Below are 56,313 nucleotides of genomic sequence, written 5' to 3'. Positions count from 1 at the left end.
GTGACGTACCGGCAGTTCCCTTGCCCTGCTTTGAGCATAGTGCAGGCCAGTTGCCAGTCAAAGTGCTTTTTGGTTATTTAATCCCGGCGCGGAGTAGGGTTGTGCTGAGCGTTTCAGTGCGGGGCCTTTAATGCGGGCGTAAACGGCCGTTCTGCTTTGTAGATAACTCATTCGTTCTCGGTATGTTAGCGCTGCGCAGCGGCCTCGCTGGCTTCAATGCCCGCAGCACACCTCGGGCACAGGCAAGCCTTGTCGACTTGATCAGTGGGTACTCGGGCCAGCGCTTCTTTGCTGATAGGGGTGCTGAAACACCAGCAAGGCGCGCTGGAATCTGCAGTGGCGGCTAGGTCACATTGATTGGCGTTGCCGCACAGTGGGCAAAGGTCGGTCCGGGTCGATTGCATCTTTATTTCCTTTGCGTGGCAGTGCGGGTGAGTAGGGTGTTACACGCTGGTTCTGGCGGGCTTGCCGGGCGACGCTGAAAACTCTGTTACCTGATATGTGTTAGGGTGCGTGCCCTGGCATACGAGTTATCAAGTATTTTTCCCCTGCTTGTCCAGTTCGAGCGTCTTCTTCTGGCGTTTCTCGAGATCTCGCGTTCTATCGGCGGCCTGCCCGCCCTTGGCCTTCTGTTTCAACCACAGATACAGCCTTCATCTTATTGCGCCTTCGGACAATCCGACATTAGTGCGCATCACTGCAGAGCTTGATGGCTTGTCCTTTTAAGGTACGAGCCGCGCTCTTCTCCGCGTTTGATCACCGCCGGGCTATGGCTAGCCTGGCGCACGATACATCGCTTGAAAAAAGGAGTCATTATGACTTTCAGAGTTGCCATTCTCGGCGCTGGCCCCAGTGGCCTGGCCCAACTACGTGCATTTGAAGCAGCCCGTCGCGACGGTGCTGAAATCCCCGAGATCGTTTGCTATGAAAAGCAGGGCGACTGGGGTGGCTTGTGGAACTACACCTGGCGCACCGGTCTGGATGCCTACGGTGAGCCGGTGCACGGCAGTATGTATCGCTATCTCTGGTCGAATGGCCCCAAGGAATGCCTGGAATTTGCTGATTACAGCTTTGAAGAGCATTTCGGTCGCCCCATTCCGTCTTACCCGCCCCGCGCGGTGCTGCGTGATTACATCATGGGCCGGGTTGCCAAGAGCAACATGCGCCAGCACATCCGTTTTAACACGGCAGTGCATTGGGTCGCCTTTGACGAGGACACTGGCAAGTTCGCGGTGACCGTGCGTGATCTGAAGCAGGATGAGCTGAGCACGGAAGAATTCGATCACGTGATCGTGGCGACCGGGCATTTCTCTACGCCTAACGCGCCTTACTTTGAAGGCCTTGAGCAGTTCCCGGGCCGTGTATTGCACGCGCATGATTTCCGCGATGCCTGCGAATTTCAGGGCAAGGATTTGCTGCTGGTCGGCAGCAGCTACTCCGCAGAAGACATCGGCACCCAGTGCCACAAGTACGGCGCCAAGTCGGTCACCTTCAGCTATCGCACCAAGCCAATGGGCTTTGATTGGCCGGAGTCTTTCGCTGAAGTGCCCTTGCTCACCGGGGTGACCGGCAAGACCGTTCACTTTAAGGATGGCACCAGCAAAGACGTTGACGCGATCATCCTGTGTACCGGGTATCAGCATCACTTCCCGTTCCTGCCTAACGAGCTGACGTTGACCACGCACAACCGTCTTTATCCAGAGGGTTTGTACAAAGGCATAGTGTCGCTGGCCAATCCCAAGCTGTTCTTCCTGGGTATGCAGGATCAGTACTACACCTTCAACATGTTTGACGCACAGGCGTGGTATGCCCGCGACATCATGCTGGGTCGTATCACGCTGCCTGCAGCTGATGCGATGGCCGCAGATACCAGCGCCTGGGTTGCCCGTGAAGAGCAGGTGGCCGATCCCTTTGAAGCCATCGACTTTCAGGCGGCTTACATTCTCGATCTGCTTGAACCGACTGATTACCCGGCCTTTGATGTGACTAAAGTCGCTGAGATTTTCAAAGAGTGGGAGCACCACAAGGAAGCGGACATCCTCGGTTACCGCAACAAGAGCTACCGCTCTACGTTGACCGGCACCCTGGCGCCTGTGCATCACACGCCCTGGATGGATGCCATGGACGACTCGCTGGAAGCCTTTCTCGCCGAAGAGAAAACCAAGCCAACAAAGGAATCTGCATGAATCAACCTAGCCTGAGTCAGGCGCGCACGCGGTTTACCTCCAGCAGCATACGCTGGGGTTTTATGTGGGCCATGTGGTGCGCTGTACTCTGGGGCGCCTGGTATGTACCAGGTTCTGCAGTCTGGTTTGAAGCACCCTATATTGACCTGACCTACGACACCAATGCCGAGTTTTTGCTGGCCGCCGCGGTGCTGACCACCTTCAACGCCATTGCGGTGTTGTTCTTCCTGTTCGTGTGGAATGGGGTGTTGGGTAAGTTGGGCGAGTACGTTCGCACCCTCAGGCAGATGCGTTACATTTCCAAGTGGTTCTTTATCGGTGCCATTTTTGGCGGGCCGATGGCGATCTTTGGTTCGTATCTAGCAATCGGTTATATCGGCGGGGCCTTCGCGGCTATCTCGGCGCTGATGTATCCCATCATCGGTGCCACGCTGGCGCGGCTCTGGTATCAGGAGAAGATCACGCGGCGTGCCGCTGTGGGTATCTTCATCATCCTGGCGGGCGGCGTGACCGTTTACGCACCCGGCATCATCGCTGAAATCACCGGTACCGGCGAAGCCGGCTGGTTGGGTTATCTGGGTGGCGCTATGGCTGCTATTGGCTGGGGTGTTGAAGGCGCTATCGCGGGTCGTGGGCTGGATGTGGCTGACCCGGATGTGGGCATTACGGTGCGCTTTACGGCTGAAGTGCTGTATTGGGTCTTGCTGATTTTGCCAGCGATCTTCCTCTTTACCGATCAACCGGTGGTGGAATTGGTCGTTGCTACCTTCAACTGGGCTGCCATTGGCTGGCTGACACTGGCGGGCGTTACTTTCGCCTTCTGCTATGTCTCTTGGTACAAGTCGTTCCCTTTGATTGGTGTTGGGCGCGGGCAAGCGATTGCGGCGCTCTACGGTCTGTTTGCCGTGATCTTCCTGGCTGCGTTCACGCTCAAGTTTCCTGAGTGGAACTTCATTGCTGGCCTGGTGCTCTTTGTGACCGGTGGCTTTGTGATGTTTACGGAAGGTAACGACGTGCTTGAAGTGGTCCGTGCCGTATCGTCCGACCGCGAAAAAGCCAACGCCGCCGCTGATGCGAGCAACCTGTGATCATTGGAGCAACCCATGAATAAATTGCATATGAAGGGCCGCATTCTTCAGCTGATTAATGCGCAGCAGGATGTGGGTATCTGGGATTGGCAGGTCGCCGATGCGCTGATGGCAGAGTACGGCCTGAGCGGTGCTTACTGGCGCGGTAATACCCGCGTCACCCTGACTGATCTGTTCTCCAGCGGCATCATCGAAAGCGTTGAAGAGACGCTTGACGATCAAGCCTATTTTGGCAAAGGCCGCGTGTTGTTCAAGTTCCGGCTTAACGACTTTGGCCGCCAACGCATGCGCGATACCGCACTGGTTTAATAACCGGTGCGACTTACCACTCTCATCAAGGAGCTACCATGTCTGATTTTTGGGGTTTTCCGGGGGCTGATATGCTCGCCGTAGCCGTTATCATCGTGCTCAGTGGCCTGGCGCTGTACCAGGCCCGCACCTTTGTAACCAAGATCTAAACGCCACATGCTGGCCGCCCGCCTGGGTAGGCCAGCACTGGTTTTATGTTGTGGTAATGCTGACCAGCCACGGGTCAGTTTTTCGGTTCTATCTCCCTCTCTGCTCTCATCCAAAAACGCCAAGCCCCGATGACCGATGCGGTAGTGCTCTTCTAAACCCGATCAGGCTAGCTGATCCAGGTAAAGCGCCAGGATAAGGCCTATTGATGTGGCTATGCCGGCCCAGTACGCATCTTCTTTGAAGGCTTTTGGGAAGACTTCGGTCGCCAGTGAGGCCACTACAGCACCCCCCGCAAAACACTGAATTAACGAGAGCACTTCTTTCGGCACGTCTGTCATAAAGATGTTGCCTGCCAGCGCTGCTATGGAAAGAAGCGCGGCGGTGGCAGCCCAGAGTGCAAATATTTTGCCTTTGGAGGCACCAGACTTCGCCATCTCTTTCGCGCCGCCTGCCGCCTCCGGCAAGTTGGACAACAGGATGGAGCCCGCCAGGGCTGCGACCTGTAACGGCCCTGCGCCGATCAGCGCGACGCCCAGCGCGAGGTTTTCCGGGATGCCATCAAGGGTGATTGCGGCTAGCAGCCCGCCGCCTTTGCCAGATCCCCATTTTTTCTTCACCAGATAATCCAGCCCGGTAAAGACCACCGCACCCAAGAGCACAAAAGTGAATGCCTCCCAAAGCGGAGCTTCTTTCATCGCGGGTTCAATCAGTTCCAGCACCGCCGACACCATCAGAGCGCCACCGGCCAGCGCCACAATAAAACCCTCCAGTGGTTTTGGCAGCCGCCCGTAAATGCCCCAAGCGGCACCGGCCAGTAAGGCACCAGATACAACAACGACGACAATGATGGTAAGTAACATTGATTAGCACTCTGGTAACGGGGCAGTGCGAAGTTAGACGATAAATTCGGGAGGGAGTTCTGGTCAGCAATACCGCTTGCGTGGGGCCTTAGACGGGAATCAAAAAGTAGTGTTAACGCGAGGATAATGGCGTGGGCTTACATCTATGCAATTCCAACTAAACTTGTTTGCCTGTTGCCCGCAACGGCCGAGTATCGACCGTTGCGGGCTACTGCTCAGTGGGTCAGCAGGCCATCGGTCTTCATTCGCGAGACCAGGGTGTTGTAGGCGTTTTGGGTCATATCCTTCTCTGTTGTAACTGGGTGGCCGGTGAACGGCATAGCCAGCAGCATGGGTAACCAGGTCACCATGGTGGCAGAGTCGGCCAGGTCGTAGGTGTGCTGTTCCCCGCTAGAGGTCGCGGTCACTCTGAGGTGAATGGGTATGTTCGCCCACGATGGAATAACGCCGAAGCTGAAACCGGAGATCATCGCTGGTATGAGTGCCGCTTTGTTGAATTCATCAACAGAGGTGCCGTCGACCACTAAATCGGCTTGATCTCGATCCCCCACGATATCGCAGCAGCCTGATGTGCGAATAGCCGCGTCAAAGTAGTTTTTGTGCATGGCTTCGCCCTCTCTGGCTTTCCAAGTACTGAATACCTTGACCCTTTCCTGGTTCTGAACTGTGTAGCTCGCTTTATCAACGGTGGGCAGGTTGTTGGCTTTGAAAGCGGCGCATCCGGATGTCATCAAGATTGAGGCGATGACAAGCATTCCTAATATTTTCATTGTGTTTTCTTCGTTATTTTTTATGTGATTTAGCTATGCATTGCGTGTGGCTGACTAATGCCCGCCACATGAGGCGGTATTTGTTCTAGCGGCAGTGTTCTCCTCCGTGGCGTCCGGCCACGACTGTAGTTGGATTGTCGGTATTTTTTTGGTGCATGCAGGCGAGCATCTACCTAACCACGGGTGAACGCGGATCGGCGCGATGTTGAGGGGAAATGTTAGCGCGGTACTAGAGTGGTATTGCAGCTGGCAGATCCCTTGCCTGAGCAAAGAGTAATGCAGGTGAAAGATTGGGAAAAGATTTATTTCAATGGGTTATCACCGAGTTGCGGGTTGCCTTATAACCCCCGTTCAGGCCTGTGAGCCGCGCTCGTAAAGTCAGTGCCCAAGCCTGTTTATCTGAGGTCGCCGCGTTGTTGAAATTCAGGTGGCGTATAGTGAGGCCACCTAATTCTTTGTGGTGGTTGTAACCTATGGATGCGCCGTTAAGTGCCAATAGCGGAATAAGAACTCTGCTGCCTTTTTTCCGCCCGTATCGACGCCACATGGTGCTGGCGCTTATCGCTTTGACCGTGACCGCTGGCACCATGCTGAGCTTGGGCAAGGGCGTGCAATTTCTGATTGATCAAGGCTTGGCGTCGGGCTCCGAGGCAGGGCTGACTCAGGCGCTGATGATCTTTGTGGGTTTAGTCTTTTTACTGGGCATCGGCAGTTTTTGTCGCTTCTATCTGGTCTCATGGATTGGCGAGCGCGTGGTGGCGGATATCCGCAAGGCGGTGTTCGCGCATCTGCTGACCCTGTCGCCGTCGTTTTTTGAAGACAACTCGCCGAGTGAAATACAGTCGCGTATTACCGCAGATACAACCCTCTTGCAGAGTGTGATTGGCTCGTCTTTTTCGATTGCCCTGCGTAGCAGCTTGATGCTGATTGGCGGGATTCTGTTTCTGTTGGTGATGCACTTTAAGCTGACGCTGATTTTGCTGGCCTGTGTGCCCTTTGTGATTGTGCCTGTGGTGTATTTCGGCCGTCGAGTGCGGCGCTTATCCCGTGACAGTCAGGACGAGATCGCCAGTGTGGGGCGCTATTTGTCCCAGGCGTTACGGCACATCAAAGTCGTCCAGGCTTTTACCCACGAGCAGCATGACATTGAGCGTTTCTTCAGTACGGTCGATCGTGCCTTTGATGCCAGCGTAAAGCGGATTCAGCAGCGTTCCTGGTTAACGCTGGTGGTCATTTTTCTGTCAATGATTGGCATTGGCGTGATGTTGTGGTTTGGTGGCAAAGATGTGATCTCCGGCGTCATGAGTGCCGGCGATCTGGCCAGCTTCCTGTTCTATTCGATTATTGTGGCGGGAGCCGTTGCTGCGATTTCCGAAGTCATGGGTGAGTTGCAGCGCGCTGCTGGCGCCGCGGAACGTATTATGGAACTGCTCAGTGCGCGCAGCGATATAGTCAGCGGCGCGACGGCCTTCCCATCTGAGCGGATGGACGCTATTGCCCCAGGCGAAGAGCTGATTCGTTTTGATCATGTTGAGTTCCGTTATCCGACGCGCCCCGATCATGCTGCTTTGAAGCACCTGTCCTTTTCGATCAAACAGGGCGAAATGCTGGCGCTCGTTGGGCCTTCGGGTGCTGGTAAGTCGACGTTGTTTGAACTGCTGCTGCGTTTTTACGATCCGCAGCAAGGTGGGATCTATTTGGCAGGAGAAGACATCAGGCAGTACTCGTTAGCCGATTTACGCCACCGCTTTGCGCTGGTGCCTCAGGAAACGGTGCTGTTCGATCAGACGGTTGACGATAACCTAGGCTACGCCAATCGCGCTGCGAGCCACCAATCTATTCAACAGGCGGCAGAGCAAGCCAATGCGCATGAGTTCATTGAGCGTTTAGACCAAGGCTATGAAACCCGTCTGGGGGAAGATGGTGTGCGTTTGTCGGGAGGGCAACGGCAGCGAGTGGCCATTGCGCGAGCCATCTTGAAAGAGGCGTCCATCTTGTTATTGGACGAAGCGACCAGCGCCCTGGATGCAGAGAGTGAGAACAAGGTTCAGGCGGCGCTCGAGCCTTTGATGAAAGGCAGAACCACGCTGGTTATCGCTCACCGGTTAGCAACCGTACTAAATGCGGATCGGATTATGGTATTGGATCAGGGAGAGATCATCGCCCAGGGTACTCATACAGAGCTTCTTGAAAGCTGTGCTTTATATAAGCGATTGTCGGATTTGCAGTTTCAGCAGCAAGACATGAAGTTGGCTGCTAGCGAAGCGAGCCCGGCGTTCTAAGCAGGATTAGTACAGCCGCGCGAGTAGCGCGGTCACTGCCGTTTCTACCCGTAAAATCCGTTCGCCGAGCTGTACTGGCTGCATGCCGGCTTCCAACAGTTTCTCTACTTCGTAAGGAATCCAGCCGCCCTCCGGGCCGATTGCTAGAGTCAGCGGCTGATCGATGCCGCGTGGGCAAGCAGGGTAGTCGCCGGGATGTGCGACCAGGGCGAGCTGATTATTGATGATGCCGGGCAGGCTGTCTTCTACGAAGGGTTTGAAGCGCTTCTCGATGCGTACAGTGGGCAGCACGGTATCGCGGGCTTGTTCCAGACCGAGCAGCAGGTTCTCACGGACTACCTCGGGCTGCAGAAAAGGCGTTTGCCAGAAGCTTTTTTCCACCCGGTAACTGTTTAGCAAAATGATTTCAGGCACGCCAAGGGTGGCGCAGTGCTGCAGGATACGGCGAAACATCTTCGGGCGTGGCATGGCCAGCAGCAGGGTAAGCGGTAGTTTGGCTGGCGGTTGCTGGTCCAGCTGGATGCGTAGTTCTGCCTGTTGTGGTTCAAGTGAGATGACTTCACCTTGCCCCATCAGGCCGTTGATTCGCCCAACCCGCAAGGTATCGCCAACAGCAACCTGGTGAATCTCCAGCATGTGCGTGAGGCGGCGGCCGCTCAGGCGCACATGCTGTTCATCTGTAAAGTCGCTATCTTCCAGCAGCAGCAGGTTCATGCCGCGGGTTTATCTTGCTCTGATTCCGGCACGTCCCGGTTGATCGGGCGAACAAAGCGGCTGAACAAAATACCGACTTCATACAACAGCCACATGGGCACGGCGAGCAGAGTCTGTGAAATGACGTCTGGCGGCGTCAGTACCATACCGATCGCGAAGCAGCCGACGACCACATAGGGGCGCGACTTACTGAGTGTTTGCACATCGACCACGCCGGCCAATACCAAAAGCACGGTGGCGACGGGTATCTCGAATGATAGGCCGAACGCCATGAATAAGGTCAGCACGAAATCGAGGTAGCTGTTGATGTCGGTCATCACCGCGACGCCTTCCGGCGCGGCGCTAGTAAAGAAGCCGAATACCAGCGGGAACACCACAAAGTAGGCAAACGCCATGCCGCTGTAAAACAGCAGGATGCTGGACGCCAGCAGTGGTATTGCCAGACGCTTTTCGTGTTTGTACAAGCCGGGTGCGATGAAGCTCCAGACTTGATGCAGCACAAAGGGCATGGCCAGGAACAGGGCGCTGATCAACGTCAGTTTGAACGGCGTCAGGAACGGCGAGGCTACATCCGTGGCGATCATGCTGGTGCCTTCAGGCATCAGCGCACGTAAGGGTTCGGAAACGAAGCTGTAAATATCGTTCGCGAAGTAAAATAGCCCAGCAAAGATCACCAGCCAGATGCAGACGATGCGCAGCAAGCGTGAACGCAGCTCGGTCAGGTGGGCGACCAGCGGCATGTCGGCGCCAGTCTTTACCGGCGGCAGGTCAGGTTTGCTCATGGCGGGGTGCTTGCTGGTCATGGGATTCTTCAGCGGCTGAATCGACGGTCGTCTGGTTGGGCTCGGGCGTAAGCACAGGCGCTGGTGTAGTCTGCGGCGTTTCTGTGACGTTTTGTTGACCATCAGGTTTCAAATTGCTGCTGCCCTTGGACGGATTACCGAGATTCAGGCCGTGCTTATCTAGCCCGGCCATGATGCGCTCGTTATGCAGCTGCTGACGAATTTCATCCGCGCCGATTTCACGCTCAACCTGACTGCGTACGTCAGAGAATCCGCGTTTAATGCGGCCGATAGTCAGGCTTACGGTACGGATAGCACCGGGCAGCCGTTCCGGGCCGAGTACCAGCAGGGCGAGTACCGCGACCACCAGCATTTCCAGAAAGCCGATGTCGAACATAGGTCAGGACCTGTAGGGGTTACGGCTTGGACTGAGTGTCGTGTTTATGCTCTTCGGCTTTGGCATCCAGGGTCTCGCCCGGCTTGCTGTCGACCGATGGCTTTTCATCGTCGCTCATCGACTTGCGAAAGCCTTTGATGGCTTCGCCAACGTCGCCGCCAATGTTCTTCAGACGCTTGGTACCAAACAGCAGAATGACGATCGCCAGAACGATCAACAGCTGCCACAAACTGATTCCACCAAAACCCATTACAACCTCCGGGGCTTAGCCCTGCTTATTGAGAGCGCGACGCTTTTTCGTCCAGGCCGGACAAATCGAAGCGGCGTGCAAGTTCCTTGAGAATATCATCTGGGCCGAGGCCAAGATGACTGAGCATAACCAGTGAGTGAAACCATAGGTCAGCTGTTTCGTAGATCAGATCGGACTTGTCGTCGCTGTGTTCACAATCCTTGGCGGCGAGCAGTGTTTCGGTGCACTCTTCGCCGACTTTTTCGAGAATTTTGTTCAGGCCCTTGGCATGCAGGCTGGCGACATAGGAGCTGTCAGCGGCGGCCTGTTTGCGCTGTTCCAGCACGATGGCCAGTTGGCTCAGGGTATCAGACATGCAGAGTTACTCTTTCGGATTCTTGTAGAGATCGGCCGGGTCTTTAATCACCGCGTCCACGGTGTGCCACTGGCCATCTTTTAACACGCGATAAAAACAGCTTTGCCGGCCGGTATGGCAGGCAATACCGCCAACCTGCTCAACCTGCAGGATGATCACATCGGCGTCGCAGTCGAGCCGCAGTTCATGCAGCTGTTGTACATTGCCGGACTCTTCGCCCTTGCGCCATAAACGGTTGCGCGAACGTGACCAATAGATGCCACGACCTTCCTTTACGGTGAGTTGCAGCGCTTCGCGGTTCATCCAGGCGACCATTAATACACGCTGAGTGTGAACGTCTTGCGCTATTGCGGGTACTAGCCCGTCGGCATCCCATTTGATGCTGTCGAGCCAGTCGCTATTAGGGGTTAAATCAGTCATGACCTGTCGTCTATCGGTTGATCTATTAAGTGTGCCAGTTCTGCTGTGGGATGACTACGCGCGGCGCAGAATCAACCACCCACCCACGGCAATCAGCAACCATTGCGCAGGGGCCGCATTGACCCAGAGATTGGGATCACCACCCAGGGTGCTGCTACCCAGTACCAGCAGGGCGATACCGGCGACGCGCAGCGCCCAACGGTTGCGTTGCGGTTCGGGCTGACGCTCGGTGGGTTGTACGGCAATGTTCTGCAGCGCCTTGTGAGCGGTGTCGATCAGCGCCGGTACGCGCTCCAGATGCTGCTGCCAAACCTTGGCCTGATGCTGAGGCATCATCCGCTCGCGCATCCAGCGCTCCAGGTACGGCTGTGCGGTTGACCACAGGTCGAGGTCGGGGTAGAGCTGACGGCCCAAGCCTTCGATGTTCAGCAGGGTTTTCTGCAACAGCACAAGCTGCGGCTGCACCTCCATCTGGAAGCGGCGAGCCGTCTGGAACAGGCGTAGCAGCAACTGACCAAAGGAAATCTCGCTCAGCGGACGCTCAAAGATCGGCTCGCAAACGCTACGAATCGCGGCTTCAAATTCGTTAACGCGAGTATCGGCAGGAATCCAGCCGGAGTCGATGTGCAGCTGCGCAACGCGGCGGTAGTCGCGTTTGAAGAAGGCCATCAGGTTACGTGCCAGATAGCTCTGATCTTCCGGCGTTAGGCTGCCTACTATGCCAAAGTCGATGGCAATGTACTGCGGCTCCCACGGATGCGCGCGCGAGATAAAAATATTGCCGGGGTGCATGTCGGCATGGAAGAAACTGTCGCGGAACACCTGGGTGAAGAAGATTTCTACACCGCGCTCTGCGAGCTTCTTCATGTCGGTACGCTGGTCGGCGAGCGCCGCCAGATCCGTTACCGGTATGCCGCTGATGCGCTCCATCACTAGTACTTTGTGGCGGCACCAATCCCAGTACACTTTAGGGATGTAGAGCGATTCAGAACCTTCAAAATTACGGCGCAGCTGCGAAGCGTTGGCGGCTTCGCGGTGCAGGTCTAGTTCGTCAAAAATGGTGCGTTCGTAGTCTTCGACCACTTCCACCGGGCGCAGGCGGCGCCCCTCGGCGGATACGCGCTCTAGCGCGCGGGCGGCGAGGTAGAGCCACTGAATATCCTGGTCAATGATTTCGCCGATGGCCGGGCGTACTACCTTGACCACAACGTCAGAGCCATCGTGCAGCTTGGCGGCGTGTACCTGTGCGACGGACGCCGAGGCGAGCGGCTCATCGCTGAACTCGGCAAAGACTGATTCGATGCTCTGACCCAACTGCTCTTCAATACGTGCGCGGGCCTGATCAGCCGGGAAGGGCGGTACTTTGTCTTGCAGGAAGGCGAGTTCCAGCGCGATGTCGTCGGGCATCAGATCGCGACGGGTGGAAAGAATTTGACCGAACTTGATAAACACCGGGCCCAGGTCTTCACAGGCTAAGCGCAGGCGTGCTCCGCGGCTGAGGTCTTTTGGTGCGGGGCGCAGGCGCCAGGGGCCCAGTTTGAGGCCGAGTCGAGCGAGAGCGGGTAGAGGCAGTTCCAACAGGATCTGGTCGAGCCGGTAACGGGTGAAAATGTGCAGAATGCGCAGCAGGCGCGTGAAGGCGGTGATTCTCATGCGTCTGGTGTATCCAGGTTGGTTGGGCTGAGCAGTGCGACGCGGGCTTCGAGCCGGTCTAGCTGCAGGCGCATTTCGTGAAGTAGTTCAGCGCTGGCGCGGGCTTCGGCGTTGCCGACCAGTTGCCGGCTCTCTTCGGTCAGGTATTCACCCAGCGTCAGGCGCAGACTGTCGCGGCTGTCTTTGCCCCATTGATGGCTGCGGCGCAGCAGGCTGCCGATGGCGTGCGCGGGCACAGGGCCGAGCCAGCGAGCGAGTTCAGCTTCGCCGTCGAGTCGTAGGTCGCTGATGATGTTTTGTAGATTGATCAGCACCTGACTGTCGCCAGTCAGTTCAAGCTCAGGATTCTGTAATAAGGCTTTGCGGTCGTTGCTGATTAATAGCTTTGCGAGTACCGAGCTGGGCGCGCTGAGCTGGCAGTCAGCCTCGCCGGCATACTCTGCACGCAATTGAATGCTGCCGTTGGCGGGTAGTAGGTACAGTTGCCAGGATGGCTCGCGGGCACTCACCAAAATGACCTTGCCGCTCAGCGAGCCAAGGCGTTTAGCGGTCAAAGCATCGCGTTGCAGCGCGGCCTCAATGCTGCGCTGCGCGGCGGCTAAGAGTGCCGCCGGCAACATCAGGGTTTGATTCCGCGGTGCAGTGCGACGATGCCGCCGGTCATATTGTGATAACTGACACGGGCGAAACCGGCTTCGACCATCATGGCTTTGAGCGTTTCCTGATCGGGGTGCATGCGGATCGACTCGGCCAAGTAACGATAGCTCTCGGAATCATTGGCCACCAATTTGCCCATAAACGGCAGCAGTTTGAAGCTGTATTGGTCGTAGGCTTTGGACAGCAGCGCGCTCTTTGGCTTGGAAAACTCCAAAATCAGTAAGCGACCGCCTGGCTTGAGCACCCGCAGCATGGATGCAATGGCGGCATCTTTGTGGGTTACGTTGCGCAGACCGAAAGCAATGGTGATGCAGTCAAAGTAGTTATCGGGGAAGGGCAGGGCTTCAGCATCGGCCTGTACAAAGCGCACGTTGCCGGCGATGCCCAGATCCAGCAGACGGTCACGACCGACCTTGAGCATGGAGGCGTTGATGTCCGCCAGAATGACTTCGCCCTCGGGGCCAACACGCTTGGCAAAGCGGCGGGTCAGGTCGCCGGTGCCACCGGCGATATCCAGAACCCGGTTACCGGGCCGTACACCGGAAAGCTCAATAGTGAAGCGCTTCCAGATACGGTGAACGCCGCCGGACATCAGGTCATTCATGATGTCGTACTTGGCGGCGACCGAATGAAACACCTCGGCGACGCGTTGCGCCTTCTCGGATTCGGCAACGGTCTGAAAGCCGAAGTGGGTGGTGTTATCGGTGTTCTGCTTGTCACTCATGGAATCAGTCTGCCCTGGCAAAATCAGGCCCCATTCTAACCATTTTTTCTGGCCCGGCGGTGAATTAGCTGTGCGGCTTGCTGCCACTGTTGCTGTATCTGACGCAATTGCCGGGATGACGTTCCCCGAGCTTTGCGGCATGCTAGACCATCACCCAATTGATACACCCCATGGAGTAACCGATGGCGACCGTAGACATTACCCGCGAGCACAGTCTGGGCAAAGAAAAAGCCAAAGAACAGGCGCAGTTGATGGCCGATAAGCTGGCGCAAAAACTGGATGCTAAATGTGCATGGGAAGGCGATGTGTTGACCTTAAAACGCAGCGGAGCTGATGGTGCAGTGCATGTGTCCGATTCGGATGTGCGCGTAGTGGTTAAGCTGGGCATGATGCTCACGCCGATGGCAGGCATGGTGAAAGGCGAGATTGATAAGGCACTGCAAAAATATTTGGCCTGATTTCGCGGTTGTCCGGTTTTTAGTATGTGTTTTCTAATTCCGAAGCGTAGCTTGCAGATCAAGGATCGGTAATCGGTCCATTGCAGTATCACCAATTGATCAGGAGTTACCAACATGGCCAAGACCACTACCGCTAAGAAACTGGAAGACAACGCAAACACTTTCGCCAGTGACGTGAAGAATTACACTCACCAAATCTGGCTTGCTGGCCTGGGCGCATACGCCAAAGCTGGCAAGGAAGGCGCAGACTACTTCAAGAAGTTGGTCAGCGAAGGCGAAGCTGTAGAGAAGCAGGGCAAAGAGCTGGTATCTAACCAGGTTGAAGCCGCTAACAGCCGTATCGAATCCTTCAAGGAAAAGGTACAGGAAAAAACCGGCGGTCGTTTCAACAAGGTAGAAGAAGTATTTGACGAGCGCGTCGCTTCTACTCTTAGCCGCATCGGCATTCCGAGCAAGAAGGACATTGACCAGCTGTCTGCTAAGCTTGATGATCTGAGTGCTGCACTCAAGTCACTGCAAAGCAAGTAACGGTCACAGAGGAGTTGCTCCATGGCGGGTAAGAAGAAGGATAAAGACCCTAGTTGGGTTGCGGATATCGAAGGTTACTCACGTCAGATCTGGTTGGCTGGCTTGGGTGCGTATGCCAAGGTCGGTAAAGAGGGCGTGAAGCTCTTTGAAAACCTGATCAAGGACGGCGAAGTAGCCGAGAAGCAAGCCAAGGCAGAGATCGATAAAAAGGTCGATGCAGTCAAAGGCAAAACTAAGGCCAGCAAGAGCTCACTGGATGAAGCGAAAACCAAGGCCGATAAAGCCAAGGGTCGTATCACCGGTAAGTGGAATGAGCTGGAAGAAGCCTTCGACAAGCGCCTTAACAGCGCTGTAGCCCGCCTCGGAGTGCCCTCGCGTGATGAGGTCAAGGTTCTGAACAGTAAGGTCGATCAACTGACCAAGCTGATTGAGCAGATGACTTCTGGCAAAGCGCCTGCTGCCAAAGCGGCGCCCAAAGCCAAGCCACGCGCTACTGCGGCTAAAACAACAGCGGCTAAACCCACTGTTGCTAAAGCAGCTGCGAGCAAGCCTGCAGCCAAAACTGTGGCCAAGAGCACCGCAACTGCTAAGCCTGCAGCCAAGCCAGCGGCTAAAAAGCCAGCTGCCAAGGCAACGTCTAGTGCCAGCAGTACTGCGGCAGCTAAGCCAGCCGCGACAGCACGTAAGGCTCCGGCCAAGCCTCGGGCAGCAGCAAAGCCCAAGGCCCCCGCTAAGCCGAAAGCGACGCCCGCTGCAGTGAAAGCTGCAGAGCCGTCCGCACCAGCTGCTCCGGCCCCGGCCGCAGCTCCTGTGCCGAAGCCTAGCGAGTCTTGATTCGGTAGGTTGCGATAGCAGTAAATAAAACCCCGAACAGTTTTGCTGTTCGGGGTTTTTTATTGTTCTTGAATCGTTGATTTATACCAGGCGAGTTTTGTCACAAGCGGGTTTGAGAAGGCTTTCATGCGGTTTTTTGCTCGTTACTGTGCTTTGTTTCACAGGTCTTTCGCTCAAATGCTGCGTTACTCGGTAGCTTGGAATAGTGATTAGGCTGAGCATGGTGTGGTCTCAGGGTTGGTTGTACGGTTTGACCACGTAACTGTCCTGTTGCACGTACTCCTAAATCCCATTTGAGCGGGCGAGTAGCACAGAGCTGCCGGGAAAAAGGTCCTCGCGGTGTCTGAGCGGCCGGCTAGGTGGGCCCCCGGCAGGTCGAGCAACGCAGCGAACCCATAGGGCCGCGCAGCTGGGTGCCCAGGGGAGTTGTTAGAGGCGAAAAGCGTCCGCAAGAAAGAACGATTAGGTGAGCGTAATCAAAAAGCGCGTGCTGAGTAATAGTCAAGCCATACTCTCAGCTATAGCGATCAATCAAAGCCTGCATCCACTCCCCGGTCTCCTCATCCAGATACGGCAGCAACAACCCCAATACCTGCTGCACTCCGGTCGCAGGGTCTGGCTCTTCGACATCCACAACGCGTTGATAGTCCAACCAAAACAGACAGGTCTGACATAACGCATCCAGCAAACGCTGCTGCCCAGCATTGTCACATTGCAGCTGCTCGGCGGCGCGCATCACCAACAGGATGTGGGCTAAGCACTGTTGTAACTGATGCAGCCAAGCGTGCATCGCCTGGCGGATGAAGGGGTAGCGACTCATCAAATTAGAGAGATCTTGGAACAGGAAGCGGTAGGTCGCTATGGCCTCAAATAATAGGTGGAGCAGTAACCACAGGTCTTCCGGAGAAACTTCGTCCGGATCGTCGGCTGGGCTTAGCAAGCTGCGGGTGCTGAGCAGAAAGTCGTCGATCAGTACTTCAAGCAAGGCTTCCTTACCCTTGAAATGGTAGTAAAGATTGCCGGGGCTGATGTCCAGTTCGTTGGCCATCTCCAGTGTGGTGACATTCGGCTCGCCTTCTTCGTTGAAGAGTTCAAGGGCGCAAAGCAGGATGCGGTCACGGGTTTTCATTGCGTTCCTTAAATTTCGTGGACGTAGCGGCCAGGGGCTGGCCCCAGCGTTTCGACGGCTGTCGGCTTGATTGCCGGTTGCAGTGCGCCGCTGTGCGCTGCAAGCCAGTCGGTCCAAGCTGGCCACCAGCTACCTTCGGTCTCACTTGCGTGTGCTAGCCAGTCTTCAGTCTGTGTTTCTGTTACTGCGGCGCTGCGGAAGCCAGCACGCGGTTGCCCAGGCGTGCTCAAGAGGCCTTGCACATGTCCGCCGCGACACAGGGTGAAAACGCTTTTGCCGCCCAAGCGCAGTGCAGGGAAGGCGTTACGCCAAGGTACTATGTGGTCGTATTCGGCGGCGAGGTGCCAGCTTGGCAGGCTCAAGCCCCGACAATCAATCAACTCACCGTTGAGTTGCAGGCTGCCCGGTTGGCTTAGGGGGTCGCGCTCCAGCAGGTCGAGTAGGTCTTCCACCAATTGGGCTGGCAACCGGGTGTTGTCATGGCTCCAGGTGCTGACCGGGGTGGAGGTGGCATCAAGCCCCAAGGCGTAACGCTCGATGGCTGGCGCCCAGAGTAGTTGCTCCGGTTTCATCCAGGTAAACAGGCTGCCAAGGCTGCGCTCATCCAAATAACCTTGTCGCCAGACCTGGCGTCTTATCTGTTGCTGAGTGGCGGTGCCAGCGAGACGGTGAATGTCGGTCTGTAGTCGGGCGTCCAGTGGGGTGACCAGCAGGCTAAGCGCAGCAAGGCAGTCGGCTTCTTGCCTTGCTTGCAACCAACCAGCCAGCAGACTGGCAAGAATGCCGCCGGAACAGGCGCCAAGCAGCGTGGCTTGTGGGCTGCTACTGACCTCCAGTACTGTCCTCAACGCCTGCTGGCAGCTGCGTACGTAATGTCCGAGCCCCCAATTACAATGGCTGGGGTTTGGGTTGCGCCAGCTGATCAGGTAAACGGCGATGCCTTGGCTCAGTGCATGCTGCACCAGACTGGTTTCAGGGGTCAGATCGAGCAGGTAGTAGCGGTTAATCGGCGGCGGAATGATCAGCAACGGGCGGCTGTGTTGCTTTTCGGTCAGCGGTGCGTAATGAATCAGCTCGTAGCCAGCTTGGCGCTCAATTACGCTGCCTTGGCTTCGTGCCAGTTCATGGCCAATGCGATACGCACTGGTGGGTTCGGGCATCGCCAGCGGCCGTTTGGTCAGGTGGTCACTCAACAGATTGGCCATGCCGCGGCGCAAATTGGCTCCGCGGCTGCGGTGAGTGGCGGCCATGATTTCGGGGTTCAGCAGGCTGTTGGATGGCGCACTCGCTGCGCTTAGTTGTGCCATTAACCAGCGCAGATTAGCGCGCTCTGGCTCGCTGATCTTGAGGCCGTCAAGCCAGCTCTGCAGCGGTTGTTGCCATGCCTGCCATAGTTGTAACAAGCGGCGCGGCAACGGGTGTTGCAAGCCGGCATGCTGAAAGCGTTTATCGTGCGCGAGTGCGCTATCGTCGAGCTGCCCCTGCAAGGCTAGCAGGCTGAGCCGTGTGACATTGCACAGGTAGGCCTGGTGATGTTGGGGTTGAGCCAGGGTGGTGCGCAAAAGGGCGAGAAGACTCCGGGACAGATCCGCATTCAGGGATCCTGCGAGTGCTTGTCCGTTGGGTCTTGCGCGCATCCAGGGGTTCCGGTCCAGATGGTGGGCTTGTTTCGCAGTCTACCGTAAAGGCAGGGCTGTACCAGCTACGTTGGCGATCGGCTGATCCGCTTTGTGAGCTGGCGCCGACTTTAGCCCTTCATCAGGGCGCTGGGAGATTGGTTGCGAATCACCGCTGGCTGCTTTTCCTCGGACAAGAAGGTCATGATCAGTGGGGCCACGCTCTGCGCGCGGGTAATCAAAAACAAGTGACCGTCGTCGATCACATGCAGTTCAGAATTGGGGATACGCCACGCCAACAAGCGCATGTTGATCAGCGGAATCAGCGGATCGTCGTCGCCGGCGAGAATCAATGTGGGTTGGCGAATCTTGTGTAGCCAATGAATGCTGGTCCAGCCGATACCGGCAAACAACTGCCAGTAGTAACCCAGCTTGCCCGACGAGCGCACTTTGGCCGCGTGTCGTTCTGCGAGATGAGGATCGCGACGGAAAGCGCCACCGTAAATATCGGGCGCAATTTTCACCCCGTGCGAGGGTTGTATATAACGCCGTGGGCTGGCCATTTTTAACAGCACTTTAGGCCGGCCTGGCACCATGACGGCGCCAGCAGAGGTCGCTGCAAGAATGAGCTTCTTGCAGCGCTCGGGATAACTGTAAGCAAACTGTTGGGCGAGTGCGCCGCCCCAGGAAACGCCAATGACGTTAACCTGTGAGTAGTCCAGATAATCCAGCATACGTGCCGCCAGCTTAGCCAAACCCGGAAAACGAAAAGGCGTCGCGGGAGTCGATGAGCCGCCCACACCGGGCACATCAAACGCGATGACTTCCAGGTTCGGGTCCAACGCATCAACGAAAGGGAAAACCAGCTCCAGGTTCGCGCCGATGCCATTGAAAACCAGCAAGGGCGGCATGGTGCTGTTGCCCGGGCGGACGGCAGTTCGAAGAAACTGACCGTCCAGCTCGATGGTGCGAAAGACATAATTCTGCGGCATGGGCGCTTCCCGTAGTGATGCGTATTAGCGTTCGTGAACGTAGGTGCCCGGAGCGGGTTCCAGCGCTGGATACTCTTCATTACCAAGCAATTCTGGTGCCGCTTTGCGCTTGCCGCCACGGGTATGTAGCCATTCGCGCCAATGCTGCCACCAGGAGTCTGACTGCTTGGTAGCCGTCTCCAGCCACTTCTTCGAGTCGTCAGTCATTTCGCTGTTGGTAAAGAAGCGGGACTTGGGATTGCCGGGCGGATTCAGAATGCTTTGAATGTGGCCGCTGGATGAAAGCACGAATTCGCACTTGCCGCCAAGCAGGCGCGCTGATTTATAGCAGGCTTCCCATGGCGTGATGTGGTCATTCAAACCGGCAATGACGAAACAGTCGCTTTTGATCTGCTTCAGATCAATCGGTGTGCCGCATACTTCCAGTGCGCCTGCTCGAGTCAATGGGTTGGATTTGAACATTTCCAGGAACTCGCCATGCAGTGCGGCGGGCAGGCGAGTGGTGTCGTTATTCCAGAACAGAATGTCGAATACCGGCGGCTCATTGCCCAGCAGGTAGTTGTTGACCCAATAATTCCAGACCAGATCGTTGGGTCGCATCCAGGCAAATATTTTGGCCATGTCGCGGCCTTCCAGCACACCATGCTGGTAGGACATACGCCTTGCCGCTTCGATCGAACGTTCGTCGGCAAACAGCGCGACCTGGGTTTTGATTCCCGTATCCAGCACGCTCACCAACAAGGTGAAGGAGTGTACTTTCTTCTCTTTCAGTGCGGCGTAGTGACCCAGCAGTGAGACAGTGGTAATGCCGCCAGAACAGGCGCCGAGCATGCTCAGGTCTTTGCTGCCGGTGATTTTCAATACCACATCGATGGCTTCTTTGAGCGCTTCGATATAGGTGCTCAAGCCCCACTCGCGATGTACCTTGGTCGGATTCCGCCAGCTGACCACGAAGGTCTGCATGTGGCTGACCGACAGGTAGCGGGCCAGGCTCTTCTCTGGCGACAGGTCGAATACGTAGAACTTGTTGATTTGCGGCGGCACCACAAGCACCGGGCGTTCATAGACTTCTTCGGTCAGCGGCTTGTACTGGATCAGCTCCAACACTTCATTACGGAACACCACTGAGCCTTTGGTGACGGCCAAGTTGCCACCCACCTCAAAGGCGTTCATGTTGACCTGGCTGGGCATGCCGCCGTTGTGGGCGATGTCTTGCGCAAGATGAGTCAGACCATCGAGCAGGCTTTTGCCGCCGGTTTCGAAAAAGCGTTTCAGGGCCGCTGGATTGAGAGCGGTATTCGTCGGCGACATGGCCTCGGTCATCAATGCGATGACAAATTGCGCGCGACTAACGTCCTGCTCGGCTAGGTCCGCTGTGCTGATCCAGGTGTTGAGCTCTTTTCGCCAAGCCAGGTAGGTCTGCATGTAGCGGCGATAAACCGGGTTCTGGTTCCACGTGGGATCGACAAAGCGCTTGTCTTCCGGGGTGGGGGCAATCGCCGACCGGCCAATCATCACATCCGTTACCGCTAAACCCAGACGGCCAATATGCTTGAGGCTGTGTACCGGCTGTTTTATGGTCTGGCGCATCACCATGCGCGCGGTGCTGATCAAGTCACGAGTGGGCACACCAATCACGGGATTGGGGCCAAGGATACTTTCGCTCGCTTTTTGACTTATATCGTCGTTTATTTTGTTGCCCATTTTCAAAGCTCCAATCTGAGGCAGGGAAGCCAGTGCGGCGGATCATCAGCGAGGCATATCTGGCTATCTGGTGTCGCACCCTTGAGACAACTTAGCACGAGGGTCGGAGGCTGTTAACCGTCTTTTTGGGAGTGCAGCGAGATTGGTGCAAGTAAAATCGGCAGGCGGTATAGGCAGGTGTCAGGGTATGAAGCGTACAGCAGAGGTATGAGGGTCTCGGGAGGCGTCTACGGCGCGCAATTGATCGAGATAGCCCTGCCAAAGTGTGGATTGCTCGGTGGCCAGTTGGTAGAGATAAGCCCAGGTATAGAGGCCACTGTCATGGCCATCGTCGAAAATCAATTTAAGCGCATAGCGGCCAGCGGTTTCTACACCCGTCAGCGCCACCTGTTGTTTGCCGGTTTGCAACACGGGCTTACCATGTCCACGGACCTCGGCAGAGGGAGACAGTACGCGCAGGTACTCCGCCGGCAATACAAACTCGCGGCCATCGGCATAGCCCAGGCGCAGGCTGCGCGAGGCTTTATGCAGTTTGATGCTGGTGGGGATGGGAGCGAGCATTGCACATATCCTGTAGGGAGCTAGAAGCAGGCCGCAATGTGGGCACGACCTGCTTCCAGCTTAGTGCTAATAGCTTGGATTAGAGAATATAGCGCGACAAGTCTTCGTTGACGGCCAGCTCACCCAGGTGCTTATCGACGTAAGCAGCGTCTATCTTCAGCGGCTGCTCGGTGTATTTGGACGCCAGGTCGCCAGCACTGAAGGAGACTTCTTCCAGCAGGCGTTCTAGCACCGTGTGCAGGCGGCGAGCACCGATGTTTTCGGTTTTTTCGTTCACCTGCCAGGCAATCTCAGCTAAGCGGGAAATCGCATCCGTGGTGAACTCGATGTTCAGCTCCTCGGTCTTCATTAAGGCGCGATACTGCTCGGTCAATGAAGCATCGGGCTCGGTCAGAATTCGCTCGAAGTCGCCGGGCGTGAGTGACTGCAGCTCAACACGAATCGGCAGGCGACCTTGCAGTTCGGGAATTAGATCCGACGGCTTGGTCAGGTGGAATGCACCCGAGGCGATGAACAGAATGTGATCTGTTTTGACCATGCCAAACTTGGTGTTCACCGTGCAGCCTTCGATCAGCGGCAGCAAGTCGCGCTGTACACCTTCGCGAGACACGTCGGCACCGCCGCCGCTGTCGCCACGCTTACTGACCTTATCGATCTCGTCGATGAAGACAATACCGCTCTGTTCGACCGCTTCGATGGCGCGGCCTTTGAGGTCGTCTTCGTTGACCATTTTGGCTGCTTCTTCGTCACGTACCAGCTTGAGTGCTTCCTTGACCTTGAGGGTGCGGGCTTTCTTCTTGTCCTTACCCAGGTTAGAAAACATGTTCTGCAGCTGGCTGGTCATCTCTTCCATGCCGGGTGGGGTCATGATTTCGACGCCCATTGGCGTTTCAGCAACTTCGATATCGATGTCTTTGTCGTCGAGTTCACCTTCGCGCAGACGCTTACGAAACAGCTGGCGGGTGCTGCTGTCCTGTCGTTCGGGCTGGTCGCCGGTGGCTTGGCGCGCGGGCGGAAGAAGGGCATCAAGGATGCGTTCTTCGGCGGCATCTTCGGCGCGGAAGCGCACCTTAACCATCTCCTGCTCACGCAGCAGCTTGAGGGCGGCGTCGATCAGGTCGCGAATGATCGACTCAACATCGCGACCAACATAACCAACTTCGGTGAACTTGGTCGCTTCTACTTTGATGAAGGGTGCCTGAGCCAGCTTTGCCAGGCGACGGGCAATCTCGGTTTTGCCGACACCGGTTGGACCAATCATCAAAATATTTTTTGGCGTTACTTCGGCGCGCAGTGCCTCGGGCAGCTGCTGCCGGCGCCAGCGGTTGCGCAGGGCGATAGCGACGGCGCGCTTGGCATCTTGCTGGCCGATGATATGGCGATCCAGCTCATGCACGATTTCACGTGGGGTCATGGACATGTCGATTGTTCCGAACGCCTCAGGTATTGGCGTCCAGCTCCTCAATGGTGGTGTTGCTATTGGTATAGATGCAGATCTCGCCGGCGATGCCCAGGCTGGACTCAACGATCTCAAGAGCGGACATTTCAGTGTGGCGCAACAGGGCGGTGGCCGCGGACTGGGCGAAAGGCCCGCCCGAACCAATAGCAATCAAACCGTGCTCGGGTTCGATGACGTCGCCATTGCCGGTAATGATTAGCGAAGCATCCTTGTTGGCTACGGCCAAGAGGGCTTCAAGCTTGCGCAGAGCGCGGTCGGTACGCCAGTCCTTGGCCAGCTCAACGGCGGCGCGGACCAGATTGCCTTGGTGCTTTTCCAGCTGCGCTTCAAAGCGCTCAAAGAGAGTGAAAGCATCAGCGGTGCCGCCAGCGAAACCAGCGATAACCTGATCTTTATAAAGACGACGTACCTTACGGGCATTGCCCTTCATGACGGTATTGCCGAGTGAGACCTGGCCGTCGCCACCGATCACGACCTTGCCGTGTCGACGAACGGATACGATTGTAGTCACGCGCAACTCCTGGTTGGCTGTGGAAAAAGGGAGGCAATAGCTTGCCTGAAATCTATCTGGGGGCTGGTACGGGGATTTCAAGGCGAGGCGGGATTGGGAAAGTGTTGATTCAGCCCCGCTCGCCATGGACAAGTAGGGCTGAATCAGCAGTCTTGCGTTATTACTGAGTGCGTTGTTGTGGCAGCAAGTTCTGGAAGCCGTTGCCGCTGAGGGTGCTTTGGGCTTGGCTGAGGCTGCTTTTATCCTGGAAAGGACCAACCTGTACACGGTGCCAGGTTTGGCCGTCATTCAGCTTGGCGCTTTCCAGGTGCACATCCAAGCCGAGCAGCAAAATTTGCGCCCGCACCTTGTCAGCGTCAGCCTGCTGCTTGAAGGAGCCGGCCTGCAAGTAGTAACGCACCTTGTCTTCAGTCTCGGCGGTTGCTGGCTTTTCTGCCTCGGGCGCTGCCTCAGGCTTGCCGGTATTTTGCGGCACGACTACCTCAGACTCGGGCAGTAACGTGTAGAAGTCGTAGGTCGGCTGCTGGGCTGGCGCAGGTTTTACCGTGGCGTTGCTTGGTTTGGGCGCCGCAGGGGTACGCTTGACGTTGTCGTGGCCTGGTTCCAGCTGGAACAAGAAGGCCACGAACAGGCCTATCACCAAGCCACTGACGAGCCATAGCCAGCCGGGTATACCTTTGCGCTTGGCAGCAGATTGCGAGCGACTGGCGCCGCGGCGGGGTGCGGGTTTACGTGCTTTAGCCATGCGTCTTACATGCGCTCCAGTGTCGTGATGCCAAGCAAGTTAAGGCCTTGCTGCAGGGTGCGTCCAGTCAGTGCGGCGAGACGCAGACGGCTGTCACGCTGTGGCTGATTGTCGGCGGCCAGAATGGGGCATTGCTCGTAAAAGCTGGAGAAGCGGCCGGCCAGTTCGTATAGGTAATGGCAGAGTACGTGGGGAGTGCCCTCGCGGGCAACATAGTTGAGCGTATTGCCGAACTGCGCCAAATGCGCGCCCAGCTCAACTTCAGTCGGAGCTTCGAGCACGAGTGGCGCGAGATCGTTCAGTTGGGTCATCGGCCGCTCAAGCTTGCGAAATACGCTGGCGACGCGGGTATAGGCGTACATCAGGTAGGGCGCGGTGTTGCCCTCAAAGCTGAGCATTTGATCAAAGTTAAAGCTGTAGTCGCTGCTGCGGTGCTTGGACAGGTCAGCGTACTTGACTGCGCCAATGCCAACGGCGGCGGCAATCTGGCGCAACTCCTCGGCTGGCAGCTCTGGGTTTTTCTCGGCGACCAGGGCGTGGGCGCGTTGCTCGGCCTCATCCAGTAGGTCTACCAGTTTAACGGTGCCGCCGTCGCGGGTCTTGAACGGGCGGCCGTCGGCGCCGTTCATGGTGCCGAAGCCCATGTGTTCAAGCTGCATGTCAGCGGGCACAAAGTTGGCTTTGCGCGCTACGGCGAACACCTGCTGAAAATGCAGCGCTTGGCGTTGGTCTACAAAGTAAAGTACGCGGTCAGCATGCAGCTGAGCGTGACGGTAGCGCATGGCGGCCAGGTCGGTCGTGGCGTACAAATAACCGCCGCCCGCTTTCTGCACGATCACGGGCAGTGGTTTATCTTCACTGTTCTTGAATTCGTCGAGGAATACGCACTGCGCGCCTTCGCTTTCGGTCAGCAAGCCGACGCTGCGCAGATCATTGACGACCTTGGCGAGTTGATCGTTGTAAGCGCTTTCGCCGCGCACATCGGCCGGGGTCAGGCTAACGCCGAGGCGGTCGTATACTGCCTGGCAGTGGCCCAGTGAGATTTGGTTGAAACGGGTCCACAGCGCCAGGCACTCAGAGTCGCCAGCTTGTAATTGCACCACGCGCTCGCGGGCGCGATTGGCGAAGTCTTCGCTCTCGTCGAACCGCTTTTTTGCTTGGCGATAGAAGTTTTCCAGATCACCGAGTTCAGCTTCTGCATCAACCGGGTTTTCTTCCATAAAGGCCAACAGCATGCCGAACTGCGTGCCCCAGTCGCCCACATGATTCTGACGAATAACCGTGTGCCCGAGGTATTCCAGTACATGGGAAACCGCATCACCGATGATCGAAGAGCGTAGGTGACCAACATGCATTTCTTTCGCGAGGTTGGGCGCGGAGTAATCGACGACTACGCGCTGCACGTCACCGGTAGCGCGTGCGCTTAGCTTTGGGTCATCCAATGCGCTCTGCAGTTGAGCGGCCAGCCAACTGCTGTCTTGAAAGAAGTTTATAAAACCGGGGCCGGCGATATTAACGCTGGAAACCGCTTGGTGCGCGGGCAGGGCAGCGACCAGCTTGTCGGCTAGGTCACGTGGTTTCATCTTCGCCGGTTTGGCCAGCATCATCGCCAGATTGCTGGCAAAGTCGCCGTGCGTCTTGTCGCGCGCGGTCTCCACCTGAATGTTGGGGGCGATGTCGGCTGGCAGTACGCCCTCGCTCTTCAGAGTGTCGACGGCGTTGGCCAGAAGCTGGCTGATCAGGTTCTTCATTTAATGGAGTATCCGGCTGGTGCCAAGTGAAAACCCGACATTATCCGTTTTAACGGGCACATTGCCAAATCTTCAGCTCAGAACATGTCCAGCGGGTCTATATCGATCGACCAGCGCACCTTGCGGGCGTCCGGGTGCTGCTCCAATAACGGCAGTAGCAAATGCACCAGCTGGTGCAAGGTAGAGCGCTGCGCGGCCTGCAACAGCAGCTGCGCGCGGAAGCGCCCCGCGCGGCGCTCCATTGGCGAGGGCACGGGGCCGAGCAGGTCGATTTCACCGAGCTGGTGCGCGCTGACCAATTGTTCGGATTGCTGCAGCGCTTCCTCAAGGAACTGATTGGCGGTGTACGCGTGATTGGCTTCGGCGCGCAGCAATGCCATGAAACGGTAGGGCGGCAGTTGCGAGATGGCGCGCTCAGCCAGCTCACGTTTGGCGATGGCGGGATAGCCCAGCTCGGTTAACTCGATCAGCAATGGGTGCTCTGCCATGTGGGTTTGAATGATCACCTGACCGGGCTTTTCAGCCCGTCCGGCGCGGCCAGCCACTTGAGTGATCATCTGGGCCATACGTTCGGGGCCTCGGAAGTCAGCCGAGAAAAGGCCGCCGTCTGCATCGAGAATGGCAACCAGGGTGACATCCGGGAAGTGGTGACCTTTGGCAAGCATTTGGGTGCCGACCAGAATGCACGGTTGAGCGCTTTGAATGGTCTCCATCATTTGCTGCATGGCCTTTTTGCGGCTCATGCTTTCACGGTCGATGCGCAGCACTGGAAAATCCGGGAAGCGCTCATTCAAGTATTCTTCTGTGCGCTCGGTGCCCGCTCCCAATGGCCTTAGCTCCGTACCCTGGCACTTGGGGCAGTGTTTATCCATCGGTCGCTGGCTGTTGCAGTGATGGCAGTGCAGGTGGGCCGGCGACTGATGCACCGTCATGCGTGCATCGCAGCGCTTGCACTCAGCGATCCAGCCGCAATCGTGGCACATCAGCGTAGGCGCAAAGCCGCGCCGGTTGATAAACACCAGCACCTGATTGCCTTTGTTCAGGTGCTCACCTATCAGTAAGGTCAGTGGTCGCGACAAGCCGCTTTCCAATGGTCGGCTACGAATATCCAGACACTGAAAGCTCGGTGGCTTGGCGTTGCCGGCGCGCTGGGTTAAGCGCAGCAGTTGGTAGCGACCCTGCTCGACGTTATGCAGGCTTTCCAATGACGGCGTGGCTGAGCCAAGAATAATCGCCACCTTTTCCAGATGGGCGCGATACACCGCGAGATCGCGAGCGTTGTAGCGCAAGCCTTCCTGCTGTTTATACGAGAGGTCGTGCTCTTCGTCGACGATAATCAGGCCGGGGCGGGCCAGTGGAGTGAAAATCGCCGAGCGGGTGCCGATGACAATGCCGGCCTCCCCCTCGCGTGCAGCGATCCAGGCGTCCAGTCGTTCGCGGTCATTGAGACCGGAATGCAAAATCACTACCGGCGCGCTAAAGCGTTGTTGAAAGCGGGCCAGTGTTTGCGGAGTCAGGCCAATTTCCGGAATCAACACTAGCGCTTGATGACCGCTGCGCAGGCACCGTTCGATTGCTTGTAAATACACCTCGGTTTTGCCGCTGCCGGTGACGCCTTCGAGTAACCATGCATGAAAGCCGGTCTTGCTGAGAATGGCGTCGAGAGCAGCTTGCTGCTCGTCGTTGGCGGTCAGCGGTGCTTGCCTTAATAAAGGCAGCGGCTCGGCGATATGATGAGGTGACTGTTCTATGCGCTGCAGCAGGCCCTTGCCTTCCAGTGCTTCTAGCGCATCGCGGGTTAGCCCCCATTGGCTGATCAATGCATGCGACAGTCCATGTGGATGCTGCGCTAATACCTGAATCGCCTGTTTCTGCTTAGGTGCGCGCTGAACCGCGGGGTGTTCCGGGTATGCGCCCGGCAGCAGTTGCCACAATCGGTCCTGGCGGGCTAGCGCGGGCTCACCTTGGCGCAGCAACACCGGCAGCGCCACGTTTAGGGTGTCGCCCAACCCATGTTGGTAGTAGCGCGAGGTCCATAGGCAGAGCTGCCAGACGCTGGCGGGCAGCAATGGGGTGTTATCAAGCAACGCCTCGGCTGGCTTGAGCTTATCGCTTGGCACATCGCTGTATTCACTTAGCCCCGCGATCATCCCAACCAGCGAGCGGCGGCCGAAAGGCACGCGCACTCGCTGCCCCACCTGCAACTGCTCGAGCAGCACACCCTGAGGCGCCTGGTAATCGAACAGGCGACGCAACGGGGAGGGCAGGGCGACTTGCAGGATAGGTGGCGACACGTAACAGACTCCGATAAGCAAGCCGCCATGTTACCACCGCCACCGCAAAACACTGGGGCTTGCGTATGGTGGGGATTCTGTTATGATCGCCGGCCTAATTTCCAGCCACCCTATTTGCAGGCCTTGTATTTTCAGAAGGTGCCTATAGATACAGTGCTGGTAGAGACTTTAAAGAGCGTTTTACCGAGTGCGGTGCCCGATCAGGTTGATCCGGTGGCGGCACAAACCAACCGAGGAATCACCATGAAAGCTGAATTGCATCCTAAGTACGAAGAAATCAAGGCTACCTGCAGCTGCGGCAACGTGATCACTACCCGTTCCAGCCTGTGCGCACCTATTCACCTGGACGTGTGCTCCGAGTGCCATCCTTTCTACACTGGTAAGCAGAAGGTTCTGGACACCGGCGGACGTATCGAGCGCTTCAAGCAGCGTTTCGGCGCAGTCAGCACCAAGTAAGACGAACAGACAAGCCCTGGTGGCATTGTCCGATCGCAAAAAGGCGCCCCATTGGGGCGCCTTTTTTGTTGTCTATCTTTTGTTGTTGCCTTCGGTCGCGCAAGCGCAGGATGCCAACTGCGTTATGCCGGCTGATGCCGCGGCAGTGGTTAGCCAGCGGGTGACTGATGGCGATACGTTGCGCTTGCAGGATGGCCGTCGTGTGCGCCTGATCGGCGTCAACGCGCCCGAGCTTGGCCGCAATGGCAAGGCGTCCGAGCCCTATGCGCAAGCAGCCAAAAGGAGGCTTCAAGCGCTAGTGCAAACGCCCCATCTGTACTTGGTGACGGGTAGCGAGGCGACTGATCGCTATGGTCGGACTCTGGGCCATCTGTTTGATGATAAAGGCCGCAACCTGGAGGCCCAGCTGTTGGCCGAAGGTATGGGCTACGCTGTGGCGATTCCGCCGAATACGGTGCTGGTGGATTGCCACATGGCGGCTGAAAAGCTGGCCCGCGACGCCCACCTGGGCCTATGGCAATCACAGCGGGTTACGCCATTGAGCGAACTAGGCAGTGGCGGTTTTCATCTGCTACGCGGCAAGGTCAGTGCAGTGAACAACGCCGGCAGCACGCTTTGGGTTGATCTCGACGGGCCGCTCACCCTGCGTTTCACCGCCGCTGATCGTAGCGCCTTTGCAGCGCTACCGGACAGCAGCTGGGTTGGCGAGGAATTGGAGTTGCGCGGCTGGGTGATCGACCGTCAGAGCTGGGGTGGTATGCGTCCGGGCTACCGTCGCTTTATGCTCAATGTGCGCCATCCGCTGCAACTGCGGCGCCGATAGAACGGCTACTTTAAGCATGCCGTTCGCCATCAATATGGCTCATAGTTGTAAGATAATGTCCTTGACATTGACGCCGTGAATAACCTTGTTAGGTATTGACCTTTTCTGTATTCTCCGTCGTCCGCATGAGCAACCTGACCGGAAACTATTGACCATGTCTGACTTGAGAACTGATGCACTTGCCTATCACGCACATCCGCGTCCCGGCAAACTGAGCGTAGAACTGACCAAGCCAACCGCCACTGCGCGCGATCTGGCACTGGCCTACAGCCCAGGTGTAGCAGAACCAGTGCGTGAAATCGCCAAGGATCTGGAAAACGCCTACAAATATACGGGTAAAGGCAACCTGGTTGCCGTTATCTCTGACGGCACCGCCATTCTCGGCCTGGGTAACCTCGGCCCGCTGGCCAGTAAGCCGGTAATGGAAGGCAAAGGCGTGCTGTTCAAGCGCTTCGCTGGCATCGACGTATTCGACATCGAAGTTGAATCCGAGAGCCCGCAAGCCTTCATCGACACCGTTCGCCGCATTTCTTGCACCTTCGGCGGGATTAACCTCGAAGACATCAAAGCCCCTGAGTGCTTTGAGATCGAGCGCGCGTTGATTGAGCAGTGTGACATTCCGGTATTCCACGATGACCAGCACGGCACAGCGATTGTTACCGCTGCCGCGATGATCAACGCACTGGAATTGGCCGACAAGACCATCGAAAGCGCCAAGATTGTTTGCTTGGGTGCCGGCGCTGCAGCCATTGCCTGCATGAAGCTGCTGGTTAGCCTGGGTGCCAAGACTGAAAACATCTATATGCTCGACCGCAAGGGTGTTATTCACTCTGGCCGCGATGACCTGAACGAATACAAGGCCATCTTTGCTTCCGAAACCGACAAGCGCACCCTGTCTGATGCGATGAAAGGCGCGGACGTATTTGTTGGTCTGTCTGGCCCAAATCTGCTGCAACCGGCTGAGCTGAAGCTGATGGCTGAAAACCCCATCGTATTCGCTTGCTCTAACCCTGATCCGGAAATTGATCCAGCGCTGGCACATGCCTCACGTCCTGACGTGATCATGGCGACTGGCCGTTCGGATTATCCGAACCAGGTTAACAACGTACTGGGCTTCCCCTTCATCTTCCGCGGTGCACTGGACGTTCGCGCTACCCGCATCAACGAAGAAATGAAGATCGCCGCAGTTCACGCTATCCGTGAATTGGCTAAAGAGCCGGTACCTGCATACGTTTCTGAAGCTTACGGTGGTATCGCGCTGTCCTTTGGTCGCGAGTACATTATTCCGAAGCCGATGGACGTTCGCCTGATCGAGATGGTGCCTGCTGCCGTCGCGAAGGCTGCTATCGACTCCGGTGTGGCGACTCTGCCTTACCCGGCGCATTACCCACTCAAGTCAGTCGAAGACTGCATCTGAGCCGGTTGATGTGAAAAACCCCGCTACGGCGGGGTTTTTTGTGTCTGCTGTTCAGGCCTGCTTTAACTGTCTGGCGCTTCATGGCTGATCCGTATGGGGGCGCCGTGACTGCCTAGACTGGCGCGCAACAAGCTACCCGGCGGGCAGCGTTCGTTTGCCAGCAAATGTTGCGCTACCGCCGGTTCCAGATAGCGGCGAAAGGCCCGCGCCATGGCCCGGGCTCCGTAACGCAAATCATAACCTTGCTGTGCCAGCCACTCGCGCACCTCCAGACTGAGCACCAGTTGTACCTGATGCCGCCCGAGGCGCTGGTTAAGGCGTGCCAGCGTCAGATCAACCAAGTGTGCCAACTGATCGCTGGGCAAGCTTTGATAGTGAATGCGGTGATCAATACGGTTGATGAACTCGGGGTCAAGCCGATCATTTAGAGCCGCTTCTTGTCTGCGCTTTTGGCTGGCGGTACGCCAACGTTGAGGCAGCCAGCGGGCGATCGCGCTTTGGTGGCTGGCGCCGAGGTTGGAGGTCATGAAGATCAAGCTGTTGCGAAAGTCGAGCGTGGTGTTGCCGGCGCTGAGGCGTAATTGCCCGTTATCTAGGACGTTCATCAGTGCGCGAATGACTTGATCGTTGGCCTTTTCCAGTTCATCAAATAAGACGATGCCGGGCCGTCCGTAATCGCCTTCGATGGCCTGGCGATCAAATAGCGTGGTGCCTTCCTTGCTGCCCACATAACCTGGCGGCGCGCCGGTCAGGGAAGCGGCGTAATGCTCCTGTGCCAGCGTGTTCATATCGATACGACAGAATGCCTCGCTGCTGCCATGAATCGCTTCGGCCAACAAGCGAACGGTTTCGGTTTTGCCTACGCCGGTGGGACCCAATAGCAAAAATGTCCCCAGTGGGCGGAGGGGATCGCCCAGTTCGGCTTTGATTACCTTGAGACTGTTGCTGATCTCATCCAGCGCGTCGCGCTGGCCGAGGATGCGGCTGTGCACTCGCGCCATCACGCTTTCGGGATCGAACAAAAAACGTGACTGAGTAGCAGGCGTGCGCGAGCTAGGGCTCTGCTGGTTAGCGGCCAGTACATCATTGATAAAAGGCATGACTTGCATCCATTTAGGCTGGATTGCCGGGCTTAGGCGCCGGCTTCGCGGTCTTTACCGGGGTGCGGTAATTCGCCTACCGGACAATCGGCAACACCGATGGTTTTGCGCGTCATGGCCTCGACGTTGTCGCGGGCCTTTTCGGCATCCAGTACCCAGGTGCGGTAGAAGTCGAACGGACAGTCGGCTACGCCACGGTCGCCGTCACCGGAGTTGTACATGCCGGTATAGCCACGGTGCAGCAACTTGAACAAATGGTTCTGCGATTGATCGTTAGCGCGCGCATCGCGAATTTGTGAGACCGACAGTTGAGCGTATTGGATGCCCATGTCTTCTTCGCCGCACTCGCCCAGTGTGCGGCCGTCAAAGCCAATAATCGCCGAATGACCGAAGTAGGAGTAAACACCATCAAAGCCGCTGGCGTTGGCCACGGCCACGTAGCAGTTGTTTGCCCACGCCATGGATTTGGACATCATCACTTGCTGCTCTTTGGCCGGATACATGTAGCCCTGGCAACGGACGATTAGCTCAGCGCCTTTCATTGCGCAATCGCGCCAGATCTCAGGATAGTTGCCGTCGTCGCAGATGATCAGGCTGATCTTCATGCCCTTGGGGCCGTCGCTGACATAGGTGCGGTCACCGGGATACCAGCCCTCGATCGGACACCAAGGGATACATTTGCGGTACTTCTGCACTATTTCACCCTGATCATTCATCAAGATTAGGGTGTTGTAAGGTGCCTTGGCCGGATGCTCTTCGTGCTGCTCGCCGGTAAGTGAAAAGATACCCCAGGTTTTTGCTTGCTTGCAGGCTTCGCTGAAAATACGGGTTTCATCACCGGGAATGGTCGCTGCGGTGGCCATCATTTCATCATGGTCGTACATGATGCCCATAGTGCTGTATTCCGGGAACACCACCAGATCCATACCGGGCAGGCCTTTCTTCATGCCGATTATCATGTCGGCAATCTTGCGTGCGTTTTCGAGCACTTCTTCGCGGCTGTGCAGGCGCGGCATTTTGTAGTTGACCACGGCAACGCCGACGGTATCGGGGCTGCTGGAAATATCGCCATGACGCATGGGTAACTCCTCCGGATTGGGTTGTGTGTCAGGTGCGCCCGATGCCGAGTTTGTCGACCCGGTAACGTAGCTGCCTGAGGCTGATATTGAGGCGCCGTGCGGCCTCGGATTGATTGTTGTTGGTCTGCGACAGCATGGCTTTGATTTGCTCGGCGTCGCCTTGCTGCACCCAGTTGTAGGAACGACCGTACTGGCGCGGTGCGGCTGCCTCCGGCGCGGCTGCCGGTGCCGGGCTGGCTGTGGCGCGGTTATGAGCGGGTAGGTTGATTGCGCTTTCTGATGACAGCGCCTGACGTAATTTATCGGCGCTCAGCAACTCTTGCTCGCTGGTCAGGGCGGTGCGTTCCAGTACGTTTTGCAGTTGTCGAATATTGCCGGGCCAGTCGAAGTTTTCGAGTACTGCGAAGGCATCGCCTGCCAGGCTCCAGTTGCGCTCGTAGTGGTGGTTCAACTCGTTGAGAAAATGTAACGCCAACTGCTTGATATCGTCTTGGCGCTCACGCAGTGGAGGCAAGTGCACGGGTACTACGTGCAGGCGATAGAACAAATCGAGCCGGAACGCGCCCTGATTGACGGAGGCCTGCAAGTTGACATGGGTAGCGGTGATCACCCGAAAATCCACCGATACCGCTTCATTGCTGCCAATGGGGTCGACCTTTTTTTCCTGCAGCACACGTAGCAGCTTGGCTTGCAGGGACAGCGGCATATCGCCGATCTCATCCAGAAACAGCGTGCCGCCATCGGCTTGGGCAATTTTGCCCTGCTTGTTCTGCGAGGCGCCGGTGAAGGCGCCTTTGGTGTGGCCAAAGAGTTCGGATTCCAGCAGGTCCGCCGGTATCGCGGCGCAGTTAATACAGATGAATGGCTTTTCGCGGCGGTCGCTTTGCTGGTGGATCATGCGTGCGAATTTTTCTTTACCGGTACCGGATTCGCCCAGCAGCATCACTGGTGCGTCGCTATGGGCAACCTGAATGGTCGAGCGCACTGCGTCCATTAATGCCGGGCTGCTGCCGAGAATGCCGTGCGCTAGGCTTTGCTTGACCATGCCTTCGATGGCAATGCTGTGGCGCAGGTTTTGGTTCTCTTTGACCAAGTGCTCAGTTTGCTCGACCACGTATTGATGGATGCGCAGTACTTGGCCAACCATTGAAGCAGCTACCCGCAGCAGGCTGATATCGCCATCGAAGGGACGCTCATGCATGCCTTCGCGTTGCACCGAGAGCACGCCTATTGGCTTGCCCGACTCAAGAATCGGCACCGAGATGAACGCCATCCGGCCACCGCCATGATGTGACAGCTCGGTGATGCGGCGTACAAACAACGGTTCGTCGTCCACATTTGGCACCAGACCTATCGAGCCCGTTCGCATGACGTAACCGGTAACGCCTTGATCTATGTGCAGGTTAAAGCGTCCTGCCTTCAGGTCCTCGACCGACAGGCCATAGGAATACTTCACCAGCAACGCGTCTGAATTGGCTTCGGGCAGGCTGACCCGACCGCAGTTCAGCCCGTACAGCTGCGACAGTAAACGTAGAATGCCCTGAATGGTACGGGGCGCATCCAGCGGCTTTTCCAGCAGCTTGGCCATTTCCAGAATGACGACCAATTCACGCTTCATCATCTGTTGGGCTATCCGTTCAGGCATTGAATTCGAGATGAGAAGGTCCTCGCGACGGGTTAATGTCCGCGCGACCTGTCACCGATGTTCGGTAGGGAAATATCGACGCAGGCAATGCCCGCTATCGGAGCAGCGCTAGTGGCTGATCATCCAGGGTCGTCGCGGACCGCTTTGCTGCTTCAGGGCAGGAGGCTGCCCGTCTGCACGCGGTTTGTGCTGACATGGTCCTGAACTGCAACAACTGTGCCCGTGGCTTACCTTGGGTTCATGCGCGCTCCGCTCGTTGGTCTCGTGTGCCTTGCGCTGGTGACTGCTCATGGTCTGCAGGCGTGGCGCGGAAATACGCCGCTGCATAGGCTGGCTGCAGGCTGGGCAGGCGCGCGGAAGGTTGCGTTCATTACTGGGTAGTAGAGCCTCGAAAGGCCCGCAGGCATCACATTCAAAATCGTATAGCGGCATAAGATGCTCCCGATTAACTCAAAGGAAAGAAGACGGGGCGCGCTAACTTGGTGCGCCCCGCGCGTCTGCGGTTAGCCTTTCCAGAGTGCGGTGGGGATTTCGTCGCTGGTTACCGCAATGGTTGGGCCGTCGGCGTTCGGCATAATGTCGAAATCAAAGATCTCGGTGGGGATCCATACCGTGGCGCAAACGTTGGGTACATCGACGATCCCGCTGATGTGACCCTGCACTGGCGCCGTACCCAGCAATGAGTAAGCTTGGGCACCGCTGTAGCCGAACTTTTTCAGGTACTCGATGGCGTTCAAGCACGCTTGGCGGTAGGCGACGTGGGCATCCAGATAATGCTGTTTGCCGTTTTCATCGACCGAGATGCCTTCGAAAATGAGGTGCTTTTTATAGCTCGGGGCCATGTCGCTGGGCTGGAAGATCGGATTTTTTACCGCGTATTTCCTCACCCCATCTTTGATCAGGTTGACGCGGATATGGATCCAGCCCGCCATTTCAATCGCGCCACAAAAGGTAATTTCGCCGTCGCCCTGGGAGAAGTGCAGATCGCCCATGGACAGTCCACCGCCTTTTACGTAGACCGGGAAATATACCTTCGAGCCTTTGGTCAAATCCTTGATGTCACAGTTGCCACCATGCTCGCGCGGCGGAACGGTACGGGCACCTTCGTTAGCTACTTTGGCCGCAGCATCACCTGTTGCACGGCCAACGTGCGCGGTAGGGGCATAGGGTGGGTTCGCCAGGCCCGGTACGCGGTCTGGATCGGTATCAATCAGCGCCTGTTCTCGCGTGTTCCACTCGTCGAGCAGTGATTGCGAAGGTAGGCAACCAATCAAACCGGGGTGCATAAGGCCAATGAACTCAACACCGGGGATGTGACGGGACTTGGTATAGATGCCGTTGAAGTCCCAAATGGTCTTGCGTGCTTCAGGGTAATGCTCAGTCAGGAAGCCGCCGCCGTTCTCTTTGGCGAATACGCCATTGAAGCCCCACATCTGATCGGCAAATGCACCAATATCAAGAATATCGACCACCATTAGGTCGCCGGGCTCAGCGCCTTCAACTGCGACAGGGCCGCTCAGGTAGTGAACCTTGGTCAGGTCCACGTCACGCACGTCTTCGGCGCTGTCATTGTTGCTGATCTGGCCGCCAGTCCAGTCCATGCACTCGATGATGAAATCGGCGCCTGGCTTAACGGTGGCCACCATCGGCACGTCTGGGTGCCAGCGGTTGTGAATGTTGTCGTGCTCCTGAGGGCTTTTGCTCAGGTCGATCTTGATCAGTGTTTCAGCCATGACAGGGAATCCTCTGCGTCGGGGGTAGTTTGTCAGGCCTTAGAACGGCCCGTCCTCAACCCAGAGCATGAGGCGTGCCATCTTTCATTACATTTTAAAATGTAAGTAAAAACAGCATCTTATGTGGATTGTCAGGTGTCATTGGCATATTTGTGAGGCGCGGGCGTGACAATGTCATGCCCCGCATAGTGACAATGTCTTAACAATGGCAGGTCGGCATTGTCATTTCCCTTGTCGCGCATTTGACATTGCCCTGCTGAGAGCTGCTGGGCGATTTATTTTTTTAGTTTATCTGTCTGATTTTAATGGGTTTTTTAAATTGGCTACCTTATTTGTCATGCCTTCTTGGTTGACTGGCACAGTGGTTGCTCTGGGGGTAAGGGTGACAGGCGAGCGGGTAGGGAGTGAGACCCGTTCTCCGGTGTTACCCACACTAAGGAGATTTACCCTATGCAAGATTCAACACGCAGCAAACCGGCCTGGAAGCGCCGCCTTCTAGGGTTGGCGCTGAGTACTGGTTTGGGATTTACCGGTATGGCTGGTGCCGCTGAGGTCAATACCACTGGGTTGGCCGTTACCGACGACACTGTTCAGGTCGGCATTCTCCATTCGGTCACCGGCACGATGGCGATCAGTGAAACCGGTTCGGTAGAAGCGGAAAAGCTGGCCATTGAACAGATCAATGCCATGGGCGGTGTGCTGGGTCGGCAGATTGAGATTATTCAGGAAGACGGTGCCAGCGACTGGCCGACCTTCGCTGAGAAAGCGCGCAAGCTACTCGTACAGGATCATGTCGCGGCCGTATTCGGTTGCTGGACATCAGCCTCACGCAAGGCAGTATTGCCCGTCTTCGAGAACCAGAACGGTATGCTTTATTACCCGACCTTCTACGAAGGTTTGGAGCAGTCCAAGAATGTGATTTACACCGGCCAGGAAGCTACCCAGCAGATCATCGCCGGCTTGGATTGGATCGCTAAAGAGAAAGACGCCAAAACCTTCTACCTGGTTGGCTCTGACTACATTTGGCCACGCACCTCTAACAAGATCGCTCGCAAGCACATTGAAGATGTTTTGGGCGGCACTGTAGTAGGTGAAGAGTATTACCCACTAGGCAACACCAACTTCGGCTCGCTGATTAACAAGATCCGCCTAAAGAAGCCTGACGTTGTTTACTCCAGCATCGTTGGCGGCTCAAACGTCGCTTGGTGGAAGCAGCTTAAAGCCGCGGGTATCACTGCTGATCGTCAAACCATCATGACTATCTCCGTTACCGAAGACGAAGTGCTCGGCATCGGCGGTGAGAACATGGAAGGTTTCTACTCCGCAATGAAGTACTTCCAGTCGCTGGATAACGAAAACAACGTCGCTTTCGTTAATGCGTTCAAAGAGCGCTGGGGCGACGACAGCGTTATCGGTGACGTGACCCAGGCTGCTTACCTTGGCCCATGGCTGTGGAAAGCTGCAGTTGAGAAAGCCGGTAGCTTCGACATTGATGCTGTTGCCGCTGCCTCTGCTGATATCGAGCTGACCACCGCTCCTGAAGGCTACGTGAAGGTTCATGAAAACCATCACCTCTGGAGCAAGCTGCGTGTAGGTCAATGGCAGGCAGATGGCCAGGCTAAGGTTGTTTACGAGTCTGAGCTGATCGAGCCAAACCCCTTCCCGGAAGGTTATCAATAAGACGCACTGATGACGTGAAGTAATCCGGTGCGGCCCTTGCGGCCGCACCCTTCCGAGTCTAGGAGAGTAATTATGGGCGGTTACACATCGCAGGAGCTGACGGCCATTTTCGTTATGCAGGGCTTCAGTGGCCTGAGCTTGTTCTGCGTCTTTCTGCTGATGGCCCTCGGGCTGGCAATCATTTTTGGGCAGATGGGCGTTATCAACATGGCCCATGGCGAGTTTCTTACTTTGGGTGCGTATATCACCTGGATGGTATCCGAGCTTGCTACGCAAACCTGGCCCTGGATGCAGGACTTCTATTTCCCCTTGGCGGTGGTGCTCGCCTTTGCGGGTACATTTATCTTGGGGTATCTGGTCGAGATGCTGTTGATCAGGCGCCTTTATAGTCGGCCGCTGGATACGCTGCTGGCCACCTGGGGCTTGGGGCTGATTCTGCAACAGATTTACCGTTCTACCTTCGGACCACGTGAAGTTAGCGTGACGATGCCTGACTGGTTGATGGGCTCTTGGGCGCCGACCGACATTATCGATATTCCATTGAACGGCCTGTTAGTGATGGGTATTACCGCCATGATGACGCTGCTCGTAGTGATACTCCTGTATCGCTCGCGCTGGGGTATCAAGGTACGTGCTACCACACAGAACCGGGCAATGGCTAACGCCGCGGGTATCAATACCCAGCGGGTTGACCGCTTTACTTTCGCGTTGGGTTGCGGCATCGCCGGTGTGGCCGGTGCCGCTTTCACTACCATCGCCTCGACCGGGCCGACCACAGGTTCGCTCTACATCGTTGATACCTTCCTGGTAGTGGTGTTTGGTGGCGCGGCCAGTTTGCTTGGCACCGTGGTCTCGGCTTTTGGTATAGCCCAGTCGCAATCGATTCTCGAATTCTTCCTAAGCGGCTCAATGGCCAAGGTGATCACCTTGCTGACCGTGGTTGGCATTCTGATGTTCCGTCCCCAGGGGCTATTTGCAAGCAAGGTGCGTCGCTGAGCGACGCTCTGGCTGGAGGTTATTGAAATGGATAAATGGATAGCAGCATTTGGGGGGCGGCAACGGCTGATGCAGTTGCTGGCGCTGGCAGTCCTGCTTCTGGTGATCTTGCCGCTGACGCTGGATGTCTTCCGGCTCAACCTGTTGGGCAAGTATTTGACCTACGCTTTTGTCGCTGTGGGGCTGGTATTGTGCTGGGGTTACGGGGGCATTCTCAGCTTGGGGCAAGGCGTGTTTTTCGGTATGGGCGGTTATTGCATGGCCATGTTTCTTAAGCTGGAAGCCTCCAGCCCAGAAAACACGGCGATTCAAAGTACGCCGGGCATTCCCGACTTTATGGACTGGAACCAGGTCACTGAACTGCCGATGATGTGGGTGCCTTTCCACAGCCTGACGCTGACGGTCGTGTTAATCCTGACGGTGCCAGCGCTGTTCGCCTTCCTTATCGGCGCAGCTATGTTCAAGCGCCGAGTCGGTGGGGTTTACTTTGCGATCATCACTCAAGCGATCGCTTCTATTGCTACCATTTTGATCATTGGTCAACAGGGCTACACCGGCGGCATTAACGGTATCACTGACCTACGCACCCTGCTCGGCTGGGACATTCGGCCTGACAGTGCCAAATACCTGCTGTATTTCCTCTGCTGCATCTTGTTGATTGTGTGCTTATTGATAGGCCAGTTCGTACTCAGCAGCCGTTACGGCAAACTGCTCATCGCCATGCGCGACCAAGAAGACCGAGTCCGCTTCTCTGGATATGACGTCGCCAACATCAAAATCTTTGTGTTTGCACTAGCCGGTGTTTTCTCCGCTATAGGGGGTGCGATGTTTGCGCTTCAAGTCGGCTTCATGTCGCCTTCGTTCGTTGGCACCGTGGTATCCATTGAGATGGTGATTTTCTGCGCGGTGGGTGGCCGGTTGTCATTGATCGGCGCGGTCTATGGTGCTTTGTTGGTCAACCTGGCGAAAACGATGTTGTCGGAGAGCTTTCCGCAGCTTTGGATCGTATTCATGGGCGCGCTTTTTATCGGTGTAGTGCTGTTGTTCCCACAAGGGCTCGCAGGCATCTACGAAGATTACGTTCGCCCTCGCTTTGCGAACTTGTTCTCGCGCAAATCCGTTACTAAGGACAATGGCGACAAGTCCGTCGCGCAGGAGGCTCAATCATGACATCTCCCATATTGTTGGCCATTGAGGATCTGACTGTTTCGTTTGACGGCTTCAAAGCGGTGGATGGCTTGAACCTGTATGTCGAACGTAACGAGGTCCGTGTGGTGATCGGCCCGAATGGCGCAGGTAAAACGACGTTGTTGGATTTGATTTGTGGCAAGACCAAGGCGTCGTCCGGATCCATCAAATTCAAGGACGTCGAGCTGACCAAGTTGGTTGAGCACGACATCGTTAAAGCCGGAGTAGGGCGCAAATTCCAGACGCCATCGATCTACGAAAATCTCAGTGTCCGTGAAAACTTGGAGTTGTCTTACCCAAAGGGTCGGACCGTATTTGGCAGCCTGTTCTTTAAAGTCACCGATGAAGTCGCGGCCCGGGTGCTTGAGGTCGCGGAAGATACCTTTTTGAGTGATCGCCTGGACACCAGCGCCGGCCTCCTTAGCCATGGCCAAAAGCAGTGGCTGGAAATAGGCATGTTGCTGATTCAGGACCCGGAGTTGCTGATGCTAGATGAGCCGGTCGCCGGTATGAGTGTGTCCGAGCGTGAAGCGACTGCCGAGCTGCTAGGTCGCATCAGCAAGAATCGCTCGGTGATAGTGATCGAGCATGACATGGACTTTGTGAAGGACATCGCCCACCGCGTAACAGTGCTGCACCAGGGTAAGTTGCTGGCAGAGGGGAAGATGGACGAAGTACAAAAAAACGAAAAAGTCATTGAGGTATACCTCGGTCACTGACCAATAAGGAGTTTAAGCATGTTGACGGTAAGCGATTTGCGGGTCAGTTACGGTATGAGTGAGGTAATCCACGGTATCAATCTAGAGGTTGGGGAAAACGAAACCGTGGCTATCATGGGGCGCAATGGCATGGGCAAGACAACATTGTTCAAGTCATTGATTGGCATGATCCCTTGTAGCGGAGGCGAAATAACCTTCAACGATAAGAAGCTCTCCAAGCTCCAGTCTTACCAGCGGGTGGCGAGCGGCATAGCCTACGTCCCCCAGGGGCGTATGGTGTTTCCTTCCCTGACAGTAGAAGAAAACATCATGGCCGGTTTAGAAGTGACGGGGCGTCGTAAGGTGCCGGATGACATCTACGAGTTGTTTCCAGTGCTATTAGAGATGCGCCATCGAAAGGCGGGTAACTTGTCGGGCGGTCAGCAGCAGCAGTTAGCTATTGGAAGGGCGCTGGCTGCTGATCCCAAGGTACTGTTACTCGATGAGCCAACCGAAGGCATCCAGCCGTCGATCATCAAACAGTTGGCGACCACGCTGAACGAAATCAAGCAGCTACGCAAAATCAGTATTGTGGTGTCTGAGCAGGTGCTCAGCTTTGCCCTTAATGTCGCTGACCGCATGCTAGTGATCGACAAGGGTCAAATAGTGCACGAAGCGGTGGGCGAGCAGATCGACAGGGCGCACATCAGTAGCTATCTATCCGTATAAATAGGCTCCCAAAGGCCTTAGGCCCAGCACCGATAAAAGGTGCTGGGCCTTTTTATTGCGTATCGGTAAATAAGCGCTTGACGCGGCGTGTGAGATCTCTATAATTCGCCCTCTCGCTGAGCAGGAAGCTCTAAGTAAAGCGCTTATGAATCAATAAGTTAGCTTGAAAATAAGGGTTGACAGGCAAGCGAGATGGCGTAGAATGCGCCGCTCTGGTTCGGGGCTGAAGTTAAGGTCTGAATCAGTGGATGGGAAGCTCTCATCAAGTTTGACGGAAGGTGTTGACAAGGGGCTTAGCTCCTGTAGAATGCGCCTCCCTGACACGCAACGGCAAAGCCGGAACGAGTCACTCAAGCGGTGTTTGAAGCGGTTAAAAACTTCAAATAAAAGCTTGACGGAACAGAAGGTTAGCGTATAATTCGCGGCCTTGGTTAGGCGGAGACGCTGACCGAATCGCTCTTTAACAATTTGAATCAAGTAATTCGTGTGGGTGCTTGCTGAATGGATGTGATGATCCGAAAGATTATCAGCCTAGCAAGTTACTCTGTGAATTCTAGAGTTTTTTGTAAAAGCTGAGCCTAGTTTAGGGTTTTCACAAAACCCAATCAGTATTAAAACTGAAGAGTTTGATCATGGCTCAGATTGAACGCTGGCGGCAGGCCTAACACATGCAAGTCGAGCGGTAGAAGGAAGCTTGCTTCCTTTGAGAGCGGCGGACGGGTGAGTAATGCCTAGGAATCTGCCTGGTAGTGGGGGATAACGTTCGGAAACGGACGCTAATACCGCATACGTCCTACGGGAGAAAGCAGGGGACCTTCGGGCCTTGCGCTATCAGATGAGCCTAGGTCGGATTAGCTTGTTGGTGAGGTAATGGCTCACCAAGGCGACGATCCGTAACTGGTCTGAGAGGATGATCAGTCACACTGGAACTGAGACACGGTCCAGACTCCTACGGGAGGCAGCAGTGGGGAATATTGGACAATGGGCGAAAGCCTGATCCAGCCATGCCGCGTGTGTGAAGAAGGTCTTAGGATTGTAAAGCACTTTAAGTTGGGAGGAAGGGTTGTAGTTTAATACGCTGCAATCTTGACGTTACCGACAGAATAAGCACCGGCTAACTCTGTGCCAGCAGCCGCGGTAATACAGAGGGTGCAAGCGTTAATCGGAATTACTGGGCGTAAAGCGCGCGTAGGTGGCAAAGTAAGATGGGTGTGAAATCCCCGGGCTCAACCTGGGAACTGCATCCATAACTGCTTCGCTAGAGTACGGTAGAGGGTAGTGGAATTTCCTGTGTAGCGGTGAAATGCGTAGATATAGGAAGGAACACCAGTGGCGAAGGCGACTACCTGGACTGATACTGACACTGAGGTGCGAAAGCGTGGGGAGCAAACAGGATTAGATACCCTGGTAGTCCACGCCGTAAACGATGTCAACTAGCCGTTGGAATCCTTGAGATTTTAGTGGCGCAGCTAACGCATTAAGTTGACCGCCTGGGGAGTACGGTCGCAAGATTAAAACTCAAATGAATTGACGGGGGCCCGCACAAGCGGTGGAGCATGTGGTTTAATTCGAAGCAACGCGAAGAACCTTACCTGGCCTTGACATGCTGAGAACTTTCCAGAGATGGATTGGTGCCTTCGGGAACTCAGACACAGGTGCTGCATGGCTGTCGTCAGCTCGTGTCGTGAGATGTTGGGTTAAGTCCCGTAACGAGCGCAACCCTTGTCCTTAGTTACCAGCACATAATGGTGGGCACTCTAAGGAGACTGCCGGTGACAAACCGGAGGAAGGTGGGGATGACGTCAAGTCATCATGGCCCTTACGGCCAGGGCTACACACGTGCTACAATGGGGGATACAGAGGGTTGCCAAGCCGCGAGGTGGAGCTAATCCCACAAAGTCTCTCGTAGTCCGGATTGGAGTCTGCAACTCGACTCCATGAAGTCGGAATCGCTAGTAATCGTGGATCAGAACGCCACGGTGAATACGTTCCCGGGCCTTGTACACACCGCCCGTCACACCATGGGAGTGGGTTGCACCAGAAGTAGCTAGTCTAACCTTCGGGAGGACGGTTACCACGGTGTGATTCATGACTGGGGTGAAGTCGTAACAAGGTAGCCGTAGGGGAACCTGCGGCTGGATCACCTCCTTAATCGATAGATCACACGACACTCTTCAAGCACTCACACGAATTACTTGATTCATAAAGAAAGGCGATTGGGTCTGTAGCTCAGTTGGTTAGAGCGCACCCCTGATAAGGGTGAGGTCGGCAGTTCGAATCTGCCCAGACCCACCAATTGTCGAGGTGTGCCGGTCTGAAAGGGGCCATAGCTCAGCTGGGAGAGCGCCTGCCTTGCACGCAGGAGGTCAGCGGTTCGATCCCGCTTGGCTCCACCAGGACGACGCAGCAGACAGTAATTCGCCATAGATTGGAACTCAGAGTTCATACATGAATGATCAGCCTAGCTGGATCATTGATGTCTGGTCTCTGTACCAGACGCTCTTTAAAAATTTGGATATGTGATAGAAGTACAGACACATGGCATGTATCACTGCATGTTGTGTGGCTAAGGTAAACTTGTAATTTCAAGTGCAAGTTCCGGAATTGTCGTTAATTCTGTAGTACACCTAATATCACTCAATAATCTAAGCGAAGGTTAAGTAATTAACTGAGTTTAAGATTGTTTGGGGTTATATGGTCAAGTGAATAAGCGCACACGGTGGATGCCTTGGCAGTCAGAGGCGATGAAAGACGTGATAGCCTGCGAAAAGCTTCGGGGAGGTGGCAAATGACCTTTGATCCGGAGATCTCTGAATGGGGAAACCCACTTAGCATAAGCTAGGTATCACACACTGAATACATAGGTGTGTGAGGCGAACCAGGGGAACTGAAACATCTAAGTACCCTGAGGAAAAGAAATCAACCGAGATTCCCCAAGTAGCGGCGAGCGAACGGGGAGTAGCCCTTAAGCAATTTTGAGTTTAGTGGAAGGCCCTGGAAAGAGCCGCCATAGTGGGTGATAGCCCCGTACACGAAAGACTCTTAGTTGTGAAATCGAGTAGGTCGGCGCACGTGAAACGTTGACTGAACATGGGGGGACCATCCTCCAAGGCTAAATACTCCTGACTGACCGATAGTGAACCAGTACCGTGAGGGAAAGGCGAAAAGAACCCCTGTAAGGGGAGTGAAATAGATCCTGAAACCGTGTGCGTACAAGCAGTGGGAGCCCACTTGTTGGGTGACTGCGTACCTTTTGTATAATGGGTCAGCGACTTATATTCTGTGGCGAGCTTAACCGTCTAGGGGAGGCGTAGGGAAACCGAGTCTTAATAGGGCGTTTAGTCGCAGGGTATAGACCCGAAACCGGGCGATCTATCCATGGGCAGGTTGAAGGTGCCGTAACAGGCACTGGAGGACCGAACCGACTACCGTTGAAAAGTTAGCGGATGACTTGTGGATAGGAGTGAAAGGCTAATCAAGCTCGGAGATAGCTGGTTCTCCTCGAAAGCTATTTAGGTAGCGCCTCGCGTATCACCACTGGGGGTAGAGCACTGTTTGGGCTAGGGGGTCATCCCGACTTACCAACCCCATGCAAACTCCGAATACCAGTGAGTGTCAGCGCGGGAGACACACGGCGGGTGCTAACGTCCGTCGTGAAAAGGGAAACAACCCAGACCGTCAGCTAAGGTCCCAAAGTTATGGTTAAGTGGGAAACGATGTGGGAAGGCTTAGACAGCTAGGAGGTTGGCTTAGAAGCAGCCATCCTTTAAAGAAAGCGTAATAGCTCACTAGTCGAGTCGGCCTGCGCGGAAGATGTAACGGGGCTCAAACCATACACCGAAGCTACGGGTTCATCTTATGATGAGCGGTAGAGGAGCGTTCTGTAAGCCTGTGAAGGTCAATTGAGAAGTTGGCTGGAGGTATCAGAAGTGCGAATGCTGACATGAGTAACGACAATGGGAGTGAAAAACTCCCACGCCGGAAGACCAAGGGTTCCTGCGCAACGTTAATCGACGCAGGGTGAGTCGACCCCTAAGGCGAGGCCGAAAGGCGTAGTCGATGGGAAATGGGTTAATATTCCCATACTTCTAGTTACTGCGATGGAGGGACGGAGAAGGCTAGGCCAGCACGGCGTTGGTAGTCCGTGTTTAAGGTGGTAGGCTGATTTCTTAGGTAAATCCGGGAGATCAAGGCCGAGAACTGATGACGAGCGTTCATTAGAACGCGAAGTGGTTGATGCCATGCTTCCAGGAAAAGCTTCTAAGCTTCAGGTAACTAGAAATCGTACCCCAAACCGACACAGGTGGTCAGGTAGAGAATACCAAGGCGCTTGAGAGAACTCGGGTGAAGGAACTAGGCAAAATGGCACCGTAACTTCGGGAGAAGGTGCGCCGGTGAGGGTTAAGGACTTGCTCCGTAAGCCCCCGCTGGTCGAAGATACCAGGCCGCTGCAACTGTTTATTAAAAACATAGCACTCTGCAAACACGAAAGTGGACGTATAGGGTGTGACGCCTGCCCGGTGCCGGAAGGTTAATTGATGGGGTTAGCTTCGGCGAAGCTCTTGATCGAAGCCCCGGTAAACGGCGGCCGTAACTATAACGGTCCTAAGGTAGCGAAATTCCTTGTCGGGTAAGTTCCGACCTGCACGAATGGCGTAATGATGGCGGCGCTGTCTCCACCCGAGACTCAGTGAAATTGAAATCGCTGTGAAGATGCAGTGTATCCGCGGCTAGACGGAAAGACCCCGTGAACCTTTACTATAGCTTTGCACTGGACTTTGAATTTGTTTGTGTAGGATAGGTGGGAGGCTTTGAAGCGTGGACGCTAGTTCGCGTGGAGCCAACCTTGAAATACCACCCTGACAACTTTGAGGTTCTAACTCTGGTCCGTTATCCGGATCGAGGACAGTGTATGGTGGGTAGTTTGACTGGGGCGGTCTCCTCCCAAAGAGTAACGGAGGAGTACGAAGGTGCACTCAGCACGGTCGGAAATCGTGCGTAGAGTATAAAGGCAAAAGTGCGCTTGACTGCGAGACCAACACGTCGAGCAGGTACGAAAGTAGGTCTTAGTGATCCGGTGGTTCTGTATGGAAGGGCCATCGCTCAACGGATAAAAGGTACTCCGGGGATAACAGGCTGATACCGCCCAAGAGTTCATATCGACGGCGGTGTTTGGCACCTCGATGTCGGCTCATCACATCCTGGGGCTGAAGCCGGTCCCAAGGGTATGGCTGTTCGCCATTTAAAGTGGTACGCGAGCTGGGTTTAGAACGTCGTGAGACAGTTCGGTCCCTATCTGCCGTGGACGTTTGAGATTTGAGAGGGGCTGTCCTTAGTACGAGAGGACCGGGATGGACGAACCCCTGGTGTTCCGGTTGTATCGCCAGATGCATTGCCGGGTAGCTACGTTCGGAAAAGATAACCGCTGAAAGCATCTAAGCGGGAAACTTGCCTCAAGATGAGATCTCACTGGGAGCTTGACTCCCCTAAAGGGCCGTCGAAGACTACGACGTTGATAGGTTGGGTGTGTAAGCGCTGTGAGGCGTTGAGCTAACCAATACTAATTGCCCGTGTGGCTTGACCATATAACACCCAAGCAATCTGGTGTTATCAGGGCACACAGAATGACAGTTCTAGAACTTGTCGAAATTACTGTTTATTGCTTCTATCACTTATTCAAGCTTTTAAGCTGTTCGGCTTTGCCGGGCAGTAACGAATTGCTTGACGACCATAGAGCATTGGAACCACCTGATCCCATCCCGAACTCAGTAGTGAAACGATGCATCGCCGATGGTAGTGTGGGGTCTCCCCATGTGAGAGTAGGTCATCGTCAAGCGCTTATACCGAATACCCTGATCAGCAATGATCAGGGTATTTTTTTGCGCGTAATAAACTACTCGGTGAGAGTACCGGAATGCCGGCCACCGGGCTGCCGGCCAAATCATCGTCAAGCGCTTATACCAAAACCCCGGTTATCGAAAGATGACCGGGGTTTTACTTTGTGCGCTCGAAAAACAATGCGGTCTCTCTTCAGTTGTTTTGCGGCTGGTTGCCGGCACGCACTTTTTCCAGCCTTTGCTGCAAAGTACCCTCCACAAAAAACTGACTTAAGCTTATGCTTTAGTGTTTTAAGTAATAAGTAAATCCGTATAAAGATCTTATTGTTCTATTTTTTCGCTTTCTGTAGGCTGTATTTCCTGTTTTCAATGGCTTGCCTGTCCGTTTGATAGGCGTAGGAGGAAAGTATGTTGGGCAAATTATCGGTATTTGGACGACTGAAAAACGCTGTTAGCTTAGTGGCGGTAGGTGCCAGTTTGGTCATGACGCCGCTACAAGCGGCGGATCAGGAAATGCTCAACTCTTCCTACGATATAGCGCGCGAGTTGTTCTCGGCCTACAACGAGCAATTCAGTGAGTATTGGTTAAAAGAGACCGGTAAAACGATCGAAGTTAAGCAATCGCACGCTGGTTCTTCGCGTCAGGCTCAGGCCATTCTTCAAGGGTTGCGCGCGGATGTTGTTACTTATAACCAAGTGACAGATGTGGATATCCTGCATCAGCGCGGTGAGTTAATTCCGGCTAACTGGCGTGAGCGTTTGCCGAATGCCAGTTCTCCTTACTATTCCACCATGGCGTTTCTGGTGCGTAAGGGTAATCCTAAGAATATTCAAAATTGGGATGACCTTGCTCGTGATGATGTTAGCTCGGTAATGCCCAACCCAAAAACCTCCGGGAATGGCCGTTACAGTTACCTGGCGGCCTTGGGCTATGCGCAGAAAGCCTATCCAGATGACGAAGCCAAAACGGATGCTTACCTCAAATCCTTCTTGGGTAATGTCGCTGTGTTTGATACTGGCGGACGAGGTGCTACCACTACTTTTATTGAGCGCGATATTGGTGATGTATTGCTGACCTTTGAATCGGAAGTAAATAATATCGTTGCCGAGAATCCGGATGCGGGCTACGAGGTTGTGGTCCCCAAAATAAGCTTTCTGGCTGAGTTTCCGGTTACCTGGATCGATCGCAATGTAGAGCGTAACGGTACCGAGGCGGTGTCCAAGGCATACCTCGAACACATGTATAGCGAAGAAGCCCAGCGTCTGATTGCGGGGTTCTATTATCGGGTGCAAAACGAGGCAGTTAAACTGGAGTTCGCGGACAAGTTTCCCGAGCTGCAGCTGCTACCCATTGAGGAAATTACCGGCAGCTGGGACAACGCGATGAAGGTGCATTTTGCCAGCGGTGGTAAACTGGACCAACTCCAACGTAGATAATCGAATTAGTTCATGAGTAGAAACTTAGTCGGCTTCGCGTCGGCAAGCCAGAATAAACCCGGTAAGCGAGTCTTGCCGGGTTTTGCTTTGAGCCTAGGCATATCTTTACTGTTTATTGGGCTGATACTGCTGCTGCCGCTGACCGGATTGATCATGCAGACATCGGGGATGAGCCTGGCGGAATATTGGGCAGTAATTACCGATGAGCGCGTGGTGTCTTCCTATAAGGTGACCCTCTGGGCCGCTGCAATCGCCTCTTTGTTTAACGGCGTCGTAGGCTTGCTGCTGGCCTGGGTACTGGTGCGCTACGAATTCTGGGGTAAACCCTTGGTCGATGCGCTCATGGATCTTCCATTTGCGCTGCCTACCGCAGTGGCCGGTATTACCTTGGCCGCGTTGTTCTCAGAGGGTGGTTGGTACGGCCAGTTCCTCACAGCCCTTGGTATCAAGGTGGCTTTTACACCCTTGGGTATTGTGGTAGCGATGTCGTTTACCAGTTTGCCGTTTGTGGTTAGAACGGTGCAGCCGGTGCTGGAGGATCTTGCTCCAGAAGATGAAGAGGCAGCTGTCAGTATGGGCGCCGGGGATTGGACGGTATTTAGGCGGATTCTATTCCCGGCGCTTTGGCCGGCCTTGATGAGTGGGGTTGCTTTGTCTTTTACCCGCAGCTTGGGTGAGTTTGGTGCAGTCATCTTTATTGCCGGGAATATGCCCTACGTCAGTGAGATTACCAGTCTGATGATATTTGTACGCTTGCAGGAGTACGACTACGCGGCCGCCAGTGCTATTGCCTCAGTGGTCTTGATGGCCTCTCTGGTTTTGCTGTTGGCGATTAATCTGTGGCAAGCGCGGTATTTACGCCGCCTGCATGGACGGTAATTATTCATGAGTCGTACTCAATCTACGCTGCGTATTGGCGACCAGCCTTGGGTTAAATGGAGCTTGATAGGTCTGGCGTTGACGTTGACGTTGTTACTACTCGTTATTCCGCTGGTATTGATCTTCGCGCAAGCCTTCTCCGCAGGGCCGGGTAGTCTGTGGAGCAACTTGACAGACACTTATACTCTGGCGGCAATCGGTTTGACGCTGTTTGTTGCTGCGCTGACGGTGCCGCTCAATCTGGTATTCGGTGTCTTTCTGGCTTGGCTGGTAACGCGCTTTGAGTTTCCAGGCAGAAAGGTGCTGATCACCCTCATCGATATCCCCTTTGCAGTGTCACCGGTAGTCGCCGGTCTGCTTTATTTATTGTTGTACGGTAGCAATGGCTGGTTGGGCGGTTGGCTGGCGGATCAAGATATACAGCTGATGTTTGCCTGGCCTGGCATTGTCATGGTCACGGTATTTGTCACTTGTCCGTTTGTGGCTCGCGAGTTGATCCCCTTGATGCAGCAGCAGGGGCGAGATGAGGAAGAGGCCGCTGTAGTGCTTGGCGCTTCTGGTTGGCAGTTGTTCCGCAAGGTTACTCTGCCGAACATCCAATGGGCTTTGTTGTACGGCGTGGTGTTGACCAATGCACGAGCTGTTGGCGAATTCGGCGCCGTATCGGTGGTGTCGGGCAATATTCGCGGTGAAACCAATACGCTGCCTTTGCACGTCGAGTTGTTGTACCAGGATTACAATGTGGCGGGGGCGTTCACTAGCGCCTCCTTGCTGGCATGCATCGCCCTATTGACGCTATTAGTGAAAAGTTTTATTGAGTGGCGCCAGGCGCGTCAACGTATGCCTGTATCAGATCAATCGGACAGTATTTGATGAGTATCAGTTTAGAGGGTGTCAATAAGCACTTCGGCCAGTTTCAGGCACTCAAGGACATATCGCTCGATATCCCGGACGGTCAGCTAACCGGTTTGCTGGGCCCTTCAGGCTCCGGGAAAACCACCCTGTTGCGTATTATCGCTGGACTGGAATCTGCCGAGCATGGCCGGATCCTCTTCCACGGGAAGGATGTAACAAGGCTGCATGTGCGCGAGCGCCGAGTCGGCTTTGTGTTCCAGCATTACGCGCTGTTTCGTCATATGACTGTAGCGCAGAACATCGCTTTTGGTCTGGAGGTGCTGCCACGCGCGCAGCGTCCGCCTGCAGCTGAGATTCGCAGGCAGGTTGCCGACCTCCTGGAGATGGTGCAGTTGGGGCACTTGTCATCACGCTATCCAGCACAACTGTCGGGTGGGCAGAAGCAGCGCATCGCTTTGGCGCGTGCCTTGGCGATGAAGCCGGAAATTCTGCTGCTCGACGAGCCGTTTGGCGCACTCGACGCCAAGGTGCGCAAAGATCTTCGGCGCTGGCTGCGGGCTTTGCACGACGAGCTGCACTTCACTAGCGTATTTGTGACACACGATCAGGAGGAGGCGCTTGAGCTATCCGACCGTGTGGTCGTCATGAGTGCCGGAAAAATAGAGCAAGTCGGCGGGCCTCAGGCTTTGTACGCCGAGCCAGAGAGCCGTTTTGTGTTCGATTTTCTGGGGCACGTCAATGTGCTGGGCGGTTCGCTTGAGCAGCAACGACTTAGTCAAGGTGACGCTTGGGTGCAGATGCCCGAGGGGGTGGACTGCGCCGGTGAGATGCAGCTGTATCTGCGACCGCATGAAGTAAGGCTACAAAATTGCCCCGCGCTGCATGCACATTTACCGCTCAGAATTGAATCCATTAGTCTGATTGGTGCTGAGGTGCGGCTCGAACTGACTCCTTGTGGCTGGGATGCACAGGAACCGTGGGAGGTGGGTATCAGTCATGTTGAGTTCAATCGTTGGCAGCCGCAGCGCGGCGATCGCTGCTATGCTGTGCCTGATGTCGGACACCTGTTCGGCATTGAGCAGACTCGTCCTCGTACCTTAAATTGGGTTGAAGACTGAGCTCGGCGTGCGTTGCTTTGTCACGGAGTCGGAATGAATCCCTACGATCGCTATGTGCTGCCCCGGTTGATTGACGCTGCTTGTGGTATGGGCGATGTGATGGCGCGACGAGCTGAATTGGTGCCGCGAGCGCAAGGCGATGTGCTGGAGATTGGGATCGGTACTGGCCTCAACCTGCGTTATTACGATCCGGAAAAAGTGCGTCGTATTGTGGGTGTCGATCCTGCTGCGCAAATGCAGACCTTAGCGCGTAAGCGGGCAGCTGAAATTTCTATCCCTGTAGAGATGGTTGCCGTGGGGGCTGATGGTATAGATGCCGCGGATGAGAGTTTTGACAGTATTGTTATGACCTTCACGCTCTGCAGCATTGCTGATCCGCTACCTGCGCTGGCTGAAATGCGTCGAGTGCTGAAGCCGGGGGCGCAACTGCTGTTTTGCGAGCACGGTCTGGCCCCTGACTTATCGGTACAGCGCTGGCAGCACCGTCTGACTCCCTGGTGGAAGCCAGTTGCCGGTGGTTGCCACCTCAATCGGGCTATTTCCAGTTTGTTGCACCAAGCGAGGTTTACGCTGGACGAGTTGCATACGGGTTATATTTCCGGTCCTCGCCCGATGACTTATCTCTATCAGGGTGTCGCGCTTAAAGCCTGAAGCCTTCGGCTATGTATTCGGCCAGGCAGTCGGTGATAGGCGTTTGTGTTTGTGGGTTTCGCAACAGGACTATGCTGGCCGAAGGCATCGTGGGCAAGCCGTGTTCGCTGCCGATAATCTGCATGTTGGCGGGAATTAAGCTTTCCAGTTGTGCGGTGATCGCCAGCCCGGCACCGACTACCGCCATGATGGCGGAGAGGCTGGGGCTGGTATAAGCCACTCGGTAGTCCCGCTCCATGGTGTCCAGCGCATTGCACGCCCACTCCCGGCAGAAACAATCACTATTGAACATGGCCAGCGGCAGGCTGGGCTGTTCCTGCAGCGCAAATCCTGCAGCCTGAGCCCATACCATTTTTTCCTGCCGCAGCAGTTGGCCGATCTCAGTCCCCGGCTTACGCGTGACAATCGTCAGATCCAGATCCTTGCGCTGCAACAATTGATAAGACGGCTCGCAGTGCAACTCCACCTGAACCATCGGATAGCTTTGTGCAAATCGCGCCATGATGCTGGGTAGAAAGCGCATGACGTAATCGTCGGGTGTGCCGATTTTGACTGACCCCACCATATGAGGCTCGCGTAACGTGCTGATGATCTCGCCCTGCAGTTTTAGAATGCGTCGTGCATAGCTAAGCAGCAGTTCACCTTCGGCGGTCAGGTCCAACTGGCGACCGGCGCGCTGGAATAGGCGTCGTTTGATCACATCATCTTCCAGCCGCTTCATCTGCATGCTGACTGCAGACTGGGTGCGATTTAATATGTCTGCTGCTCGGGTGAAGCCACCTTGATCGGCTATGGCGACGAAAGTACGCAGTAGCTCGCTGTCGATGGTTGGGTATTCAGCCATTGATCAATCTCCAAGATGGTTTGCATAAGAAACATTCGTTGGATTGATGTTAGCGGTGGTCGCACACTTTCTCCATAGTTATGGAGGAAGTCGTTATGAATGTTCGTTTATTGGCACGGTGCGTGTTTTCGCCGTCGTTGCGGATGGGTGGTGCACGCATCGTAGCGTTGGTGCGCTCTGTTTGCCGTACGCTAACGCGTTGGCAGCGGTTGGCTTATGAGCGCCGTCTGTTGGCAAGCCTATCGGATGGTCAGCTTCACGATATCGGTATCTCACGAGCCGAAGCGCTGAATGAGGCCGGGCGTCCGTTTTGGGACGACAAGGCCTGAGGATAGCGGCAGAGCGTTCGCAGCGGTATGATGTGCGGTTTCTCCATCTGGGTGCTGCCGACTCATGTTGCATGCGATTCTAGCTCTGCTGGCTGATGGCCAATTTCATTCGGGCGAAAAGCTCGGAGAGCAGCTTGGCGTCAGCCGCGCTGCGGTGTGGAAAGCGCTGCAGCCCTTAGAAGAGCAGGGCTTTCCAATCCATCGCGTACGCGGTAAAGGCTATCGTATTCCCTTAGGCGCAGTGCTGCTGGATAGTGCTGCGATCCAGGCCGCACTGCCGCCGCCTCTCGAGGCGCGTTGGGAGTGGCATCTTTATCAGCAAATCGACTCTACCAATGCCCAGGCGCAGCGGCTCATAGCCGGCGCGGACGTGCGGCCGCTGGTGGTTGTGGCCGAGCAGCAAACCGCCGGGCGCGGTCGGCGCGGCCGTCAGTGGAGTAGCCCCTTCGGTCAGAACCTTTATATGTCTTTTGTTGAGCCGGTCAGCGGGGGAGCCCAAGGCTTGGAAGGCTTGAGTCTGGTGGTTGGGTTGACACTGATTCAGGCGCTTGAAGCCTGTGGCTATCAAGGCTGCCGTCTCAAATGGCCGAATGACGTGCTACTCGATGGCGCGAAGTTGGCTGGGGTGCTGCTGGAAATATCCGGTGACTTGACTGCCGACGCGGTGGTGGTGATCGGAGTTGGGGTAAATGTATTAATGGAAGCAGACAGTAGCATCGACCAAGGCTGGACCTCGCTGCGTCGTTCAGGTCAGAAAGGTCTGCTCGACCGCAACCAGTTAATTGCTGTCTTCGCTTCTCGTTTGGCGGAGGCTCTGGTGCTATTTAAACAAGCTGGCTTCGAGGCTTTTCAGGCACAGTGGCAAAACTGCGATGCTTGGCTTAATGCGGATGTAAGGGTGATCTCCGGCAGTAACGTGCTGGTAGGGCGTAATCTGGGCGTCACTGCGCAGGGATCTCTTCGTCTGCTTACCGATGAGGGTGAGCTTGCTGTTAGTGGTGGCGAAGTCAGTTTGAGGTTGGGTCATGCTTCTTGAGTTAGATTGCGGTAATACACTGATCAAATGGCGCTTGCTGGACCGCGAGGGACGCGTACGTGATCGCGATATGGCCCCTGATTTGGTGGAGTTGCAATGTTTGCTGGGTGGGCAAGAGCGCGAGATTCATGGCTGCAGATTGGTCAGCGTACGCTCGCCGGATGAAACCCAGGTGGTCATGGATCAGCTTACCAGTTGGCTGAAGCTGCACCCTGTGCTGGCAAAGAGTCGCGCGGAGTTGTATGGCGTGCGCAATGGTTACGCTGACCATGGCAAGCTTGGCATGGATCGCTGGCTGGCCGTGGTTGCTGGTTACAATCATTGTAAGCGAGCCTGTGTGGTGATTGATCTTGGTACTGCTGTAACCGTGGATTTTGTCGATGCTTCGGGACAGCATATGGGCGGATACATTGCACCCGGCAGCAAGTTGTTGCGTGCAAGCTTGCAGCGCCATACTCGTCTTATCCGTTACGATGAATCGCTGCGCGGAGATCTATTGCAGCCTGTCCCGGGGGCGAGCACCGCTGAGGCTGTCGAATTCGGCTGTGACCTCATGTTGGTGGGTTTTGTCCGTGAGCAGTTGCGCGTAGCGCGTCAGGTGCTGGGTGAGGAAATGGTTGTAATACTGACTGGTGGAGATGCTGAGCGGATGGCTGCGGCACTACCGGAAACCTGTCATACGCTGAGTGATTTGGTCTTCGACGGTCTTGCTCTGGCTTGTCCAATGGAGATTGATTGATGCGCTCACTGTTCTTGTTTTTGCTGCTGCTCAATGTGCTGTATGCGCTATGGCAGTGGCAGATTGGTGGCTGGCACCTGCCCTTAATGAGTGAGACGCAGCAATCGGCGGCTGTCGATCTGCCGTCCGACAAGGGTGCTCCGTCGTCGAGCGCAGCGCTCGGCTCCTCTCCTCAAGTGCCCGCAAAGCCTATCCAGGCTGATCCCGCGTCTGCGTTGTGTGTGATGTTGGGTACGTTCGGTGCCCGCGCGGAAGCTGAGCAGTTGCAGCAGCGCCTGCGAGCACTTGATGTGGCCGCCGAGTTGATGACGCTTGAAGAAGTGGCGGCAACTGATTATTGGTTGGTGATGTCGGTGAGCGGCGGTAACCAGGGCGCACTGGCTAGGCTTTCCATGCTTCAAGAGCGAGGGATAGACAGTTTTGTTATTACCCGGGGCGCGCTGGCAGGACATCTTTCCCTCGGGGTCTTCAGCCAGCGGGACTATGCCGCAGCACGCAAGGCGCAGCTGGAGGCCGAGGGCTACGATGTTCGCGTTGAGGCGGTGGAAAAAACACGCGAGCAGTATCGTTTACAGGTCCCACCCTCTGGGCGTCGGCTGCTGGATCAGGCGATGTTATCGCGTTTGCGGACAGATTTTCCGGCCATGCAACATCAGTATCAAGCCTGTGCTGGCATTGCTAAAGGCGCCAACATCCCCTAGAATGGCGCCCGCTCTATGGTGTAGTTGTGCCGGCGAGCGCTTATGTTGGCTAAAAATAGCTTTCAAGTAAGTGTTTTTGCTAATAAAAGTGTTGACAGGGTGGTGCCAAGTGATGAAAATGGCGCCTCTTTTGCGGAGGGGTTCCCGAGCGGTCAAAGGGATCA

General features: G+C 55.6%; 52 protein-coding genes, 3 tRNA genes and 3 rRNA genes (1 of these 58 only partly in view). 30 read left to right on the top strand and 28 right to left on the bottom strand.

Annotation, left to right across the window (positions count from 1 at the left end; all coding sequences use genetic code 11):
• Positions 1-185: 185 nt before the first annotated feature.
• Positions 186-404, bottom strand: coding sequence for a cysteine-rich CWC family protein (locus tag AC1XYH_RS15585; RefSeq protein WP_483324031.1), 219 nt, complete (start codon positions 402-404; stop codon positions 186-188).
• A 411-nt stretch (positions 405-815) separates the two neighbouring features.
• Here AC1XYH_RS15585 and AC1XYH_RS15580 point away from each other — a divergent pair, with 411 nt between their 5' ends.
• The 3 genes from AC1XYH_RS15580 to AC1XYH_RS15570 are packed head-to-tail and all read left to right on the top strand — an operon-like array spanning position 816 to position 3,583.
• Positions 816-2,186, top strand: coding sequence for a flavin-containing monooxygenase (locus AC1XYH_RS15580; protein ID WP_483324030.1), 1,371 nt, complete (start codon positions 816-818; stop codon positions 2,184-2,186).
• A complete protein-coding gene (locus tag AC1XYH_RS15575) occupies positions 2,183-3,274 on the top strand; it encodes a hypothetical protein (protein ID WP_483324029.1) in 1,092 nt (363 codons plus the stop codon). Before AC1XYH_RS15580 ends, AC1XYH_RS15575 begins: the two co-directional genes overlap by 4 nt.
• 15 nt (positions 3,275-3,289) lie before the next feature.
• Entirely contained in the window at positions 3,290-3,583 is a 294-nt protein-coding gene (locus AC1XYH_RS15570) for a hypothetical protein (RefSeq protein ID WP_483324028.1), read from the top strand.
• Between the two features lie 311 nt (positions 3,584-3,894).
• Here AC1XYH_RS15570 and AC1XYH_RS15565 read toward each other — a convergent pair whose 3' ends face one another.
• Positions 3,895-4,593 (bottom strand): ZIP family metal transporter, encoded by a 699-nt coding sequence (locus tag AC1XYH_RS15565; protein WP_483324027.1) that lies wholly within the window; start codon positions 4,591-4,593, stop codon positions 3,895-3,897.
• A gap of 215 nt (positions 4,594-4,808) precedes the next feature.
• Positions 4,809-5,363, bottom strand: coding sequence for a hypothetical protein (locus tag AC1XYH_RS15560; RefSeq protein WP_483324026.1), 555 nt, complete (start codon positions 5,361-5,363; stop codon positions 4,809-4,811).
• Positions 5,364-5,836: 473 nt separating this feature from the next.
• Here AC1XYH_RS15560 and AC1XYH_RS15555 point away from each other — a divergent pair, with 473 nt between their 5' ends.
• Positions 5,837-7,645, top strand: a complete 1,809-nt coding sequence (locus tag AC1XYH_RS15555; protein ID WP_483324025.1) for an ABC transporter transmembrane domain-containing protein — start codon at positions 5,837-5,839, stop codon at positions 7,643-7,645.
• 6 nt (positions 7,646-7,651) lie between these two features.
• On the opposite strand, the gene AC1XYH_RS15550 is transcribed toward AC1XYH_RS15555, so the two are convergent.
• The 9 genes from AC1XYH_RS15550 to ubiE are packed head-to-tail and all read right to left on the bottom strand — an operon-like array spanning position 7,652 to position 13,597.
• On the bottom strand, positions 7,652-8,359 hold the full coding sequence (locus AC1XYH_RS15550) for a 16S rRNA (uracil(1498)-N(3))-methyltransferase (RefSeq protein ID WP_483324024.1): 708 nt from the start codon (positions 8,357-8,359) through the stop codon (positions 7,652-7,654).
• Positions 8,356-9,141 carry a twin-arginine translocase subunit TatC gene (gene tatC, locus AC1XYH_RS15545; protein ID WP_483326398.1) on the bottom strand — a complete coding sequence of 262 codons (786 nt, stop codon included), beginning with the start codon at positions 9,139-9,141 and terminating at the stop codon, positions 8,356-8,358. Before tatC ends, AC1XYH_RS15550 begins: the two co-directional genes overlap by 4 nt.
• A complete protein-coding gene (gene tatB, locus AC1XYH_RS15540) occupies positions 9,128-9,538 on the bottom strand; it encodes a Sec-independent protein translocase protein TatB (protein ID WP_483324023.1) in 411 nt (136 codons plus the stop codon). Before tatB ends, tatC begins: the two co-directional genes overlap by 14 nt.
• A 19-nt stretch (positions 9,539-9,557) precedes the next feature.
• Positions 9,558-9,788: a twin-arginine translocase TatA/TatE family subunit gene (gene tatA / locus AC1XYH_RS15535; protein ID WP_483324022.1), complete on the bottom strand. Its 231-nt coding sequence runs from the start codon at positions 9,786-9,788 to the stop codon at positions 9,558-9,560.
• 25 nt (positions 9,789-9,813) lie between these two features.
• On the bottom strand, positions 9,814-10,143 hold the full coding sequence (locus AC1XYH_RS15530) for a phosphoribosyl-ATP diphosphatase (RefSeq protein WP_483324021.1): 330 nt from the start codon (positions 10,141-10,143) through the stop codon (positions 9,814-9,816).
• A 6-nt stretch (positions 10,144-10,149) separates the two neighbouring features.
• The gene (gene hisI / locus AC1XYH_RS15525; RefSeq protein WP_483324020.1) at positions 10,150-10,563 is read right to left on the bottom strand and encodes a phosphoribosyl-AMP cyclohydrolase; all 414 of its coding nucleotides are present in this window, start codon (positions 10,561-10,563) and stop codon (positions 10,150-10,152) included.
• Between the two features lie 54 nt (positions 10,564-10,617).
• Positions 10,618-12,216: a ubiquinone biosynthesis regulatory protein kinase UbiB gene (gene ubiB, locus AC1XYH_RS15520; protein WP_483324019.1), complete on the bottom strand. Its 1,599-nt coding sequence runs from the start codon at positions 12,214-12,216 to the stop codon at positions 10,618-10,620.
• A complete protein-coding gene (locus AC1XYH_RS15515) occupies positions 12,213-12,836 on the bottom strand; it encodes a ubiquinone biosynthesis accessory factor UbiJ (protein WP_483324018.1) in 624 nt (207 codons plus the stop codon). Before AC1XYH_RS15515 ends, ubiB begins: the two co-directional genes overlap by 4 nt.
• The gene (gene ubiE / locus AC1XYH_RS15510; RefSeq protein ID WP_483324017.1) at positions 12,836-13,597 is read right to left on the bottom strand and encodes a bifunctional demethylmenaquinone methyltransferase/2-methoxy-6-polyprenyl-1,4-benzoquinol methylase UbiE; all 762 of its coding nucleotides are present in this window, start codon (positions 13,595-13,597) and stop codon (positions 12,836-12,838) included. The genes AC1XYH_RS15515 and ubiE overlap by 1 nt, the downstream gene beginning before the upstream one ends.
• A 182-nt stretch (positions 13,598-13,779) precedes the next feature.
• On the opposite strand from ubiE, the gene AC1XYH_RS15505 reads away from it, so the two are divergent.
• The 3 genes from AC1XYH_RS15505 (at position 13,780) to AC1XYH_RS15495 (ending at position 15,417) form a co-directional block, all read left to right on the top strand.
• A complete protein-coding gene (locus AC1XYH_RS15505; RefSeq protein WP_483324016.1) occupies positions 13,780-14,055 on the top strand; it encodes a polyhydroxyalkanoic acid system family protein in 276 nt (91 codons plus the stop codon).
• 114 nt (positions 14,056-14,169) lie between these two features.
• A complete protein-coding gene (locus AC1XYH_RS15500; RefSeq protein ID WP_483324015.1) occupies positions 14,170-14,583 on the top strand; it encodes a phasin family protein in 414 nt (137 codons plus the stop codon).
• A gap of 21 nt (positions 14,584-14,604) precedes the next feature.
• Positions 14,605-15,417, top strand: coding sequence for a phasin family protein (locus tag AC1XYH_RS15495; protein ID WP_483324014.1), 813 nt, complete (start codon positions 14,605-14,607; stop codon positions 15,415-15,417).
• Positions 15,418-15,931: 514 nt separating this feature from the next.
• Here AC1XYH_RS15495 and AC1XYH_RS15490 read toward each other — a convergent pair.
• The 10 genes from AC1XYH_RS15490 to AC1XYH_RS15445 form a co-directional block, all read right to left on the bottom strand.
• Positions 15,932-16,546: a TetR/AcrR family transcriptional regulator gene (locus AC1XYH_RS15490; protein WP_483324013.1), complete on the bottom strand. Its 615-nt coding sequence runs from the start codon at positions 16,544-16,546 to the stop codon at positions 15,932-15,934.
• 8 nt (positions 16,547-16,554) lie between these two features.
• A complete protein-coding gene (locus tag AC1XYH_RS15485; protein WP_483324012.1) occupies positions 16,555-18,183 on the bottom strand; it encodes a PHA/PHB synthase family protein in 1,629 nt (542 codons plus the stop codon).
• Between the two features lie 110 nt (positions 18,184-18,293).
• On the bottom strand, positions 18,294-19,154 hold the full coding sequence (gene phaZ / locus AC1XYH_RS15480; protein WP_483324011.1) for a poly(3-hydroxyalkanoate) depolymerase: 861 nt from the start codon (positions 19,152-19,154) through the stop codon (positions 18,294-18,296).
• Between the two features lie 24 nt (positions 19,155-19,178).
• On the bottom strand, positions 19,179-20,858 hold the full coding sequence (gene phaC / locus AC1XYH_RS15475; protein ID WP_483324010.1) for a class II poly(R)-hydroxyalkanoic acid synthase: 1,680 nt from the start codon (positions 20,856-20,858) through the stop codon (positions 19,179-19,181).
• A gap of 180 nt (positions 20,859-21,038) precedes the next feature.
• Complete coding sequence (locus AC1XYH_RS15470) at positions 21,039-21,419, bottom strand: gamma-butyrobetaine hydroxylase family protein (RefSeq protein ID WP_483324009.1); 381 nt, start codon at positions 21,417-21,419, stop codon at positions 21,039-21,041.
• 79 nt (positions 21,420-21,498) lie between these two features.
• Positions 21,499-22,839 (bottom strand): HslU--HslV peptidase ATPase subunit, encoded by a 1,341-nt coding sequence (gene hslU, locus AC1XYH_RS15465; protein WP_483324008.1) that lies wholly within the window; start codon positions 22,837-22,839, stop codon positions 21,499-21,501.
• A 19-nt stretch (positions 22,840-22,858) separates the two neighbouring features.
• The gene (gene hslV, locus AC1XYH_RS15460; RefSeq protein WP_483324007.1) at positions 22,859-23,389 is read right to left on the bottom strand and encodes an ATP-dependent protease subunit HslV; all 531 of its coding nucleotides are present in this window, start codon (positions 23,387-23,389) and stop codon (positions 22,859-22,861) included.
• 160 nt (positions 23,390-23,549) lie between these two features.
• Positions 23,550-24,134 carry an SPOR domain-containing protein gene (locus AC1XYH_RS15455; RefSeq protein WP_483324006.1) on the bottom strand — a complete coding sequence of 195 codons (585 nt, stop codon included), beginning with the start codon at positions 24,132-24,134 and terminating at the stop codon, positions 23,550-23,552.
• Positions 24,135-24,139: 5 nt separating this feature from the next.
• Positions 24,140-25,885, bottom strand: coding sequence for an arginine--tRNA ligase (gene argS / locus AC1XYH_RS15450; RefSeq protein ID WP_483324005.1), 1,746 nt, complete (start codon positions 25,883-25,885; stop codon positions 24,140-24,142).
• A 77-nt stretch (positions 25,886-25,962) separates the two neighbouring features.
• The gene (locus tag AC1XYH_RS15445; protein WP_483324004.1) at positions 25,963-28,179 is read right to left on the bottom strand and encodes a primosomal protein N'; all 2,217 of its coding nucleotides are present in this window, start codon (positions 28,177-28,179) and stop codon (positions 25,963-25,965) included.
• Between the two features lie 243 nt (positions 28,180-28,422).
• On the opposite strand from AC1XYH_RS15445, the gene rpmE reads away from it, so the two are divergent.
• From rpmE to AC1XYH_RS15430, 3 genes are all read left to right on the top strand, one after another.
• A complete protein-coding gene (gene rpmE, locus AC1XYH_RS15440) occupies positions 28,423-28,635 on the top strand; it encodes a 50S ribosomal protein L31 (protein ID WP_483324003.1) in 213 nt (70 codons plus the stop codon).
• A gap of 25 nt (positions 28,636-28,660) precedes the next feature.
• Complete coding sequence (locus AC1XYH_RS15435) at positions 28,661-29,458, top strand: thermonuclease family protein (RefSeq protein ID WP_483324002.1); 798 nt, start codon at positions 28,661-28,663, stop codon at positions 29,456-29,458.
• Positions 29,459-29,612: 154 nt separating this feature from the next.
• Entirely contained in the window at positions 29,613-30,875 is a 1,263-nt protein-coding gene (locus tag AC1XYH_RS15430) for a malic enzyme-like NAD(P)-binding protein (RefSeq protein WP_483324001.1), read from the top strand.
• Between the two features lie 62 nt (positions 30,876-30,937).
• Here AC1XYH_RS15430 and AC1XYH_RS15425 read toward each other — a convergent pair whose 3' ends face one another.
• From AC1XYH_RS15425 to fmdA, 5 genes are all read right to left on the bottom strand, one after another.
• Complete coding sequence (locus tag AC1XYH_RS15425; protein ID WP_483324000.1) at positions 30,938-31,975, bottom strand: AAA family ATPase; 1,038 nt, start codon at positions 31,973-31,975, stop codon at positions 30,938-30,940.
• 32 nt (positions 31,976-32,007) lie between these two features.
• Complete coding sequence (locus AC1XYH_RS15420) at positions 32,008-33,054, bottom strand: aliphatic amidase (protein WP_483323999.1); 1,047 nt, start codon at positions 33,052-33,054, stop codon at positions 32,008-32,010.
• A gap of 28 nt (positions 33,055-33,082) precedes the next feature.
• Complete coding sequence (locus AC1XYH_RS15415) at positions 33,083-34,675, bottom strand: sigma-54-dependent Fis family transcriptional regulator (RefSeq protein WP_483323998.1); 1,593 nt, start codon at positions 34,673-34,675, stop codon at positions 33,083-33,085.
• Between the two features lie 132 nt (positions 34,676-34,807).
• The gene (locus AC1XYH_RS15410) at positions 34,808-35,131 is read right to left on the bottom strand and encodes an FmdB family zinc ribbon protein (RefSeq protein ID WP_483323997.1); all 324 of its coding nucleotides are present in this window, start codon (positions 35,129-35,131) and stop codon (positions 34,808-34,810) included.
• A 71-nt stretch (positions 35,132-35,202) separates the two neighbouring features.
• Complete coding sequence (gene fmdA / locus AC1XYH_RS15405; RefSeq protein WP_483323996.1) at positions 35,203-36,432, bottom strand: formamidase; 1,230 nt, start codon at positions 36,430-36,432, stop codon at positions 35,203-35,205.
• Positions 36,433-36,882: 450 nt separating this feature from the next.
• Between fmdA and urtA the strand changes: the two genes are divergently transcribed.
• The 15 genes from urtA to AC1XYH_RS15330 all read left to right on the top strand — a co-directional run bounded on the left by urtA (position 36,883) and on the right by AC1XYH_RS15330 (position 52,500).
• On the top strand, positions 36,883-38,112 hold the full coding sequence (gene urtA, locus AC1XYH_RS15400; protein ID WP_483323995.1) for an urea ABC transporter substrate-binding protein: 1,230 nt from the start codon (positions 36,883-36,885) through the stop codon (positions 38,110-38,112).
• Positions 38,113-38,184: 72 nt separating this feature from the next.
• Complete coding sequence (gene urtB, locus AC1XYH_RS15395; protein WP_483323994.1) at positions 38,185-39,108, top strand: urea ABC transporter permease subunit UrtB; 924 nt, start codon at positions 38,185-38,187, stop codon at positions 39,106-39,108.
• A gap of 27 nt (positions 39,109-39,135) precedes the next feature.
• Positions 39,136-40,278, top strand: a complete 1,143-nt coding sequence (gene urtC, locus AC1XYH_RS15390; RefSeq protein ID WP_483323993.1) for an urea ABC transporter permease subunit UrtC — start codon at positions 39,136-39,138, stop codon at positions 40,276-40,278.
• Positions 40,275-41,015: an urea ABC transporter ATP-binding protein UrtD gene (gene urtD, locus AC1XYH_RS15385; RefSeq protein WP_483323992.1), complete on the top strand. Its 741-nt coding sequence runs from the start codon at positions 40,275-40,277 to the stop codon at positions 41,013-41,015. The genes urtC and urtD overlap by 4 nt, the downstream gene beginning before the upstream one ends.
• An 18-nt stretch (positions 41,016-41,033) precedes the next feature.
• Positions 41,034-41,723, top strand: a complete 690-nt coding sequence (gene urtE, locus AC1XYH_RS15380; RefSeq protein ID WP_483323991.1) for an urea ABC transporter ATP-binding subunit UrtE — start codon at positions 41,034-41,036, stop codon at positions 41,721-41,723.
• Between the two features lie 614 nt (positions 41,724-42,337).
• Positions 42,338-43,874 (top strand): 16S ribosomal RNA (locus AC1XYH_RS15375).
• 67 nt (positions 43,875-43,941) lie between these two features.
• Positions 43,942-44,018, top strand: a tRNA-Ile gene (locus tag AC1XYH_RS15370).
• Between the two features lie 25 nt (positions 44,019-44,043).
• A tRNA-Ala gene (locus tag AC1XYH_RS15365) sits at positions 44,044-44,119 on the top strand.
• A gap of 300 nt (positions 44,120-44,419) precedes the next feature.
• Positions 44,420-47,308, top strand: a 23S ribosomal RNA gene (locus AC1XYH_RS15360).
• Positions 47,309-47,443: 135 nt separating this feature from the next.
• Positions 47,444-47,559 (top strand): 5S ribosomal RNA (rrf, locus tag AC1XYH_RS15355).
• Together the 16S, 23S and 5S rRNA genes with 2 tRNA genes alongside form the textbook arrangement of a ribosomal RNA operon.
• Before the next feature lie 409 nt (positions 47,560-47,968).
• Positions 47,969-48,997 (top strand): thiosulfate ABC transporter substrate-binding protein CysP, encoded by a 1,029-nt coding sequence (gene cysP / locus AC1XYH_RS15350; protein WP_483323990.1) that lies wholly within the window; start codon positions 47,969-47,971, stop codon positions 48,995-48,997.
• Positions 48,998-49,009: 12 nt separating this feature from the next.
• Positions 49,010-49,876, top strand: coding sequence for a sulfate/thiosulfate ABC transporter permease CysT (cysT, locus tag AC1XYH_RS15345; RefSeq protein ID WP_483323989.1), 867 nt, complete (start codon positions 49,010-49,012; stop codon positions 49,874-49,876).
• Between the two features lie 6 nt (positions 49,877-49,882).
• The gene (cysW, locus tag AC1XYH_RS15340) at positions 49,883-50,749 is read left to right on the top strand and encodes a sulfate/thiosulfate ABC transporter permease CysW (RefSeq protein WP_483323988.1); all 867 of its coding nucleotides are present in this window, start codon (positions 49,883-49,885) and stop codon (positions 50,747-50,749) included.
• Entirely contained in the window at positions 50,749-51,849 is a 1,101-nt protein-coding gene (locus AC1XYH_RS15335; protein WP_483323987.1) for a sulfate/molybdate ABC transporter ATP-binding protein, read from the top strand. The genes cysW and AC1XYH_RS15335 overlap by 1 nt, the downstream gene beginning before the upstream one ends.
• Before the next feature lie 33 nt (positions 51,850-51,882).
• A complete protein-coding gene (locus tag AC1XYH_RS15330) occupies positions 51,883-52,500 on the top strand; it encodes a class I SAM-dependent methyltransferase (RefSeq protein WP_483323986.1) in 618 nt (205 codons plus the stop codon).
• Here the strand turns inward: AC1XYH_RS15330 and AC1XYH_RS15325 are convergent.
• Complete coding sequence (locus AC1XYH_RS15325; protein WP_483323985.1) at positions 52,490-53,344, bottom strand: LysR substrate-binding domain-containing protein; 855 nt, start codon at positions 53,342-53,344, stop codon at positions 52,490-52,492. The two genes, AC1XYH_RS15330 and AC1XYH_RS15325, sit on opposite strands and share 11 nt — an antisense overlap.
• Before the next feature lie 95 nt (positions 53,345-53,439).
• On the opposite strand from AC1XYH_RS15325, the gene AC1XYH_RS15320 reads away from it, so the two are divergent.
• The 5 genes from AC1XYH_RS15320 to AC1XYH_RS15300 form a co-directional block, all read left to right on the top strand.
• Positions 53,440-53,673: a DUF1127 domain-containing protein gene (locus tag AC1XYH_RS15320; RefSeq protein WP_483323984.1), complete on the top strand. Its 234-nt coding sequence runs from the start codon at positions 53,440-53,442 to the stop codon at positions 53,671-53,673.
• Positions 53,674-53,740: 67 nt separating this feature from the next.
• Positions 53,741-54,709 (top strand): bifunctional biotin--[acetyl-CoA-carboxylase] ligase/biotin operon repressor BirA, encoded by a 969-nt coding sequence (gene birA / locus AC1XYH_RS15315; protein ID WP_483326397.1) that lies wholly within the window; start codon positions 53,741-53,743, stop codon positions 54,707-54,709.
• Positions 54,699-55,448: a type III pantothenate kinase gene (locus tag AC1XYH_RS15310; protein ID WP_483323983.1), complete on the top strand. Its 750-nt coding sequence runs from the start codon at positions 54,699-54,701 to the stop codon at positions 55,446-55,448. Before birA ends, AC1XYH_RS15310 begins: the two co-directional genes overlap by 11 nt.
• On the top strand, positions 55,448-56,149 hold the full coding sequence (locus AC1XYH_RS15305) for an SPOR domain-containing protein (protein ID WP_483323982.1): 702 nt from the start codon (positions 55,448-55,450) through the stop codon (positions 56,147-56,149). The genes AC1XYH_RS15310 and AC1XYH_RS15305 overlap by 1 nt, the downstream gene beginning before the upstream one ends.
• 134 nt (positions 56,150-56,283) lie before the next feature.
• Positions 56,284-56,313: transfer RNA gene (locus AC1XYH_RS15300), tRNA-Tyr, on the top strand (it continues 55 nt past the right edge of the window).

The organism is Pseudomonas sp. GW-45 (genome assembly GCF_056896675.1).
This window is presented reverse-complemented; position numbering and strand designations above follow the sequence as displayed.

Excerpts from the sequence above, each read along its gene's own strand:
- AC1XYH_RS15585 (WP_483324031.1), bottom strand. The coding sequence starts at position 404 with ATGCAATCGACCCGGACCGACCTTTGCCCACTGTGCGGCAACGCCAAT.
- AC1XYH_RS15580 (WP_483324030.1), top strand. The coding sequence starts at position 816 with ATGACTTTCAGAGTTGCCATTCTCGGCGCTGGCCCCAGTGGCCTGGCC.
- AC1XYH_RS15575 (WP_483324029.1), top strand. The coding sequence starts at position 2,183 with ATGAATCAACCTAGCCTGAGTCAGGCGCGCACGCGGTTTACCTCCAGC.
- AC1XYH_RS15570 (WP_483324028.1), top strand. The coding sequence starts at position 3,290 with ATGAATAAATTGCATATGAAGGGCCGCATTCTTCAGCTGATTAATGCG.
- AC1XYH_RS15565 (WP_483324027.1), bottom strand. The coding sequence starts at position 4,593 with ATGTTACTTACCATCATTGTCGTCGTTGTTGTATCTGGTGCCTTACTG.
- AC1XYH_RS15560 (WP_483324026.1), bottom strand. The coding sequence starts at position 5,363 with ATGAAAATATTAGGAATGCTTGTCATCGCCTCAATCTTGATGACATCC.
- AC1XYH_RS15555 (WP_483324025.1), top strand. The coding sequence starts at position 5,837 with ATGGATGCGCCGTTAAGTGCCAATAGCGGAATAAGAACTCTGCTGCCT.
- AC1XYH_RS15550 (WP_483324024.1), bottom strand. The coding sequence starts at position 8,359 with ATGAACCTGCTGCTGCTGGAAGATAGCGACTTTACAGATGAACAGCAT.
- tatC (WP_483326398.1), bottom strand. The coding sequence starts at position 9,141 with ATGAGCAAACCTGACCTGCCGCCGGTAAAGACTGGCGCCGACATGCCG.
- tatB (WP_483324023.1), bottom strand. The coding sequence starts at position 9,538 with ATGTTCGACATCGGCTTTCTGGAAATGCTGGTGGTCGCGGTACTCGCC.
- tatA (WP_483324022.1), bottom strand. The coding sequence starts at position 9,788 with ATGGGTTTTGGTGGAATCAGTTTGTGGCAGCTGTTGATCGTTCTGGCG.
- AC1XYH_RS15530 (WP_483324021.1), bottom strand. The coding sequence starts at position 10,143 with ATGTCTGATACCCTGAGCCAACTGGCCATCGTGCTGGAACAGCGCAAA.
- hisI (WP_483324020.1), bottom strand. The coding sequence starts at position 10,563 with ATGACTGATTTAACCCCTAATAGCGACTGGCTCGACAGCATCAAATGG.
- ubiB (WP_483324019.1), bottom strand. The coding sequence starts at position 12,216 with ATGAGAATCACCGCCTTCACGCGCCTGCTGCGCATTCTGCACATTTTC.
- AC1XYH_RS15515 (WP_483324018.1), bottom strand. The coding sequence starts at position 12,836 with ATGTTGCCGGCGGCACTCTTAGCCGCCGCGCAGCGCAGCATTGAGGCC.
- ubiE (WP_483324017.1), bottom strand. The coding sequence starts at position 13,597 with ATGAGTGACAAGCAGAACACCGATAACACCACCCACTTCGGCTTTCAG.
- AC1XYH_RS15505 (WP_483324016.1), top strand. The coding sequence starts at position 13,780 with ATGGCGACCGTAGACATTACCCGCGAGCACAGTCTGGGCAAAGAAAAA.
- AC1XYH_RS15500 (WP_483324015.1), top strand. The coding sequence starts at position 14,170 with ATGGCCAAGACCACTACCGCTAAGAAACTGGAAGACAACGCAAACACT.
- AC1XYH_RS15495 (WP_483324014.1), top strand. The coding sequence starts at position 14,605 with ATGGCGGGTAAGAAGAAGGATAAAGACCCTAGTTGGGTTGCGGATATC.
- AC1XYH_RS15490 (WP_483324013.1), bottom strand. The coding sequence starts at position 16,546 with ATGAAAACCCGTGACCGCATCCTGCTTTGCGCCCTTGAACTCTTCAAC.
- AC1XYH_RS15485 (WP_483324012.1), bottom strand. The coding sequence starts at position 18,183 with ATGCGCGCAAGACCCAACGGACAAGCACTCGCAGGATCCCTGAATGCG.
- phaZ (WP_483324011.1), bottom strand. The coding sequence starts at position 19,154 with ATGCCGCAGAATTATGTCTTTCGCACCATCGAGCTGGACGGTCAGTTT.
- phaC (WP_483324010.1), bottom strand. The coding sequence starts at position 20,858 with ATGGGCAACAAAATAAACGACGATATAAGTCAAAAAGCGAGCGAAAGT.
- AC1XYH_RS15470 (WP_483324009.1), bottom strand. The coding sequence starts at position 21,419 with ATGCTCGCTCCCATCCCCACCAGCATCAAACTGCATAAAGCCTCGCGC.
- hslU (WP_483324008.1), bottom strand. The coding sequence starts at position 22,839 with ATGTCCATGACCCCACGTGAAATCGTGCATGAGCTGGATCGCCATATC.
- AC1XYH_RS15455 (WP_483324006.1), bottom strand. The coding sequence starts at position 24,134 with ATGGCTAAAGCACGTAAACCCGCACCCCGCCGCGGCGCCAGTCGCTCG.
- argS (WP_483324005.1), bottom strand. The coding sequence starts at position 25,885 with ATGAAGAACCTGATCAGCCAGCTTCTGGCCAACGCCGTCGACACTCTG.
- rpmE (WP_483324003.1), top strand. The coding sequence starts at position 28,423 with ATGAAAGCTGAATTGCATCCTAAGTACGAAGAAATCAAGGCTACCTGC.
- AC1XYH_RS15430 (WP_483324001.1), top strand. The coding sequence starts at position 29,613 with ATGTCTGACTTGAGAACTGATGCACTTGCCTATCACGCACATCCGCGT.
- AC1XYH_RS15425 (WP_483324000.1), bottom strand. The coding sequence starts at position 31,975 with ATGCCTTTTATCAATGATGTACTGGCCGCTAACCAGCAGAGCCCTAGC.
- AC1XYH_RS15420 (WP_483323999.1), bottom strand. The coding sequence starts at position 33,054 with ATGCGTCATGGCGATATTTCCAGCAGCCCCGATACCGTCGGCGTTGCC.
- AC1XYH_RS15415 (WP_483323998.1), bottom strand. The coding sequence starts at position 34,675 with ATGATGAAGCGTGAATTGGTCGTCATTCTGGAAATGGCCAAGCTGCTG.
- AC1XYH_RS15410 (WP_483323997.1), bottom strand. The coding sequence starts at position 35,131 with ATGCCGCTATACGATTTTGAATGTGATGCCTGCGGGCCTTTCGAGGCT.
- fmdA (WP_483323996.1), bottom strand. The coding sequence starts at position 36,432 with ATGGCTGAAACACTGATCAAGATCGACCTGAGCAAAAGCCCTCAGGAG.
- urtA (WP_483323995.1), top strand. The coding sequence starts at position 36,883 with ATGCAAGATTCAACACGCAGCAAACCGGCCTGGAAGCGCCGCCTTCTA.
- urtB (WP_483323994.1), top strand. The coding sequence starts at position 38,185 with ATGGGCGGTTACACATCGCAGGAGCTGACGGCCATTTTCGTTATGCAG.
- urtC (WP_483323993.1), top strand. The coding sequence starts at position 39,136 with ATGGATAAATGGATAGCAGCATTTGGGGGGCGGCAACGGCTGATGCAG.
- urtD (WP_483323992.1), top strand. The coding sequence starts at position 40,275 with ATGACATCTCCCATATTGTTGGCCATTGAGGATCTGACTGTTTCGTTT.
- urtE (WP_483323991.1), top strand. The coding sequence starts at position 41,034 with ATGTTGACGGTAAGCGATTTGCGGGTCAGTTACGGTATGAGTGAGGTA.
- cysP (WP_483323990.1), top strand. The coding sequence starts at position 47,969 with ATGTTGGGCAAATTATCGGTATTTGGACGACTGAAAAACGCTGTTAGC.
- cysT (WP_483323989.1), top strand. The coding sequence starts at position 49,010 with ATGAGTAGAAACTTAGTCGGCTTCGCGTCGGCAAGCCAGAATAAACCC.
- cysW (WP_483323988.1), top strand. The coding sequence starts at position 49,883 with ATGAGTCGTACTCAATCTACGCTGCGTATTGGCGACCAGCCTTGGGTT.
- AC1XYH_RS15335 (WP_483323987.1), top strand. The coding sequence starts at position 50,749 with ATGAGTATCAGTTTAGAGGGTGTCAATAAGCACTTCGGCCAGTTTCAG.
- AC1XYH_RS15330 (WP_483323986.1), top strand. The coding sequence starts at position 51,883 with ATGAATCCCTACGATCGCTATGTGCTGCCCCGGTTGATTGACGCTGCT.
- AC1XYH_RS15325 (WP_483323985.1), bottom strand. The coding sequence starts at position 53,344 with ATGGCTGAATACCCAACCATCGACAGCGAGCTACTGCGTACTTTCGTC.
- AC1XYH_RS15320 (WP_483323984.1), top strand. The coding sequence starts at position 53,440 with ATGAATGTTCGTTTATTGGCACGGTGCGTGTTTTCGCCGTCGTTGCGG.
- AC1XYH_RS15310 (WP_483323983.1), top strand. The coding sequence starts at position 54,699 with ATGCTTCTTGAGTTAGATTGCGGTAATACACTGATCAAATGGCGCTTG.
- AC1XYH_RS15305 (WP_483323982.1), top strand. The coding sequence starts at position 55,448 with ATGCGCTCACTGTTCTTGTTTTTGCTGCTGCTCAATGTGCTGTATGCG.